This window comes from Kosakonia sp. SOY2, assembly GCF_027109175.1.
GTDB lineage: Bacteria > Pseudomonadota > Gammaproteobacteria > Enterobacterales > Enterobacteriaceae > Kosakonia.
Genome location: NZ_JAPVXH010000001.1, coordinates 346,030 through 403,700 on the forward strand (window position 1 = coordinate 346,030; position 57,671 = coordinate 403,700).

General features: G+C 51.2%; 49 protein-coding genes and 1 tRNA gene (2 of these 50 only partly in view). 28 read left to right on the forward strand and 22 right to left on the reverse strand.

What is annotated here, in order from left to right; all coding sequences use genetic code 11:
• On the reverse strand, positions 1 to 1,762 hold the 5' portion of the coding sequence (gene rcsD, locus O3S68_RS01605) for a phosphotransferase RcsD (protein WP_269230653.1). Its footprint begins 908 nt before the window's first position; the window shows 1,762 of its 2,670 coding nt (coding positions 1–1,762); the start codon lies at positions 1,760 to 1,762; the stop codon falls past the left edge of the window.
• 838 nt (positions 1,763 to 2,600) lie between these two features.
• On the opposite strand from rcsD, the gene O3S68_RS01610 reads away from it, so the two are divergent.
• The 6 genes from O3S68_RS01610 to mgtE all read left to right on the forward strand — a co-directional run bounded on the left by O3S68_RS01610 (position 2,601) and on the right by mgtE (position 9,960).
• The gene (locus tag O3S68_RS01610) at positions 2,601 to 3,725 is read left to right on the forward strand and encodes a porin OmpC (protein WP_269230654.1); all 1,125 of its coding nucleotides are present in this window, start codon (positions 2,601 to 2,603) and stop codon (positions 3,723 to 3,725) included.
• 115 nt (positions 3,726 to 3,840) lie between these two features.
• On the forward strand, positions 3,841 to 4,872 hold the full coding sequence (gene apbE / locus O3S68_RS01615) for an FAD:protein FMN transferase ApbE (RefSeq protein WP_269230655.1): 1,032 nt from the start codon (positions 3,841 to 3,843) through the stop codon (positions 4,870 to 4,872).
• A 72-nt stretch (positions 4,873 to 4,944) separates the two neighbouring features.
• Positions 4,945 to 6,006 carry a bifunctional DNA-binding transcriptional regulator/O6-methylguanine-DNA methyltransferase Ada gene (gene ada, locus O3S68_RS01620; RefSeq protein ID WP_269230656.1) on the forward strand — a complete coding sequence of 354 codons (1,062 nt, stop codon included), beginning with the start codon at positions 4,945 to 4,947 and terminating at the stop codon, positions 6,004 to 6,006.
• Positions 6,006 to 6,656 (forward strand): DNA oxidative demethylase AlkB, encoded by a 651-nt coding sequence (gene alkB, locus O3S68_RS01625; RefSeq protein WP_020454493.1) that lies wholly within the window; start codon positions 6,006 to 6,008, stop codon positions 6,654 to 6,656. The genes ada and alkB overlap by 1 nt, the downstream gene beginning before the upstream one ends.
• Positions 6,657 to 6,729: 73 nt before the next feature.
• The gene (locus O3S68_RS01630; RefSeq protein ID WP_269230657.1) at positions 6,730 to 8,373 is read left to right on the forward strand and encodes a multidrug ABC transporter permease/ATP-binding protein; all 1,644 of its coding nucleotides are present in this window, start codon (positions 6,730 to 6,732) and stop codon (positions 8,371 to 8,373) included.
• Between the two features lie 150 nt (positions 8,374 to 8,523).
• A complete protein-coding gene (mgtE, locus tag O3S68_RS01635; RefSeq protein ID WP_045514168.1) occupies positions 8,524 to 9,960 on the forward strand; it encodes a magnesium transporter in 1,437 nt (478 codons plus the stop codon).
• Here the strand turns inward: mgtE and O3S68_RS01640 are convergent.
• Positions 9,923 to 11,158 carry a SulP family inorganic anion transporter gene (locus tag O3S68_RS01640; protein ID WP_269230658.1) on the reverse strand — a complete coding sequence of 412 codons (1,236 nt, stop codon included), beginning with the start codon at positions 11,156 to 11,158 and terminating at the stop codon, positions 9,923 to 9,925. The two genes, mgtE and O3S68_RS01640, sit on opposite strands and share 38 nt — an antisense overlap.
• Positions 11,159 to 11,432: 274 nt before the next feature.
• Here O3S68_RS01640 and mqo point away from each other — a divergent pair, with 274 nt between their 5' ends.
• The gene (mqo, locus tag O3S68_RS01645; protein ID WP_020454489.1) at positions 11,433 to 13,088 is read left to right on the forward strand and encodes a malate dehydrogenase (quinone); all 1,656 of its coding nucleotides are present in this window, start codon (positions 11,433 to 11,435) and stop codon (positions 13,086 to 13,088) included.
• A 655-nt stretch (positions 13,089 to 13,743) separates the two neighbouring features.
• Here mqo and O3S68_RS01650 read toward each other — a convergent pair.
• Positions 13,744 to 13,968, reverse strand: coding sequence for a hypothetical protein (locus O3S68_RS01650; protein WP_269230659.1), 225 nt, complete (start codon positions 13,966 to 13,968; stop codon positions 13,744 to 13,746).
• A 189-nt stretch (positions 13,969 to 14,157) separates the two neighbouring features.
• On the opposite strand from O3S68_RS01650, the gene O3S68_RS01655 reads away from it, so the two are divergent.
• The 10 genes from O3S68_RS01655 to O3S68_RS01700 are packed head-to-tail and all read left to right on the forward strand — an operon-like array spanning position 14,158 to position 24,935.
• The gene (locus O3S68_RS01655) at positions 14,158 to 14,328 is read left to right on the forward strand and encodes a hypothetical protein (protein ID WP_020454487.1); all 171 of its coding nucleotides are present in this window, start codon (positions 14,158 to 14,160) and stop codon (positions 14,326 to 14,328) included.
• Positions 14,329 to 14,386: 58 nt separating this feature from the next.
• A complete protein-coding gene (locus O3S68_RS01660) occupies positions 14,387 to 15,544 on the forward strand; it encodes an efflux RND transporter periplasmic adaptor subunit (protein WP_269230660.1) in 1,158 nt (385 codons plus the stop codon).
• Positions 15,545 to 17,485 carry an ATP-binding cassette domain-containing protein gene (locus tag O3S68_RS01665; protein WP_269230661.1) on the forward strand — a complete coding sequence of 647 codons (1,941 nt, stop codon included), beginning with the start codon at positions 15,545 to 15,547 and terminating at the stop codon, positions 17,483 to 17,485.
• Entirely contained in the window at positions 17,482 to 18,870 is a 1,389-nt protein-coding gene (locus O3S68_RS01670) for an efflux transporter outer membrane subunit (protein WP_269230662.1), read from the forward strand. Before O3S68_RS01665 ends, O3S68_RS01670 begins: the two co-directional genes overlap by 4 nt.
• 1 nt (position 18,871) lies before the next feature.
• The gene (locus tag O3S68_RS01675) at positions 18,872 to 20,113 is read left to right on the forward strand and encodes a beta-ketoacyl-[acyl-carrier-protein] synthase family protein (protein ID WP_045514500.1); all 1,242 of its coding nucleotides are present in this window, start codon (positions 18,872 to 18,874) and stop codon (positions 20,111 to 20,113) included.
• Positions 20,110 to 20,895: a MaoC/PaaZ C-terminal domain-containing protein gene (locus O3S68_RS01680; protein WP_269230663.1), complete on the forward strand. Its 786-nt coding sequence runs from the start codon at positions 20,110 to 20,112 to the stop codon at positions 20,893 to 20,895. The genes O3S68_RS01675 and O3S68_RS01680 overlap by 4 nt, the downstream gene beginning before the upstream one ends.
• Positions 20,896 to 20,909: 14 nt before the next feature.
• Entirely contained in the window at positions 20,910 to 21,146 is a 237-nt protein-coding gene (locus O3S68_RS01685) for an acyl carrier protein (RefSeq protein ID WP_269230664.1), read from the forward strand.
• Positions 21,147 to 21,164: 18 nt separating this feature from the next.
• Positions 21,165 to 21,890, forward strand: a complete 726-nt coding sequence (locus O3S68_RS01690) for an SDR family oxidoreductase (RefSeq protein WP_269230665.1) — start codon at positions 21,165 to 21,167, stop codon at positions 21,888 to 21,890.
• Positions 21,891 to 21,932: 42 nt separating this feature from the next.
• Positions 21,933 to 22,874: a hypothetical protein gene (locus tag O3S68_RS01695; RefSeq protein ID WP_269230666.1), complete on the forward strand. Its 942-nt coding sequence runs from the start codon at positions 21,933 to 21,935 to the stop codon at positions 22,872 to 22,874.
• 15 nt (positions 22,875 to 22,889) lie between these two features.
• Entirely contained in the window at positions 22,890 to 24,935 is a 2,046-nt protein-coding gene (locus O3S68_RS01700; protein WP_269230667.1) for a peptidase domain-containing ABC transporter, read from the forward strand.
• Positions 24,936 to 25,445: 510 nt separating this feature from the next.
• Here the strand turns inward: O3S68_RS01700 and O3S68_RS01705 are convergent.
• From O3S68_RS01705 to O3S68_RS01720, 4 genes are all read right to left on the reverse strand, one after another.
• Positions 25,446 to 25,937, reverse strand: coding sequence for a lysozyme inhibitor LprI family protein (locus O3S68_RS01705; RefSeq protein WP_269230668.1), 492 nt, complete (start codon positions 25,935 to 25,937; stop codon positions 25,446 to 25,448).
• A 240-nt stretch (positions 25,938 to 26,177) separates the two neighbouring features.
• Positions 26,178 to 26,254, reverse strand: a tRNA-Pro gene (locus tag O3S68_RS01710).
• Positions 26,255 to 26,330: 76 nt separating this feature from the next.
• Positions 26,331 to 28,091: an LPS biosynthesis-modulating metalloenzyme YejM gene (gene yejM, locus O3S68_RS01715; protein WP_269230669.1), complete on the reverse strand. Its 1,761-nt coding sequence runs from the start codon at positions 28,089 to 28,091 to the stop codon at positions 26,331 to 26,333.
• A gap of 18 nt (positions 28,092 to 28,109) precedes the next feature.
• Positions 28,110 to 28,337 (reverse strand): YejL family protein, encoded by a 228-nt coding sequence (locus tag O3S68_RS01720; RefSeq protein WP_017458551.1) that lies wholly within the window; start codon positions 28,335 to 28,337, stop codon positions 28,110 to 28,112.
• A 133-nt stretch (positions 28,338 to 28,470) separates the two neighbouring features.
• On the opposite strand from O3S68_RS01720, the gene yejK reads away from it, so the two are divergent.
• Complete coding sequence (gene yejK, locus O3S68_RS01725; protein ID WP_269230670.1) at positions 28,471 to 29,478, forward strand: nucleoid-associated protein YejK; 1,008 nt, start codon at positions 28,471 to 28,473, stop codon at positions 29,476 to 29,478.
• A gap of 226 nt (positions 29,479 to 29,704) precedes the next feature.
• On the opposite strand, the gene rplY is transcribed toward yejK, so the two are convergent.
• Complete coding sequence (gene rplY / locus O3S68_RS01730) at positions 29,705 to 29,989, reverse strand: 50S ribosomal protein L25 (protein ID WP_017458549.1); 285 nt, start codon at positions 29,987 to 29,989, stop codon at positions 29,705 to 29,707.
• A gap of 123 nt (positions 29,990 to 30,112) precedes the next feature.
• Complete coding sequence (locus O3S68_RS01735) at positions 30,113 to 31,873, reverse strand: DEAD/DEAH box helicase (RefSeq protein ID WP_269230671.1); 1,761 nt, start codon at positions 31,871 to 31,873, stop codon at positions 30,113 to 30,115.
• A gap of 149 nt (positions 31,874 to 32,022) precedes the next feature.
• On the opposite strand from O3S68_RS01735, the gene rsuA reads away from it, so the two are divergent.
• From rsuA to O3S68_RS01750, 3 genes are all read left to right on the forward strand, one after another.
• Positions 32,023 to 32,730: a 16S rRNA pseudouridine(516) synthase RsuA gene (rsuA, locus tag O3S68_RS01740; protein WP_160269436.1), complete on the forward strand. Its 708-nt coding sequence runs from the start codon at positions 32,023 to 32,025 to the stop codon at positions 32,728 to 32,730.
• A gap of 14 nt (positions 32,731 to 32,744) precedes the next feature.
• Complete coding sequence (locus tag O3S68_RS01745) at positions 32,745 to 33,938, forward strand: Bcr/CflA family multidrug efflux MFS transporter (protein ID WP_269230672.1); 1,194 nt, start codon at positions 32,745 to 32,747, stop codon at positions 33,936 to 33,938.
• Positions 33,939 to 34,273: 335 nt separating this feature from the next.
• Positions 34,274 to 34,618 (forward strand): YejG family protein, encoded by a 345-nt coding sequence (locus O3S68_RS01750; protein WP_020454413.1) that lies wholly within the window; start codon positions 34,274 to 34,276, stop codon positions 34,616 to 34,618.
• A 1-nt stretch (position 34,619) separates the two neighbouring features.
• Here the strand turns inward: O3S68_RS01750 and yejF are convergent, their stop codons facing one another.
• From yejF to O3S68_RS01795, 9 genes are all read right to left on the reverse strand, one after another.
• Positions 34,620 to 36,209 carry a microcin C ABC transporter ATP-binding protein YejF gene (gene yejF / locus O3S68_RS01755; protein ID WP_020454412.1) on the reverse strand — a complete coding sequence of 530 codons (1,590 nt, stop codon included), beginning with the start codon at positions 36,207 to 36,209 and terminating at the stop codon, positions 34,620 to 34,622.
• 1 nt (position 36,210) lies between these two features.
• The gene (locus O3S68_RS01760) at positions 36,211 to 37,236 is read right to left on the reverse strand and encodes an ABC transporter permease (protein WP_097407140.1); all 1,026 of its coding nucleotides are present in this window, start codon (positions 37,234 to 37,236) and stop codon (positions 36,211 to 36,213) included.
• Entirely contained in the window at positions 37,236 to 38,336 is a 1,101-nt protein-coding gene (locus O3S68_RS01765; RefSeq protein ID WP_017458542.1) for a microcin C ABC transporter permease YejB, read from the reverse strand. Before O3S68_RS01765 ends, O3S68_RS01760 begins: the two co-directional genes overlap by 1 nt.
• Before the next feature lie 9 nt (positions 38,337 to 38,345).
• On the reverse strand, positions 38,346 to 40,154 hold the full coding sequence (locus O3S68_RS01770; RefSeq protein ID WP_269230673.1) for an extracellular solute-binding protein: 1,809 nt from the start codon (positions 40,152 to 40,154) through the stop codon (positions 38,346 to 38,348).
• A 94-nt stretch (positions 40,155 to 40,248) separates the two neighbouring features.
• Positions 40,249 to 41,805, reverse strand: coding sequence for a cyclic di-GMP phosphodiesterase (locus O3S68_RS01775; protein ID WP_269230674.1), 1,557 nt, complete (start codon positions 41,803 to 41,805; stop codon positions 40,249 to 40,251).
• Between the two features lie 158 nt (positions 41,806 to 41,963).
• Positions 41,964 to 42,527 carry a bifunctional murein DD-endopeptidase/murein LD-carboxypeptidase gene (gene mepS / locus O3S68_RS01780; protein WP_017458539.1) on the reverse strand — a complete coding sequence of 188 codons (564 nt, stop codon included), beginning with the start codon at positions 42,525 to 42,527 and terminating at the stop codon, positions 41,964 to 41,966.
• Positions 42,528 to 42,950: 423 nt separating this feature from the next.
• The gene (locus O3S68_RS01785) at positions 42,951 to 43,652 is read right to left on the reverse strand and encodes a phosphatase PAP2 family protein (protein WP_269230675.1); all 702 of its coding nucleotides are present in this window, start codon (positions 43,650 to 43,652) and stop codon (positions 42,951 to 42,953) included.
• 40 nt (positions 43,653 to 43,692) lie between these two features.
• On the reverse strand, positions 43,693 to 44,673 hold the full coding sequence (locus tag O3S68_RS01790) for a CobW family GTP-binding protein (protein ID WP_020454405.1): 981 nt from the start codon (positions 44,671 to 44,673) through the stop codon (positions 43,693 to 43,695).
• A gap of 120 nt (positions 44,674 to 44,793) precedes the next feature.
• On the reverse strand, positions 44,794 to 46,260 hold the full coding sequence (locus tag O3S68_RS01795) for a mannitol dehydrogenase family protein (protein WP_269230676.1): 1,467 nt from the start codon (positions 46,258 to 46,260) through the stop codon (positions 44,794 to 44,796).
• A gap of 206 nt (positions 46,261 to 46,466) precedes the next feature.
• Here O3S68_RS01795 and uxuA point away from each other — a divergent pair, with 206 nt between their 5' ends.
• Positions 46,467 to 47,657, forward strand: coding sequence for a mannonate dehydratase (gene uxuA, locus O3S68_RS01800; RefSeq protein ID WP_269230677.1), 1,191 nt, complete (start codon positions 46,467 to 46,469; stop codon positions 47,655 to 47,657).
• Positions 47,658 to 47,723: 66 nt separating this feature from the next.
• Here the strand turns inward: uxuA and yeiP are convergent, their stop codons facing one another.
• A complete protein-coding gene (yeiP, locus tag O3S68_RS01805) occupies positions 47,724 to 48,296 on the reverse strand; it encodes an elongation factor P-like protein YeiP (protein WP_017458534.1) in 573 nt (190 codons plus the stop codon).
• Positions 48,297 to 48,459: 163 nt separating this feature from the next.
• On the opposite strand from yeiP, the gene O3S68_RS01810 reads away from it, so the two are divergent.
• The gene (locus tag O3S68_RS01810) at positions 48,460 to 48,714 is read left to right on the forward strand and encodes a YkgJ family cysteine cluster protein (protein ID WP_017458533.1); all 255 of its coding nucleotides are present in this window, start codon (positions 48,460 to 48,462) and stop codon (positions 48,712 to 48,714) included.
• Here the strand turns inward: O3S68_RS01810 and setB are convergent.
• Entirely contained in the window at positions 48,711 to 49,892 is a 1,182-nt protein-coding gene (gene setB, locus O3S68_RS01815) for a sugar efflux transporter SetB (protein WP_269230678.1), read from the reverse strand. The two genes, O3S68_RS01810 and setB, sit on opposite strands and share 4 nt — an antisense overlap.
• Before the next feature lie 364 nt (positions 49,893 to 50,256).
• On the opposite strand from setB, the gene fruB reads away from it, so the two are divergent.
• Genes fruB through fruA form a run of 3 tightly spaced genes read left to right on the forward strand, consistent with a single transcriptional unit; the run spans position 50,257 to position 54,034 of the window.
• Positions 50,257 to 51,387 (forward strand): fused PTS fructose transporter subunit IIA/HPr protein, encoded by a 1,131-nt coding sequence (gene fruB, locus O3S68_RS01820; protein WP_020454400.1) that lies wholly within the window; start codon positions 50,257 to 50,259, stop codon positions 51,385 to 51,387.
• Positions 51,388 to 52,326: a 1-phosphofructokinase gene (gene fruK, locus O3S68_RS01825; RefSeq protein ID WP_045514123.1), complete on the forward strand. Its 939-nt coding sequence runs from the start codon at positions 51,388 to 51,390 to the stop codon at positions 52,324 to 52,326. It begins immediately after the preceding gene.
• A gap of 16 nt (positions 52,327 to 52,342) precedes the next feature.
• Entirely contained in the window at positions 52,343 to 54,034 is a 1,692-nt protein-coding gene (gene fruA, locus O3S68_RS01830) for a PTS fructose transporter subunit IIBC (RefSeq protein ID WP_269230679.1), read from the forward strand.
• A gap of 50 nt (positions 54,035 to 54,084) precedes the next feature.
• On the opposite strand, the gene nfo is transcribed toward fruA, so the two are convergent.
• The gene (gene nfo, locus O3S68_RS01835; protein ID WP_160269452.1) at positions 54,085 to 54,942 is read right to left on the reverse strand and encodes a deoxyribonuclease IV; all 858 of its coding nucleotides are present in this window, start codon (positions 54,940 to 54,942) and stop codon (positions 54,085 to 54,087) included.
• 71 nt (positions 54,943 to 55,013) lie between these two features.
• Positions 55,014 to 56,063, reverse strand: coding sequence for a YeiH family putative sulfate export transporter (locus tag O3S68_RS01840; protein ID WP_020454396.1), 1,050 nt, complete (start codon positions 56,061 to 56,063; stop codon positions 55,014 to 55,016).
• A 101-nt stretch (positions 56,064 to 56,164) separates the two neighbouring features.
• Here O3S68_RS01840 and yieE point away from each other — a divergent pair, with 101 nt between their 5' ends.
• Both yieE and O3S68_RS01850 read left to right on the forward strand, forming a co-directional pair.
• Positions 56,165 to 57,031, forward strand: coding sequence for a DNA-binding transcriptional regulator YeiE (gene yieE, locus O3S68_RS01845; RefSeq protein ID WP_045514131.1), 867 nt, complete (start codon positions 56,165 to 56,167; stop codon positions 57,029 to 57,031).
• A 176-nt stretch (positions 57,032 to 57,207) separates the two neighbouring features.
• A protein-coding gene (locus tag O3S68_RS01850) for a transporter substrate-binding domain-containing protein (RefSeq protein ID WP_044489688.1) crosses the window boundary here: on the forward strand, positions 57,208 to 57,671 show its 5' portion. Its footprint extends 322 nt past the window's final position; only the first 464 of its 786 coding nucleotides appear in the window; its start codon is at positions 57,208 to 57,210; its stop codon lies off the right edge, out of view.

Below are 57,671 nucleotides of genomic sequence, written 5' to 3' on the forward strand. Positions count from 1 at the left end.
CCATCTGCGTGGTCGTGACCGCGTACTGGATGAGCAGCAACAGGATCCGACGCAGAGCGTCACGGTCGCCGTGACGCTCTTCATTGGCCGGAAGCGGATTATTAATTAAGAGTTGCAGACCCTTACGTTTGATAACCGGCAGGACTTCCGGCACCACTTCATCAATCAAATCCTGAATCGAGAACAGTGTAGACGAGCCTTTCCAGCTGTCGCTCTCCAGCATATGTGCCAGCTGGATTTCATCGACCAGTTGTACCAGTCTGTCGGCGTGATCCGCGACAAGATTGCCCTCCTGGCTCTGCAACGCTGCGGCTTCGCTGGCCAGCGATTTCACCGGCTGTTTCAGCGACTCGGCAAGGTTACTCATAAAGCTGGCTCGGCCCTGCTGGTTTTTCTCATACAGCCGTTGTGCCTGCTTGAGCTTTTTATTAACCAGCACTTCTCTGTCCTGGTCGCGAATAATAAAGATCTGCGTACGCGAAGCGACCTGGCTGCGGAACTGACGAATTTCGTACAGTTCGTTATTAATGGTGGCCTGAATCACGCCCTGATGCTGATCGGCCATCGCCGTAATATTTTGCAGATTCAGGTGCGGTAATAAGTGATCGGCAATTTTATTGCTCAGGACGGTGCGGTTCGCTTCCTGATCGTGGACCAGCAGCCCCAGCGGCAACAGTGAAACGATCTCTTCATTAAAGGCACGCAGCACACGTAGTTCGTTACTTGCACCAGGCGTTGCCAGACCGTCGGCTTTACGCCCTGGCATCTGGCGAAAAGTGGTGTAACCGAACAATGCCAGCGCCAGCAGGCCGATATTCAGCAGTAACGGCAGAAGAATATTTTGCAGCGTATCCAGCAGCAGTGTCCCAAATGGCACCTGCCAGACCAGACGCAGCCCGGTGCCGTTCAATGCTGAGGAGATCTCAATGCGCGAGCTGTTAAAATTGACGGCAACGCTGTCGGTTGTTTCTTTATCCTGCCCGCGTGTGTTGGTCTGCGTGTTATCCGGATCGAGACGGAAGCTATCCAGCGTCATGCCGGGTGGGATCAGATCATTAATCGGCAAATCGAATGCGACTACTGTGGCCAGATGACCCGGCTGGTTGAATGTTGTACGCAGCGTGAAGTAATGGCCGTTTTGCCAGGCCAGATGGCGCAGAGATGAAAAGCTTTCGCGTTCATCAAGGGCATTCGCCTGCTGCAGCATTTCTGCGCGGCGGGAATCGACAATGTTACTGATCGTGGTGTCTTTGAAACCGGAAGAAAGATCCTTTAGCGGCAACGTCGACACCAGGATCATGCTGTTATCCTGGCCGTTGAGGTAGTACATCGACCATGGCACGGTTTCCGCGCCCCAGAGCGTATCGAGGTACGTTGAGATCCGCTGCGTCATCTCCAGCGTAGAACTGTCATGGGAACCAAAAATCAACGCTTCTGTTTTACGCCGTGGTTTTTCCAGGTAGTAAACATCTTGCTTTAAGCGCGTTTCTTGCAGACCTTCACCAGACGTAGCGGCAGGCGCCGCAGCAATGTTGTCGTAGATTTGCCAGGTAGCGTAGCGCCAGGTATCGATACGCTTGTGAATAGCGTGGGTGATATCGACAATCTGATAGCTTTTATCTTTTAACCAGGCGTTGACCGCACTTTGGATCATCACCCCCATTGTCACCAACAGGACGATAATCAACAAAAGAAAGTAACGGGTGATGTTGCCCGGTATCAGGGAAAATTTGCCAGGGATCATTGTGTCCGATCGACTCATTCTTGTGTGGAACCCGTTATGACAACACTGCTGTAAATACTCAGCGCTCGCTGAGACAATGTTGCTGCCATGCCGTAATAACCGCCTGTAACATGCGGCGAACGTGTAGATGTTGTGTTGCAGAGCAGTGTACAGCAGGCAGTATATCGGTTAATGAGTGAATTTCCAGACTCTCTTTCCCGTTTCAGTCTCGAAAACATGGGGATAGGCATATTGACTAAACGCAGTGGCAAATATGTACAGCCAGGAAAAATTGTACATATATTTACCGTTTGGTTGCAAAAAGAACGCGATAAATAACAAACCATTAATTTCATGAATGCGTCAATGAGAAATATCTGGCATGGTAATTGATTAATTAATAGTCGTTACAAATCGTTATTATATCTAAATAATTATTCAAGTTGCGTAAGGAAAGGTAAAAAAAAACCGAATGCGACGCATCCGGTTATAAGAGGGGTAAACAGACATTCAGATTCGAATGACGGTAATAAATAAAGTTAATGATGATAGCGTCAGTTATTTTAGTTGCGATTGAAGATTATGGTTTTGCATTCAGTGCTATGATTTTTGTTTTGCTTATTATTTTGTTTTTAAATGATTTTTTATTATTTTTTGATTATTTGTGCGCATTTGTTTAGCTATTTGTGCGAAAAAAAGTTCCCTTAAATTTACAAAATGAAACATCTATCATTACGTATGAAACATCTTCAAAGTTTTCGTATCATATTCTCGTTGGATTATTTTTCTATTTTAAGCACAATGATTTTGCCAGCTGATTAGAGGGTTAATCGGCAAGCAGTGGCAATAAAAATTCATATAACAGAGGGTTAATAAAATGAAAGTTAAAGTTCTGTCCCTCCTGGTACCGGCTCTGCTGGTAGCAGGCGCAGCAAATGCGGCTGAAGTTTACAACAAAGATGGCAACAAATTAGATCTGTACGGCAAAGTAGACGGTCTGCACTATTTCTCTGACGACAGCAACGCTGATGGCGATCAGACCTACGTACGTTTTGGCTTCAAAGGCGAAACACAGGTAAATGACCAGGTGACGGGTTACGGTCAGTGGGAATACAACGTTCAGGCTAATAACACGGAAACCTCTACCGACCAGGCATGGACTCGTCTGGCTTTCGCCGGTATCCGCGTAGCTGATGCGGGTTCTTTCGACTATGGTCGTAACTACGGCGTAATTTACGATGTCACCTCCTGGACCGACGTTCTGCCGGAATTCGGTGGCGATACCTACGGTGCTGATAACTTCCTGCAATCCCGTGCTAACGGCGTTGCAACCTACCGTAACACTGACTTCTTTGGTCTGGTTGATGGCCTGAACTTTGCTCTGCAATACCAGGGTAAAAACAGCAGCGCTGAAAACAACTCTGCTGGTCGCAGCATGACGAGAGAAAATGGCGACGGTTACGGCGCGTCTCTGACCTATGATCTGGGCGCCGGCTTCAGCGTGGGTGGTGCGATGTCTTCTTCCAAACGTACTGATCGGCAAAACCAGATTGCTACAAACATCTACGGCGAAGGCGATCACGCTGAAGTATATAGCGGCGGTCTGAAATACGACGCTAACAATATCTACCTGGCAGCGCAGTACTCCCAGACCTATAACGCAACCCGTTTCGGTTCTGCTAGTGATGCCGCGTATGGTTTTGCCAACAAAGCGCAGAACTTCGAAGTGGTTGCCCAGTACCAGTTTGACTTCGGTCTGCGTCCGTCCATCGCTTACCTGCAATCTAAAGGTAAGGACGTCAGCAACAACACCGGCACGGTTAACTTCGGTGACCAGGATATCCTGAAATACATCGATGTTGGCGCGACCTACTACTTCAACAAAAACATGTCCACCTATGTTGATTACAAAATCAACCTGCTGGACGACAACGACTTCACCAAAGCCGCTGGCATTTCCACCGACAACGTTGTTGCTCTGGGTCTGGTTTACCAGTTCTAAGTTAACAACTGTGATTATTAAGGGGCCGAAAGGCCCCTTTTTTATGTCCCGCGTCGGCCAAAGCTTGCGTTTTAGTGTAGGCTTGCCGCGGGATAACAAATAACGAGAGACAGAGATGATTTTTCTTCGTGCCGGGGTTGTCGCGGCGTTGTTGGTACTGTCCGGTTGCGACACCGGTAGCAAGGCACCGCCCACCGTGCTGGAAGGCAAAACCATGGGCACTTTCTGGCGCGTGAGCGTGGTGGACATTAGCCCGCAACAGGCGCAAAGCCTGCGACAAAAAATTCAGACACAGCTGGATGCTGACGATCATCTGATGTCGACATGGAAGGACGACTCCGCGCTGATGCGCTTTAACCATTCGACCAGCACAGCACCGTGGCCGGTCAGCGCCCCGCTGGCAGATATCGTTACTACCTCGCTGCGTGTCGGTGAGAAAACCGAAGGCGCGATGGATATCACCGTCGGACCACTGGTTAATTTATGGGGATTTGGCCCGGATAAACAGCCGGTAAAAACACCGGTTCAGACACAAATTGATGCGGCGAAAGCGCGTACCGGTTTAGCGCATTTAACCGTGATCAACCGCGCCGGAGAGCAATTCCTGCAAAAAGATCTGCCGGATCTGTTTGTTGACCTTTCGACGGTAGGCGAGGGATACGCGGCGGATCACCTGGCAAGGTTAATGGAGCAGGAAGGGATCGCGCGTTATCTGGTTTCTGTTGGTGGCGCATTAGCCAGCCGGGGCATGAACGCGCAAGGCCAGCCGTGGCGCGTCGCGATCCAGAAACCGACCGATCGTGAGAATGTTGCCCAGGCGGTTGTCGATATTAATGGTCATGGCATAAGCACTTCCGGCAGCTACCGTAATTATTACGAGCTGGACGGCAAACGCATTTCACACATCATCGATCCGCGGAGCGGGCGGCCAATCCAGCATGCGCTGGTGTCGGTCACGGTTATCGCGCCCACCGCGCTGGAAGCGGACGCCTGGGACACCGGTTTAATGGTGCTCGGCACCGAACAGGCAAAAGAAGTGGTGACGCGGGAAGGGCTGGCGGTATTTATGATTATCAAAGACGGCGACGGTTTCCGCACCTGGATGTCACCGCAGTTTTCCGCATTTCTGCTCAGCGAAAAAAATTAAACCGCAAGATTGCGGGTGTCTGGAGCTGCGCATACGGGCACAGTGAGGCTAAGCTTACATAAGGAGCCTGACATGAACGACACCACATTATTAGATGAACAGCGCTGGCAAGCGGTGCTGGCCCGTAATGCGCAGGCCGATGGTCAGTTTGTTTTTGCCGTGCTGACCACCGGCATTTTTTGCCGTCCCTCTTGTACGGCGCGCCACGCCTTGCGTCAGAATGTCCGTTTTTATCCCGATGCGCAGAGCGCCCAGGCCGCTGGTTTTCGCCCCTGCAAGCGCTGCCAGCCGGATAAAACCCACCCGCAGCAACAGCGGCTGGATAAAGTGACCAAAGCCTGCCGCTTACTGGAGCAGGATACGCCCATCACGCTGGAGCAGCTGGCCACTGAAGTGGCGCTTAGCCCTTATCATTTTCACCGTTTATTTAAATCCGTTACCGGCATGACGCCAAAAGCCTGGCAACTGGCTTTTCGCGCTCGCCGCTTACGCAATACTCTTGCGGTGAGCGAAACCGTTACCGACGCTGTGCTGGCAGCGGGCTTTCCGGATAGCAGCAGTTATTACCGCCAGGCCGATGCATTGTTGGGGATGACGGCACAGCAGTTCCGTCGCGGCGGCGATGCTGCCGACGTCTGGTATACCTTCAGCGACTGCGCGCTGGGCCGCTGCCTGGTGGCGGAGAGCGAACGTGGAATTTGCGCCATTTTACTGGCCGACAGTGACGAGCAGCTTCTTGCCCAGTTGCAGGCGATCTTCCCCCGCGCTCAACGTGCGCAGGCGAATGCCGCGTTCAGCTCGCGGGTGGCGCAGGTCATTAAGCGGCTCGACAACGCCGATGCCCCCTTTACGCTGCCGCTGGATCTTCGCGGCACCGCGTTCCAGTTACAGGTATGGCAAGCACTGCGCGAGATCCCCACCGGTGAGACGGTAAGTTACCGGGAACTGGCGCAAAAGCTGGGTAAACCAAACGCGGTACGGGCAGTTGCCAGCGCCTGCGGTGCGAACAAACTGGCGATTGTCATCCCTTGCCATCGCGTGGTGCGCAGCGATGGGGCGCTGTCCGGCTATCGCTGGGGGATGGCGCGCAAAGCCCAGTTGCTCCAGCGAGAACGTAACAAAGAGGAGACGTAATGCTCGATCTGTTTTCCGGAGAACAACCCTGGCAGGAGCCGCTGGCATCGGGCGCTGTCGTGCTGCGGCGCCTTGCCTTAGCACCAGCCGACCAACTGTTACGCGGTATTGCACAAGTGGTCAGTCAGTCGCCGCTGCGTCATATGGTCACCCCTGGCGGTTATACCATGTCAGTGGCGATGACCAACTGTGGCAAACTCGGCTGGACCACCGATCATCGTGGTTACCTCTACGCGCCAGTCGATCCGTTAACTCAACAGCCGTGGCCGCCGATGCCTGCGGCTTTTTCTGCGCTGTGCCAGCAGGCGAGCGAGGCGGCTGGTTACCCGGATTTTCATCCGGATGCCTGCCTTATCAACCGTTATGTGCCGGGGGCGAAATTGTCGCTGCATCAGGATAAGGACGAACCCGACCTGCGTGCGCCGATTGTATCTGTGTCGCTCGGTTTACCGGCCATTTTCCAGTTTGGCGGCCTCAAACGTAGCGATCCGCTGCAACGGCTGATGCTTGAACACGGCGATGTGGTCGTATGGGGCGGCGAGTCGCGGCTCTTTTACCACGGCATTGCACCGCTGAAAGGCGGCTATCATCCGGCGACCGGTGAGTGCCGCTACAACCTGACGTTTCGCCAGGCAGGCAATGGCGAATAAAAATAAGAATTATTCTTGATGTAACCCGGTAGCCGTTTAAACTGCTGGCTGATTTTGTTGACCGGGTTTTGTTATGGAACTTCTCCTTCTTGTCTGGCGTCAGTATCGCTGGCCTTTTGTCGGTGTGCTCGCGCTTACCCTCGTGAGTGCCGCGTTTGGTATCGGCCTGATTGCTTTTATTAACCAGCGGCTGATTGAAACCGTGGATATGTCGCTGACTGTTTTACCGGAATTCCTCGGCCTGTTGCTGCTACTGATGGCGGTGACGCTGGGGTCGCAACTGGCGCTGACTACGCTCGGTCACCATTTTGTCTACCGCCTGCGTAGTGAATTTATTAAGCGCATCCTCGACACGCCTGTGGAACGTATCGAACAACTGGGTAGCGCCTCTTTGCTGGCCGGGCTAACCAGTGACGTGCGTAATATCACCATCGCCTTTGTGCGCCTGCCGGAACTGGTGCAGGGCATTATCCTGACTGTTGGTTCCTGTATCTATCTGGCGATGCTCTCCGGCAAGATGCTGCTGATCACTGTGCTGTGGATGGCGCTGACCATCTGGGGCGGGTTCGTGCTGGTTTCCCGTGTGTACAAACATATGGCGAGGCTGCGTGAAACAGAAGACAAGCTGTACAACGATTTCCAGACCGTGCTGGAAGGGCGCAAAGAGCTGAACCTCAACCGCGAACGCGCGGAACACATTTTCGAACAGATGTACTTGCCGGATGCACGTGAATATCGCCATCACATTATTCGCGCCGACACGTTCCATTTAAGCGCGGTGAACTGGTCGAACATTATGATGCTGGGGGCAATCGGCCTGGTGTTCTGGATGGCAAACAGCCTCGGCTGGGCGGATACCAATGTCGCCGCAACGTATTCCCTGACCCTGCTGTTTTTGCGCACGCCGCTGTTGTCAGCAGTGGGTGCTTTGCCCACGCTGCTCAGTGCGCAGGTGGCTTTCAAAAAGCTAAAACAGTTTGCGCTGGCCCCCTATAAAGCCGGGTTTCCCCGCCCGCAGGCTTTCCCGAACTGGCAAATGCTGGAGCTGCGCAATGTCACCTTTAAATATCAGGACAACGACTTCGCGATTGGTCCCGTCAATATGACGCTCAAGCGCGGCGAGCTGGTGTTTTTGATTGGGGGGAACGGCAGCGGCAAGTCGACGCTGGCGATGCTGTTAACCGGGCTGTATCAGCCGGTTTCCGGTGAGATCCTGCTGGATGGCAAACCGATGGCGCAGGGTAAACCGGAAGATTACCGCAAACTATTCTCGGCGGTCTTTACCGACGTCTGGCTGTTTGACGACTTGCTGGGACCGGAAGGTAGGCAGGCGGATCCGGCGCTGGTGGAAAAGTGGCTTGAGCAACTGAAAATGTCGCACAAGCTGGAGCTGAACAACGGCAAGATCCTCAATCTCAAGCTGTCGAAAGGGCAGAAAAAACGTGTCGCCTTGCTGCTGGCGCTGGCGGAAGAGCGCGATATTCTGCTGCTGGATGAATGGGCGGCGGATCAGGACCCGCATTTCCGCCGCGATTTCTACCAGGTCTTACTCCCGTTAATGCAGCAGATGGGCAAAACCATTTTTGCCATCAGCCATGACGATCACTACTTCGTGCATGCCGATCGTCTGCTGGAGATGCGCAACGGCCAGCTTACCGAGTTGGTGGGTGAAGAACGTGCGCACGCTTCCCGCGACGCAGTGGCACGCACCGCCTGACAGAGCCGCCCCTTCTGGCGAGGGGGCGTTCGCTGGTTTTTTATCCAAACGCCTGCGCTGTTTATTATTTTTTACAAAACCTGACGCTATGCTTAAGGCTACTCTGCTCTGGCTTCGGAGCGCTTTGCCACACTCAGGGACCACCGGCCAATGTCAGTTATCAAAAAAAACAGCGTCAAACTGCGCGATGAAGAGCGTGCGCGGCTGATTTGGCTGCTCACCACCCATAAACCGCTCACCGCCGCGCTGCTTGGCGAAATCACGCTGGTCGAGCAGGTCGATAGTGCCGAGCTTGAGCACGATCTCGCCGAAGTGAAAGTGCTGGTTTCGCACCTGCCGCCACCGGATTTGGCTGACACCCTAGAAGCGCTGCCGGTGGTTGAACGTCACGCGTTATGGCGGCTCATCGATGATGATAAGCGCGGCAAAGTGCTGCTTGAAGCGTCCGAAAACGTCTGGGATGACCTGATCGATGAGATGAGCGACCGTGCGCTGCTGGATGCGCTCGAGACGCTGGATATTGATGAGCAAATCTGGCTGGTGCAGCATCTGCCGCGTAACCTCACCGGACGGCTGATGGCGACGTTGCCGCCGACAGAGCGCGCCCGCATGCGGCAGGTCATGCGTTATGGCAAAAATTGCGTCGGCGCAATTATGGCGTTTGAAGTTATCACCGTACGCTCAGAAGTCACGCTGGCGGCCGTCCAGCGCTATTTGCGACGTCTCGGTAAAATGCCGGAGAACACCGATAAACTGTTTGTTATCGGGCGTGATAACCGGCTGATGGGCGAACTTGGGCTGCAGACTATCCTGCTTAACGCCGCCGGACGGCGGGTGAGCGAGGTGATGGATGCCGATCCGGTGACCTTCTCCCCTGAAGACGAAGCGGAAAAAGTGGCGCGTACTTTTGAGCGTGATAACTTGCTCAGCGCGGCGGTAGTCGATGAAAACGGCATGCTGATGGGCCGTTTGACCATCGATGAGATCGTTGATGTGGTGTACGAAGAGACCGACAACGATATGCGCCAGATGGGGGGCTTAAGTACCGAGGAAGATGTTTTCGCGCCGGTAAGTAAAGCGGTGAAAAACCGCTGGGTATGGCTGGCAACCAACCTGTGTACCGCCTTTATCGCATCACGCGTCATTGATGGTTTTGAACACACTATCTCGCAACTGGTGGCGCTGGCGTCGCTGATGCCGATTGTCGCTGGTATTGGCGGCAATACCGGTAATCAAACCATTACCATGATTGTTCGCGCGTTAGCATTGCAGAACATTCAGCCGGGCAACTTTACCTTTCTTATACTGCGTGAAATGGGCGTGGCGCTGATTAACGGTCTGGTGTGGGGCGGGATTATGGGCGGTGTCACCTGGTGGCTGTATGACGATGCGGCGCTGGGCGGCGTGATGACGCTGGCAATGGTGCTGAACCTGCTGATGGCGGCGCTAATGGGGGTATTAATCCCGATGGTGATGACCCGGCTGGGGCGCGACCCGGCGGTCGGCTCCAGCGTGATGATCACCGCGATTACCGATACTGGCGGCTTCTTTATTTTTCTTGGGCTGGCGACGATTTTTTTGCTGTAGACAGGCTCTTTTCCCGCAGCGCGGCTGGCGTAATCGCCAGCGTAACCAGCCCGGCAACAACGCCGATAGCCAGATTACCGGTGCTGACGGTAGCAACCACTGTGACCAGCATTACCAGAGCTTCGATAACTGGCGCTTGCGTCAGCGCCGCGGCTTGCACACTGCTCCAGTTAAAGGTTTTGAACGCGACAATCGCCATAATTCCGGCCAGTACCGCCATCGGGATTTTCGCCATCACGTCGCTTAATGCCGTTACCAGCAGTAACAGCACCAGCGCAGCAGCAAGGGTCGAGATACGCGTGCGGCCTTTGCCCATTTCCACATTGACAATGGTCTGGCCGATCATGGCGCACCCGGCAATCCCGCCGTAGAAGCCAGCCAGAATGTTCGCGATCCCAAGCCCGGTGCTTTCCCGGCTTTTATTCGATGGCGAATGTGTCAGATCGTCGACCAATTTTGCGGTCAGCAGCGACTCCATCAAGCCGACAAACGCGATGCTCAGCGCACACGGCCAGACAATGCTCAGCGTATGCAGATTCAATGGTACCAGCCATTGCGTCAGGCCAGGCAACCCGCCCTGCATTGAACCTTCATCCCCCACGGTAGGTAGCACCTGACCGCTAAAAACGGTGAACGCGGTGAACAGCGCAATCGCCACCAGCGGCGCAGGAATGCTTTTTACCCAGCGCGGGAGCCACAGCACAATCAGTATGGTCAGGGTAAACAGCGCCAGAATCAGGGGATCTTTATGCCAGAAATGCGGCACCTGAGCGCAGAAAATCAATATCCCCAGCGCATTAACAAAGCCGGTCATTACAGCGTGTGGGATAAAGCGCATCAGCCGCGACATTCCGCTCAGACCGAAAATAATCTGCATCACACCCGCGAGTAAAACTGCTGGCAGGATGTATTCCACACCGTTTTCATGAACCATCGGACCGATAACCAACGCGACTGATCCCGCCGCCGCCGTGACCATTGCCGGACGCCCGCCGAGCAAAGACATGCTAAAACAAAGCACTACTGAGGCTATCAGGCTTACTTTCGGGTCAACACCTGCAATAACAGAAAATGAGATAACTTCCGGGATGAGTGCCAGCGCGGTGATTACGCCTGCCAGAACTTCACGGGTAAAAAGCTGTGGTGAGCGCAGAAGATTGCTTACGCGCAGTACAGAATGGGTTGATTTTTCAGTCATAAAGATTCGCAGGTGGGATGCCAGAAAAGCAGTGACAAACGGTATCACTGCGTTCGGCAAAGCGGGGGATGATAGCAGATTTCCGGTCAGAGTGACCAGCAATAAGTGTTAAATATAATGCAAAAAATCAACTTATTAGTAACATTAATACAATGAATATTTAATGTTTAAACATTATTTAAATCTCACTTTTTAAGTGCTACGTTAGGGGTGCTAACTACTTTACCCTCAATAAATGCGAATAAAGCAGCACTAAAAGTAAGGCAATATCATCATGAAAAAAATGACTGCCAGGCTGTTTTCGATGGCTGTCGGGCTTAATGCTGTCTCAAAAGCAGCAAAAACGTCCGCATCGAAAGAGCAGGAAACAGATGTGCTTTTAATCGGTGGTGGGATCATGAGCGCCACGTTGGGAACCTGGTTGCAGGATCTCGAACCCACCTGGTCGATTACCATGGTGGAACGGCTGGATGCCCTGGCGGAAGAGAGCTCGAACGGCTGGAACAATGCTGGTACCGGGCATGCCGCCTTAATGGAACTGAATTACACCCCACGCAGCGCGGACGGCTCTGTCAGTATTAAAAAAGCGATTGAAATCAACGAAGCATTTCGTATTTCTCGCCAGTTCTGGGCTCATCAGGTGAAAACCGGCGTATTGCGCGAACCGCGTTCATTTATCAATACCGTGCCGCATATGAGCCTCGTCTGGGGCGACGACAATGTGAACTTCCTGCGCGCGCGCTACAAAGCGCTGCAGCAATGTTCCCTGTTCCGCGGTATGCGCTATTCCGAAGATGCCGAACAGATCAAACAGTGGGCGCCGTTGGTGATGGAAGGACGTGATGCCGGGCAAAAAATTGCCGCCACGCGTACCGAAATCGGCACCGATGTGAACTTTGGCGAACTGACGCGCCAGATGATTGGTTCGTTGCAGAAAAAAGAGAACTTCGCTTTGCAACTGGGCACTGAAGTGCGCGGCCTCAAACGCAATGCCGACAACAGCTGGAATGTCACGCTGCATAACCTGCAAACCGGCGCGGAGCAGATCATCAAGGCGAAGTTTATTTTTATTGGCGCCGGTGGTGCAGCGCTGAAGCTGTTGCAGGCATCCGGTATTCCGGAAGCGGCAGACTATGCGGGCTTCCCGGTTGGCGGGCAGTTCCTCGTGGCGGAAAACCCGGCAGTGGTCAATCACCATCTGGCGAAAGTCTACGGCCAGGCCACCGTGGGCGCGCCGCCCATGTCGGTACCGCATATTGATACGCGCATTATCGATGGCAAACGCGTGTTGCTGTTTGGACCATTCGCTACGTTTTCGACGCGTTTTCTGAAAAATGGTTCTCTGTGGGATCTGCTGCGTTCGACTAACTCGTCGAACATTCTGCCAATGCTGACGGTGGGGATGACCAACTTCAGCCTGGTGAAATATCTGGTTAACCAGGTGCTGCAAAATGAGGACGACCGCTTCGATGCGCTGCGCGAGTACTATCCGCTGGCGCAGAAAGAGGACTGGCGTTTGTGGCAGGCGGGTCAGCGCGTGCAGATTATTAAGCGCGAGCCGGGCAAGGGCGGCGTGTTGCGCCTCGGAACCGAAGTCGTGAGCGATAAAGAGGGCACCATTGCCGCGCTGCTTGGCGCGTCACCGGGTGCCTCGACCGCAGCGCCAATCATGCTGGAGTTGATGGAGAAAGTGTTCGCTGAGCGTTTCGCTTCTGATGCCTGGCAGGCAAAACTGAAAGAGATTATTCCTTCTTTCGGCACCGAGCTGAATGGCAATATTGAAGCCGCAGACAAGGAACTGCGCTACACCAGCGAGATCCTCGGCCTGAAATGCGACGAGTCGCTGGTAGCAGATATCACGCCACCGGTGCAAAAACCGACAACACAGCCGCACAATGACGGCGAGCAGGTTGCGGATATCGCGCTGTAATCGTTTTTACTGCAACATAAAAACCGTGACGAATGCGTTACGGTTTTTATTACACTCCCCCGCTGATGGATTAGTGAGTTTTTGTTGGCCGCAGTATCGCCAACGATGGGGGAGGCCATTTATCTCGGGCTGTTTGTTCTCTTGCGCATAGCGCAGACATGACAAAATCAACCGCAATGGATTGGTTTCTTATAGGTTTTTGGGGCGGCACGAGAAGATTAAATATATTAATACAACATTATGATTTATATAATTTCATCAAAGCTGTGAGCCTCTCCATTGACAGACTCTTTACTGGAAATCCCTTTCATATAACAGCTTTCATCGCGTATACCGCATCCGGTAATTCATTTACGTTGACGTGATTTCGTTTGAATGTCTTCACGAACGGTTCTGCGACCTCGTTACTTTGCGGGTTGCGTACTGGCGTCGCTCACACAAAAAATCCCCGGTGAACTGGCGAACGTGCGTATTGCATCGGCCAGGTGGCAACTGCCCTTATCGGGCAGTTATTCAATATGATGCGGAGCCTTCAGCACGTTACCTAACCTCTTTTCCAGACTTTCTATATTGATGAAGTGCGCGATTGAAACGGCGGCTACAGCAAAACCTTTATTATCATCGTCTGCACGATAGCACCTCATTATCAGCTGCTTCACATAATTGCTACATTCACAATGACGTGCAAAGAAATGTTTAAAAAAACAGCACTTATACCTTTCACGAATGCTTTAGAATTTTCAAAAAGCGCTTTAAAACCTTCAAATAAACGTACTAAAACTTCAAAAAGCGCTTTAAAACCTTCAAGTAAACGCACTGAAACTTCAAAAAACGCTTTAAAACCTTCAAGTAAACGCATTAAAACTTCAAATAAGCGCATTAAAGCTTCAAAAAGCGCTTTAAAAACTTCAAAAAAAATTTAAAAGTTTCAAAAAAGCGCTTTAAATTTTTAAAGATGCTTTTGATTTTTTATTGATTAAAAGATTCTGGGGTAATGCGATATATTTCATCCTGTTCAGAAATGAACGATTTGCAAATAATTGAAGCACTATTACACAAGGGAATTAAAATGTTTAAAGCAACAGTATTAGAATCCAAAGAAAGTAAAGCAGTTGTGGGCGGAATGGTTGGCCCATACGGTGAATGTTATTTTGTTGATAACCGTCCTAACGGCGTGTATGGCTGGTTCCGTCGTGAATCAGGTAAAAATGGTTTGGAAAAACGTTGTGACGAGAAGTAATTCTCAACATTAATTAAGCAGTAAAATTAAAACAAAGGCCAGTTTCTGGCCTTTTATAATGGTCATCAGTGTGAAGATAAAACCTTTTTTTCTGACTTTATTAGTAGCTATAGTTCCTGCTGTATATGCAGTTAATAGCGTATTTCTTTCGGAAAGTGACGTTACTGAAAATACGAAGAAAGAAAGTTCTCACGTCACCTACTCTGATATCGACCGACTGATTACCACGACCGGCGTTCTAAAACCTAACGAGCAAGTTAGTGTCGGGGCGCAGGTTAATGGACGGCTCAATAAGCTGCATGTGAAGGAAGGTGATGCAGTTAAAAAAGGCCAGTTGCTGGCTGAGATCGATCCGACGCTTGCACAAAATGATGTCGATAGTGCTAAATCTGAGCTGGATAATGCATTAGCGCAAAAAAAGATCACGTTACTGTCGCTTAAACAGTCTAAGAGCGATTATAACCGACAAAAGAAAATGTCACTGGATGACGCCACAACGTTGAGCGACCTCGAGACGGCGAAAACAAAATATGAAAGTGATAAAGAACAGCTAGATATAAATGAAATTCAAATAGCTCAGGCCAGAGTCAAGTTAAACACTGCTCAGGCAAACTTAGCGTACACGCGCATTACGTCGCCCATAGATGGCGTCGTCCTGGGTATATTAACGCAGGAAGGGCAGACTATTGTTTCATCACAGAGTGCGCCGACAATTCTGGTGGTGGCTAATCTGGATATCATGACTGTAAATATCAAAATATCAGAAATGGATATTTTGAAAACCAGGGTTGGTATGCCTTTATGGTTTACTGTCACGGCTTCTCCTGACACCCGTTATAAAGGGATGCTAAACAGGATACAGCAAATACCAGAAGAAATGCTTTACGATATGAAGAGCAGTTCAGGTGATTCTGCCGGGAGTAAGAAAACAGCTACCTATTACAATGGAAGTTTTGATGTAGTAAATGATAAGCATGTTTTAAAGCCAGCTATGTCGGTACAGGTTTATTTAGTTGTTGAAGAGAAAAAAAACGTTAAAGCCGTTCCGACAAACTACCTGGGTGAAATGGTTAGCAAAGATCATTATATCGTCAATGTACTTCACGACAATAAAATAGAAAAAAGACGCGTACAAACCGGGATTAAGAACGCAAAAATTACTGAGATCGTTAAAGGATTAGAAATAGGCGATATTATAATAAAGGGTGGCGACTAAATGAGCCGCACCGATGAATATATTATTTTATCAGACGTTTATAAACGATATGAGAGTGGCGGAGAAATCGTTTCTGCACTGAAAGGCGTATCGCTAACCATTAAAAAAGGTGAGTTTATCGCTATCGTCGGGCCATCAGGCTCGGGTAAAACCACGCTGATGAATACCATTGGCTGCTTAGATGATATTAGCGCTGGGCAGATGTCATTCTACGGCATTGACGTATCGGTGTTAACTGCCGACTCAGTTGCTGAGTTACGAAATAAATATATTGGTTTTGTATTCCAGAAATACAATCTTTTGCCTTACTTAACCGCGAAAGAGAATGTCGCTTTACCCGCACAATACACCTCAAAAAACTATAAAAATAGAAATGAACGTGCGGAAAAAATACTTGAGTCGGTCGGCTTAAGCGCTCGCGTTGATTTTAACCCAAACCAACTTTCTGGTGGACAGCAGCAGCGCGTCAGCATTGCCAGAGCGCTAATGAATGATGCCGACATTATTCTGGCAGATGAACCGACGGGTGCTCTGGATAGTGTGACGGGTTGCCAGGTTATGGACATATTCAAGACGCTTAACCGAAAGGGCAAAACGATTATCCTTGTTACGCATGATAGCAATATTGCGTCACAGGCCGACCGAATCATACACATGAATGATGGCCGGATCGTGAAAGACGAAAGCAGCGTATCAACCAGTGACCTCCAGGCAGCATGCAGCAGGGTACTTGAAAAGGATCCGCTTGGCATGATGTTTGGGATAGCCGAAGCATTCAGAACTGCGTTTAGAGCACTGAACGGCCACCGGATACGAGCGTTTCTGTCAATGCTGGGTGTCATTATTGGGGTTTTTGCTGTGCTTATGTCTATTGCCATAAGTGAAGGCGCACACCATCGTGTTATGAAAGAAATGAATTTATTAGCCACCAACACCATTGAAATCAGGCCCGGCACCAGCTGGAAGTCAATGCCAGATCCCGGCAATAAGCTTCTTGAAAAAGATGATGTTGATATGCTTACCGAGCTATTACCGGAAAGTAAAATTTCACCGGTCATAACTTCAACAGCGACGATAAATAGTGGTGATAGTGATATTGACGCTGCGCTTACCGGTATCAGTAAGGAATACTTCGATGCCGATAAAGTGTTAGCTGGTCATTTGTTTGAAACTGACAATATAACCGCCAGTGATGCTGTTGCCGTTATTGACTCAAGGCTTGCAGAAACCGCATTCGGTTCCTCGAATAAAGCAGTAGGAAAATATTTGCAGATTTCCGGCTACCCATTTGAGGTGGTCGGGGTGATCAAAGATATCTCGACGGCATCGGAAAAGACGACATTAAAAGCCTGGATACCCTGGACCTCGTACATAAACCGGATTACGGGTCTGATACCTTTTGAAGCCATCCAGGTTCGGGCCAAAGATCCGGCTCAGGTTGAGCTTATAAGAGAGAAAATAGAGCAAGCGCTCACGTTTTCACACGGTAAAAAGGACTTCTTTACCGTCACGAATGAGTCCGTGGCAGAAATGATCGAGAATGTTTCTACCTCAATGAAACTGCTCACGGTAGCTATTTCAACCATCTCGCTGTTGGTTGGTGGAGTGGGCGTTATGAACATTATGTTTGTTTCAGTGACAGAGCGCATTCATGAAATTGGCATTCGTCTTTCTGTCGGCGCGAGTCCTGCTGATATTAAAAGGCAATTTTTAATCGAGTCTGTATTTATCTGTTTTTTAGGGGGAGCCGTCGGCGTGGCTTTAACGAGTTTAGCCAGAATTATATTCCCTCTAGTGACGAACCAATTTGAAATGGTTTTGACAATAACACCGGTTGTTATTGCCTGTGCGTTTTCATGTTTCATCGGCATCGTATTCGGTTACGTTCCGGCGAAGAAAGCATCATCTTATACGCCTGCTAAAGCATTAGGTTACAAATGAAGTTCAAACAAACATCATTATTTTGGCTTTGCTTATTATGCACAGGCTGCGGCAGCATGTTGAAAACTGAATATCATACGCCACAGATAAAATTTCCAACGGCGGGGCAAAGCGAGAAAACAGGTTATAAAAATGCTGTCACCAATGAAGCATGGTGGAGTGTATTCAATGACCCCCTATTATCATCGATCATTAATGATACGCTGAGGAATAACAACGATTTGCATGCGGCCGCGTTGAATCTATTAAAAAGCAAGCTGGATTCAGGCGAAATAAATACGAATCTTTTTCCTGATTTTAATATGTCAGCGAGTGCAAGTAATAACCGCACTTTATTGCAAGGTACTCCTTCAACAGAGAGTTACAGCTCTTCTTTGTCAATGAGCTATGAGCTTGATTTATGGGGTAAGTTAGCGAGGACGAGAGAGCAGGGCAAATGGAACATTGATGCCAGTGAACAAGATTTGCAAAACACTGTGTTGGTTATCATTGATTCAATTGCCAAAAGTTACTGGAATATTGCTAAATTCAATGAACAAATTGAGTTTTACAAACAACGGCTTGAGATCGCCAGGTCTACATATCTGGTCGTTAATGCTAAATATAAAAGCGGAGCAGGCGCGAGATCTGATGTCTTATTAGCAAAGCAAGCTATTTATTCAAGCGAGTTACAACTGCGGAATGTTATTAGCCAAAGGGAAAATGAGCGTAACGCCATGGCCATTGTCTATAACAAAAACAGTATTGATCGTCCGAAAGAAAAAAAAGGACTTGGTGAATACCAGGATATCAAACTGCCGTTGTTTAAACCGGTGGACATAATATCGCTGCGCCCGGATATACGCGCCGCAGAATCCAGAATAAAAATAGCAATTACCGGTTATGATCTGGCTAAGATTAACTTCTTTCCCTCTATCTCACTGGGCGCGACGATCGGGGCGGGGAGCACTATTTTCACACAATGGTTTAGCGAGCAAACCTTATTACAATCTATCTCGGCCGCTTTCCCACCGCTTCAGTGGAGAAAGTTGAGTTTTGAATTAGAAAAAGAAAAGATTGCTGTCGCGTTATCAGTTAATGACTTCAGAAAAGTCGTGCTCAATGCATTATCTGAAGTAGAGAACGCTTTAGAAGCCAGAAAAAAAGCTGAATATGGTCTTGAGATGCAAAAAAAGACACTCTCAATTTCTCAGAATCTGATGCGAATAAATACAGTTAAGTACAGGTCTGGTTATATATCGCTTCAGACCTTACTGGACTCTCAGGATAATGTTCTTAACCAGAAAATTTCATACGCCGATTGTCAGTACGATTATCTAACTTCTACGATGAAGTTTTTATTATCAATCGGTGGTGGTGAATTTAACAGCAAGGTAAAAAGTTAAAATGGAACATAGACGCGTTGTTATCACCGGCTACGGTGCGATTACGCCGTTGGGAAGCTCAGCGGAAGAAAGCTGGAAATCTATTATGGATTACCAAACAGGCTATCAGTACGTTGATAAAACGGATGCGAGTATTAACTCGAAATTTTATGGCTTGATTGCGCATGAACCTAAGTTAACGGGGGTTCCTGCTTCTATTCGACGGAAATTACCTCGTTTTGCACGGCTTGGTCTTGCGGCTGCGCAGGAAGCTGTTGCAATGGCATTTAACCAGTCTCTACCTGCCGATATCTACGACCCCCTGAAATGCGGCACGATTGTCGGCACCGGCTGGGGGGGAATTGATGACGCCTACCATAATTATGATGATTATAAACTTGTTGGTGTTGGCTCGCCGTTTAGCTGCTTTCATGCAATGCCAAGCGTCGCAACGGCCGCCTGTAGCATCATGTGGGGATTGAGGGGGTATCAAAATACCCCGATAGCAGCATGTGCCACGGGGAGCATGGCTATTGGTGAGGCTTATGAATTAATTAAAAATGGGCACATGACCATGATGCTTGCCGGTGGAAGTGAATCACTGACATCAAATGCATCGGTGTGGATGATTGATGTGCTTCAGGCGTTAACGCATGAACAACATGATATCCAAAAAGCCTCTTGCCCATTCAGTCTTGACCGCTCGGGGTTCGTTTTATCTGAAGGCGCGGCTATCCTGTGTCTGGAGGAGCGCGAATCAGCGCTGGCAAGAGGGGCGACCATACTCGGTGAAATTAAAGGATACGGGAATTTTTCCGATGGAGTTGATTTTACCGCTCCTGCACAGGATAAGCTTTCACGCGTTTCTACTATCAAGAAAGCGTTAGCTGATTCGGGGCTAAGCGCTAATGAAATTGGTTATATAAATGCGCATGGAACATCAACCATGCTCAACGATCTCAATGAAACACAGTCGATTAAAGATGTCTTCGGGCGGTATGCATATGAGATCCCCGTTTCGAGTACAAAATCATACAGCGGGCATCTGATTGCTGCAGCAGGTAGCTTCGAAAGCATTGTCTGTCTGAAGGTGCTGGAAAACAATATCCTGCCGGCGACACGTAATCTGAACCGCCCCGATCCAGAATGTGATCTTGATTTCATTCCAAACCAGCATCGTCAGACTGTTGTAGATAATGTACTGAATCTCAGTTTTGGGTTCGGGGGGACAAATGCTGCTCTGGTCATAGGTCGCTCGTTATGACAGACATGACATATGATGGCTTTCACGCAAAGCATTGGGCCCATTTTTCTGGTGATTTCAACCCGATACACTTTGATCTACTTGCTGTCGCTAAACTGAATCAAACAACATTGGTTGCGCATGGCATGCGTGTACTGGCAGATGTACAAAATGAGCTGATTAATCATTCCGGTATTTTTAGCGCAACACATTCTGCTCCGGTAAAGTTCTCAGCCAAATTTGAAAAACCGGTATCGTGTGGCACGACGTACTCTTTACGCCATAATGATGGAGAAACAAAGACAACCTTCAAATTGATTGATTCCTCAACCGGTATCACACATATTCGCGGCACTATTTCTCAGGCAAATTATCCAACCATCACCGATGTTATTGCTGAAAGGGTTTTGTCGAAGGAATATCAGGATGAGGTTGTTGCACTGTGGCCTGCTGACATAGAAGAAAATTATGCCGTTTTTTTATCCTCAGTAATGTTCAGAGAACTATTCAGGGCTAAGGATTTATTTCCTGCCGACTTTTTAAATAAATGTACTCCCGTGCATTCGCTATCAGCGCTGTTGTCGCAGGAACACGTATTACAAACGCATTATGATTTCTATTGCCATTCTTCCTTGTTTTACAGAGAGGGACAAAAAATTGAAGGTTTGTGTCTCTCTATTGCAAGGCCATTGATAACCGGTGATGCAGATTACGGCTGGTTAATTCAAGTTCAGGTGGCGGCAAAAGAAAAAGAAAATACACTCATGCAAATGTCGGTGACACTGAAAGTTGCCATTAACTAACAGGTGAAATGAATATGTACACAGAACTTTATAACGCTATTGCAAACACTATTGCCGATGCAAAAGATCTTCCTTTAGAAGAGATAAATGAGCAAACGACTATTTCAGAATTAGGTTTAGATAGCCTGGACTATGTAGAACTGATGGTAATGGTTAAAAAGCAATTTAATATAGCTATAAATTTCGACGCAGCAATGAAATCAACTGACATTACTCTTAAAGAGTTTTGTACATCCGTTTTATCAGCTTAGCATTTCAGGTGATTAATAATGAGTGACTCATGGATCCTTGTTACAGGTGGAAATCGCGGGATTGGTTCAGCCATTGTCAATGAATTACGTAGTGACAATAATATTGTATTCACTTCTCGGTCGACAAAATCCAGCCCGGATGAAAATAATCAGTCCAGTAAGACCTTCATTGAGCATGTGGTTTGCGATAACTGTGATGTTGTGCAGGTGGAAACGGTCGCGAAGGATTTGTTAAATCGATATGGGCCGCCTAAAGCCGTTATACATAATGCCGGGGTCACTCAGGATGAACTGCATATTCGTCAATCGATTGAGCAATGGCGGAATGTGATTGATACAAACCTCAATGCCATTTTTTATTGGAATAAGTATCTTCTGCCTGAAATGATGACGAATGGCGATGGTATCATTTTGCTTGTGAGTTCGGTAACGGGAATAAAAGGCAATATTGGTCAAACGGCTTATGGTGCAAGCAAAGCGGCTCATTTTGGGCTGGCCCGGTCACTGGCGCTTGAAGTTGCTCGATTTGGTATTCGCGTTAACTGCCTGGCTCCGGGGGTCATAGACAGTGATATGACGCACAACTTATCGCCAGATGCCTTGAAAAAATTACGTTCGCAAATCCCGCTGCGCCGGTTTGGTTCTGTGGAAGAGGTGGCAAAGGTTGCAAGATTTATGATTAGTGAATCTTGTCAATATATGACAGGCCAAACAATTGTGCTTGATGGCGGAATGACCGCTTAACATTCAGGTATAATTCACAAATACAGACCAGTTGAGAGCGTGATGCCAGGCTTTGAATTTTTAAGTTTGTTATTGTCAGGTTATGTTCGTGTTTATTACAAGAAAATAACCATTTTTAGAACAATAAAAAGCAAGCTGATAGCTTTATTTTTTAAATATATAGATTACCGATTTTTACTCTATATTTCGGAAAAATATTGTTTTCTATTTGGTAAGAGTCATGGCCTGAATAATAGTTTCAGGCAAACGCATTACAACGTTCTTGGTTTGCAAAGCACCACAACACATTTTTTTTGTGTGATGCGACAAAAAATATTAAAGAATGCGCTGGTTAATGAGAATAAACAACTGCTGGAGCAGTTGGAAGCCTGTGCAGGAAAAATAAGGAGCTATATTGATGAAAATAATATATCTTCTCATCTGATATTTGCGCCATTGCACACCGTCTCGGATATTTTACAGACGGTGATTGCCGCGCGGGTTACGGGAAAGCCGGTGGTCGTTGTCTCTGTGCACAACTCAATGCAAAGTCTCCATGAAAAGCAAAATAATAACTCGCAGGGTATCTCTATTGAACAATTCAACCCTGAAGCAATGGAGGGTAATGAAGGTAATAGTTTGCAGGATATTATTTTTTCCCTGGTAGAGAATCAAAAGAACCTTGTTATCTTTCCTGATGCACTTCCGGAATGTACAACCAGACTTACAAAGAAAAAAATGAAAACGTTTCCAGTCAGATTGCTGGAGCGAAGTTGTGAGTTGCACTCTGGTCTTCCTGTTTTTAGCCGCCTGCTAAAACAGTCGACGTTATTTTACTGTATCAGGCTGGATGATAAAAATAATTTAAATATAGATATTTTAGATTGCGTTGACCATCGCAAGATCGAAAAGAAAATGCCTGAGTTAGTTGAGCAGGGTATCTGCAGATATAACAATGAATGGACTTTATGGCACTACACGTCCTTCTATAGTTATAATTTTTAGGTTTTATTTAATATTATGAAAGAGAAATATTATTCTTCTCCTGAAATGGTTTATCAAGGAGAAATATCCGAGTGTGGGCTTGCATGTGCTTGCATGATGCTCAATACCTTAGGTGAAAATACTACATTAACTGACTTACGTGATAAATGGGGTGGCGGTGATGGTACGTCCCTCGATTTATTAGTTACTATACTAAAATCATACGGGTATGAGGCTTTACCGGTTAAATTTGATGTTAGTAGCATTCAATATTTACCCGTTCCATGTATATTGCATTATGGCGGAAATCATTATGTTTATGTATATAGCCATCACGGTATCTTCTTTCAGGTTTTAAACCCTGCTACTGGCAGGCTAATGATTTCGGCCGAAGAACTTGAATTATCGGCAACGGGGTTTGGCTTGATCCTTGATGAATCATTATATAAGGATAAAAAAAGCTCGGGTAAAATTAGAAGTGAAAGCGGGTGGCTAGAAAAACTCTCTTTCCCGGGGATCATGAAAAGATGTTTATTGGCAATATTTTTGTCGCTCTTTTCTTTGATTACGCCGATGCTGTTCTCATTTATATCGAAAGATCAACATTTCTTTGTAGATGAACAGATCAATATTATGTTTATGGGAATGATTCTGCTGTTTTGTCTTATATCATTCCTGCAATACATTAGTAACAAATATGGTTTAAATGCAGCGATAAATGCAGCAACCAAATATAAACCTTCATTGTTTAAGAGGTTATTGAAGAAAGATATTTCTTACTTTGAAAGACGATCTTCTGCTGATATTAATCAGCGGATTAATTCCATTGGAATGGCTATTCTGAACAGGGAAAAAATACTTAATGATAAATATAAGGCACTGACTATAACAGTTATAACTCTATGTATAATGTTATGGCTAAATGTTGTTTTGTCGATCCTTTCAATCGGAACTATGGCAATTTTTGGTTGCGTTAGTTATTACTTTGCAGGTATCAAAAAGTCATTTGCAAAAAGCTTTGAGGAAAGTGTTTCGGATATTGAAACATTTAATCTTGAAACAATAAATGGAATCCAGGCTATTAGGTCTGGTGAGCTAAGCACTGGCATTCTTGGAAGGTATAATCATTTACTTGAAGTGTTGTTTCATCGATACAAAAAGGTAAGCTCTACCGATATTAGACAGAATGCAATATTTTCATTTCTGAGTAATATTGATTCAATGTTGTTTTTATGGATATCATTCTATAGCATAAGTGAATTACATATATCTTACGGAAATGTGATTGCCTTTTGGTTTTTCAGACGGATTGCGATGGATAGCATCAATCAATTCTATCAATGTTGCGTTGCACAGAAACTGCAAAAGGTCTCTGATGAGCGATTAAAAGATATGTTATCTTACAAAGAGATCGACATTACTCGTCAGCATTCTACAATTAAAGAATCAGTTTGTGTCCAGAATCTACAATTTGGTTATGGACCCGATAGTGCAATTATTAAAAATTTAACTATTGAAATACCGTTGCATTCCAGGACCGCTGTAATAGGAACTTCCGGTGCCGGGAAAAGCACTTTATTGAAATTATTGGCTGGATTATATAAGCCAGGAAACGGTGATTTCATTATAGATGGTCAAAAAATAAATAAAGATGACCTGCATCTGTTTTATTCCAATGTGTATTATCTTCCACAAGGCTCTATCGTCTTTAACGGCACGATTTATGATAATATCGTCTGGTATAGTGGTGGAGAGGCTAATGAACGTGATTGCCGCGAAATGTTGAGGAAATTTGGTTTATTGGAGGTGATTACATCTTTGCCTGCAGGGTTGTACACTAAAATATCGCCAGGTAATCCCGTTCTCTCTTCCGGTCAATTACAACGATTGATGCTTTGCAGGGCATTACTTTCATCTAAATCTATTATTTTGCTCGATGAGCCGACCGCTAATCTCGATGAAAAAAGTGCTATGCTGGCACTAGACTCTTTAATGACCAGTGATAAAACGATTGTATTATCTACCCATGACGTTAAAACGTTATCCCTGTTTGATAATGTTATTAACCTGGATAAGCATTGACCGTTATACATGCGATAACTATCTGAAAAGAAGCTGGCTTATGGCCAGCTTCTTTTTAACTTTTAGGTATTTCAAAAACGGTAATGCGTTTCAAGATGTATTATTGGCAAGGAATTAGACCATAGACCAGAGTCAATTGCGGGCCTACAAAAACGCAGGGTTTGTGCTATACAGGCTCTTAGTGTAAGTACCCGGCTTAATCGACCCATTCACTTTCAGAGCTCTTCTGACCTTCTCCCCGGTGATTAACACACCGCAATGTTAGTAGTGTCTTCATTTGACCCTGAACCTGAATATGATCCAGCCGTAATCAGAGATAACTGGCTATGAGACAATCTCGTACTTCTGCTTCTCGCTTACAGCAGACATGATGGTCACGCAGCCTGTCCGCTGCGTGCCAGGAGCGGAAGTTACTTACAATCAATGTTAATAAATAGAGAACGGTAAGAGTGAAAAAACGCAGGAAAGCATCTACTGTATATTGGTGTTTCATGCGCAGTTTTTAGTATCTCATTCTACGTTCTTGAATAGTGGCTCCGGTAGTATCGGCGGTGTCGAGTCTTCATAGCGCAGCCAGTTTTGCCACTGGTTATGAATCCTGAATTCAATCAGGGCTATTTCACGATCAGTAGCTTCAACCCCCCGAATGGTACCTCCCTGCCACTCTACACCAGTTGCATGTGATGCCGTATCAATCAGAATATCCCACGCCTTATTTTCTGCCTCAAAGGCATTAAGGGTCTGCTCATCCTGTGTTGCCACTATGCGCTGACGTGCTGCGCTTACATACTTCGCTTCGACAGACTTAACTGCATCACGTTTTGTGCCCATACAATCATTCATATCAATAGTGGTCTGCTGGGGATTGTCAGGGCAAGCTATCTCAAAAGTTTCGGCGTTATCCTTCATCACACTGCTCGGCAACGGAACTTCGGCATGACCTTGCAACCCGTATCCTAATAAAATAGCCAGCGGCATCAGGCGATAGTGTAGTTTAAACATATTAGAAAGTTATTAAAGATTATTAATATACCGACAGTAACACATCTCGAATGTACAGTTCATCCTGCTTTGGCTCTTTTATTGAGCACAACACCCAGCTTCCGCTTCTCGCTCATAGCGGACTTTTTCTTCCTGTCATAAACGCTCCGAACGGACAGAGGTTTTACCTTCATTTTACCTTGTACGGATCGCAGGCATAAAAAAAACCAACCGCAATGGGTTGGTTTTCTTGGGATTTTTTGGTCGGCACGAGAGGATTTGAACCTCCGACCCCTGACACCCCATGACAGTGCGCTACCAGGCTGCGCTACGTGCCGACATGTGGCGCTAATACTACCCTTTTCATGGCTGAATGCAAGCTAAGGGCAGACTGAGTGATTCATAATTAATCAATCAGTTAGCGATAAAACGTTTTTCATCCGTCAGAACCTGCAGCAGCAAACTGAGTTGCGGTTTCTGATCGCGAATTTTCTCACCCTGCGCATTCCAGGTCTGGTAATTCCCATTTTGATTCAGCACCAGCGTTATTTCCGGTGTGGTAATCGCCAGCTCGTCGCTATCCGCAGCGGTTACCCAGTTATGACGACGCGTAGCGGTAAACAGATCCTGACCTTGTGAATACTCGTTTGCCGGCGTGCTGACATGCAGCAGACGCTGCATCAGCGTGGTCATAATGTCTTTATGATCCGTTAACTTGCTAACACGTTGCGCAGGCGTTCCCGGCCAGTGCACGACCAGCGGTACATGCAACCGGCTACGTGACCAGTCAAAATGGTTGTCTTCTTTGCTTTCCGGAACGCCGTGTCCGGCGGTAATGATCACCACCGTGTTATCAAGCTTACCGGAGGCGCGCAGGGCATCCAGCACCCGTGCAATCTGATCATCGACACTGGCAGCGGCTTTGCCATATTTACGGGCAAAGCCGGGCTGCGACATATCAACAGACGCGGTGCCGTTTAGCGAAATCCACGAGAACCAGCGGTTATCTTCCTGCGCATAATGCCCCAGCCAGCTAATCCACTGGTCGGCGGTTTGCTCATCGCTCTGCACTTTTGCCGCGGGCAACGAAAAATCAGATAACAGTGCCTGGCGATAGAGCGGGCTGCTAAAACCGTCGGAAGAGAACAACCCCAGTTGGTAACCCTGCTGGTTCAAAGCGGTAATAAGCGCCGCCGGAATACGCGCTGACAGCACGCCATCCTGGTAACTTGGCGATATGCCATAAAACAGACCGAAATAGCCGCCATCAGCGCTATTGCCAGAGCTCATATGCTGCGTAAACGTGACGTTTTGCTGGGCGAAGCTCGCCAGTTGCGGCATCTGTTTCTCATAACGTGAGTAGTTGAGACCGTTGACGGTAATCAGCAGTACGTTCTGGCCGGCCCCCATATCCTGGTATCGCAAATCACTTAGCGGATACTGTACCGATACTGCTTCCGGGTTGCCTTGCTCCACCAGGCGTCGCTGATAATCCTGCGCATCCAATAACCCGTGTTTTTCCAGAAAACGACGTGCGGTCATTGGGTAGGAGAGTGGCAGATTCGCCCGCTGCATGGTGATGGGGCGATAGAAATTGGCGTCGGCCCAAATGTACATCACGTGAGTGGCAATAAAGGCGACGAAGAAAAAAGCGGCCAACGGTTTGGCAAAGTGGCGACGCCGGGTAAGACTGCGCAGTTTCTGCCAGCTCCAGGTCGCAAATAACATCTCAATCAGCAGGATCACCGGCACGCTGATAAACATTAATTGCCAGTCACGCGCGGTTTCATTCTGGTCCGGGTTAATGACCAGTTCCCAGACGATCGGGTTGAGATGCAGGTGAAAACGGGTAAAAACTTCGCTGTCAATCAGCAACAGCGTCATGCCGGCGGTCGCCAGCAGCGCTGACAATACGCGCATCAGCCGCTGGGACATCACAATAAATGTCAGTGGAAACAGCACCAGCAGATAAGTGGCGAAAACCAAAAAACTAAAATGCCCGACCACGCTCAGGTAGGAGTAAATACGCCCGGAGAGGGTGGTCGGCCAGTCGGCAACAAACAGATAACGGCTACCGAGCACGATGGACAACAGAATGTTGAACAACGCGAACCAGTGCCCCCAGCTTACCATCTGGGAGACTTTTTCACGGTAGCGCTGACGATTGGTCACCATAAACTGTCGCTATTTCCCTTAATGCGCCTGGTCGTCGCCGATGGACGATTGTAACGCCTGCGCGAAAGACTTCGCGATAGCCTGACGCTGTGCGGGGGCGACGCTGGTGTTAATCAGGTTCGTCACCATATTGCCCAACACCATCAGGGAGAGATCGGTCGGTGCTTTGTGTTTTTCCAGTACGTTAGCCAGCTCACTCAGAAGCTTTTCAACGTGTTCATCACTGTAGCGGGAGATTTGTGGCATAAATCGAAATCAGTCTGTTCATGAAAGGGCAACATATTACCGTAGCAACAGCTTTTTTTCTGCTTTTTTATCAGCAGTTGCACAGTCGCGTTGGTGGTGGTTGAATACCGCCGGTCTAAAAGGAGAGTTTATCATGAGTCTGGACATCAACCAGATTGCCCTGCACCAGCTTATCAAACGTGATGAGCAAACCCTCGAACTGGTGCTGCGCGATTCTTTGCTGGAACCAACCGCGCCTGTCGAAGAGATGGTCGCTGAGTTGCACCGGGTTTACAGTGCGAAAAATAAAGCCTACGGCCTGTTTAACGATGAGAGCGAGCTGGCGCAAGCGCTGCGTCTGCAGCGCCAGGGCGAAGAGGAATTTCTGGCCTTCAGCCGTGCGGCAACCGGGCGGTTACGTGATGAACTGGCAAAATATCCGTTCGCCGATGGCGGTATTGTGCTTTTCTGCCACTACCGATACCTGGCGGTGGAGTATCTGCTGATCGCCGTGCTGAACAACTTAAGCAGCATGCGCGTTAATGAACATCTGGATATCAGCTCTACACACTATCTGGATATTAATCATGCGGATATCGTTGCGCGTATCGATCTCACGGAGTGGGAAACCAATCCAGAGTCGACCCGCTATCTGACATTCCTGAAGGGCCGGGTAGGGCGAAAAGTCGCCGACTTCTTTATGGATTTCCTCGGCGCCAGTGAAGGGCTGAACGCCAAAGCGCAAAACCGCGGGTTGTTGCAAGCGCTGGACGATTTTACCGCTCAGGCGGAGCTGGATAAATCAGAACGCCAGACGGTACGCCAGCAGGTTTACACCTACTGTAATGAGCAGTTGCAGGCGGGCGAAGAGATTGAACTGGCGTCGCTCTCCAAAGAGCTGGCAGGCGTGAGTGAAGTCAGTTTCGAGGAGTTCACCGCAGGTCAGGGCTACGAGCTGGAAGAGAGCTTCCCGGCGGATCGCAGCACGCTGCGTCAGCTGACTAAATATGCCGGTAGCGGCGGTGGCCTGACCATCAATTTCGATGCGTTACTTCTCGGCGAGCGCATTTTCTGGGATCCGGCGACCGATACGCTGACCATTAAAGGTACGCCGCCGAATTTGCGTGACCAGCTGCAACGCCGCTTGACCGGCGGGAAGTGATCCTCTGAACCTGCCCGTGTGGGCAGGTTTTCTGCTGTGCGCCCCACGGGAGCCGTTAACCCGGGTATCGATTTCACATGACTGCGCGCGAGCATTGCTCAACCAGCTTAAATGCGAGCTGGCAGTGAAAGAGGATTATTCGCGTATGGGCGGGCCAGCCGCTTATCGATAGCGAGCAGGCATAAAAAAACCCCGCCGGAGCGGGGTTTCTTCAACTTGTCGGCGATTAAGCGCGAACGAAGTCGATGTGAGTCAGTTTGGCTTTGTACGGGTGACGTTGTACAGCCTGAACTTTCACTTTTACTTCTTTGCCATCAACAGCGATGGTCAGAACTTCGCTATAGAACTCAGCTTTCGCCTGCATGTTCCACAGTTTGTCGTGATCCAGTTCGATAGCGATTGGCGCTTCAGTTCCACCGTAAACGATAGCCGGGAACTTGTTCGCTGTGCGCAGGCGGCGGCTCGCACCCTTACCCTGCTCTTTACGTACTTCTGCGTTAATAGTAAACATTTGAATCTCTCTTAAATAATCCTGTTACAGGCGACCCAGCAACAGGCAGATGATCGGCTTTGCGGATGCAAAAGCGGGCGGTATTCTATCCCTGAATGTTCGATACATCAATCAAAAGCGCGTTTATCCCCGTAATTCATGTGCCCGCCGGAAACGGCCTTCATAATCGAACACTTTTTCCCGCACTTGCCAGTACTGGCCTTTCATCCGCGCGACGACGAAATCAGGGTGGCGTAACAACGCCTGCTGCGCCACGATATCCGCCGCGACAATCCAGCGCAGTGGCACGCCTGGCGTGCGAGTGTGGGGGCGAATAAAGAGTTGCTCAAAGGCGGTGCGTTGTGCGGCGGTTTGCAGGCGGAAGCGCTCAGTGACATCCGCACCATCTTCATCGTAATAGGTGATTTTCAGCCATTCGCCTTTATCATCCGCGCCCTGTTGCAACGTCATACCACTACAGCGCAGCACCAGCGCATCCTTCAGTTTCAGCGCCGCTTTTAGCATATCGTCCGGGTCGACCAGCACTGTATCGCAGGTGCGACAGCGCCGGGCGGCGATATCATTTTCTGCGTTGCATTGCGGGCAGTTTTTAAAGCGAAAACGGAAATCGCACTGCTCGCGGTGGCCGTCATCATCTTCCAGCCAGCCCTGGCAACGGCGACCAAAATGTTCAATCAGCGTGCCGTCGGCGGTGGTTTTTCCCCAAAAGGTATTGGCAAAACCGCACGCCGGGCAGAACACTTGCACCGGCACATTACCGCTTTTACCTTTTGGCGCACCGATTTCCGGAGCGTAGAGATCGTGCGGGTTGCCCGCGTAGTCCAGGATCAGGCAGTCGGTTTTTCCTGGCGCGAGGCGCAGGCCGCGGCCAACAATTTGCTGATACAGGCTGACGGATTCGGTCGGGCGCAGAATAGCTATCAAATCCACATGCGGTGCATCAAAGCCGGTTGTCAGTACCGCTACGTTTACCAGAAAGCGAAATTGCTGATTTTTGAAGGCTTCGATTAAAGCGTCACGCTGTGGACCGGGGGTGTCACCGGTGATCAGCGCCGCATCATCGGTAGGTAACAAGCCGGTTATCTCGCGCGCGTGTTCGACCGTAGCGGCAAAAATCATTACCCCTTTGCGCGTCTGTGCAAATTCGACAATCTGGCTAACAATGTGCGGCGTAATACGCTGCTGTTTTTTCAGTTCGCGGTTCAAATCCGCTTCGCTAAAAAGGCCATTACTTTGCGTCTGCAAACGGCTGAAATCGTACTGCACTACCGGCATATCCAGCCGTTCCGGCGGTGTCAGGTAGCCGTGCTTAATCATGTAGCGCAGCGGCAGTTCATAAATGCAGTCGCGAAACAGCGCTTTTTCATCACCGCGCACCATGCCGTGATAATGAAAGCGGTAAATCCAGCCTTTACCGAGGCGAAAAGGTGTCGCCGTCAGGCCCAGCAAACGCAGGTGAGGGTTCACTTCGCGCAAATGGCTGAGGATTTGCTGATACTGGCTGTCATCGTCGTCGCCGATGCGGTGGCACTCATCGACCACCAGCAGGGAAAATTCGCCCTGAAACTGTGCCAGATTACGCGCAACGGACTGAACGCTGCCAAACACCACTTTGCCGTGGCTCTGCTTGCTTTTAAGCCCGGCGGCGAAAATATCGGCCTCCAGCCCAAGCGCGACATATTTCGCGTGGTTTTGCGCTACCAGCTCTTTAACGTGCGCCAGCACCAATACACGCCCGCGCGCCAGCCGCGCCAGTTCGGCGATAACCAGGCTCTTTCCTGCACCGGTGGGCAGCACAATGACCGCAGGTTCGGCATGTTGACGGAAGTGGGCGAGGGTGGCGTCCACGGCTTCGCGTTGATAGGGGCGTAAGGTAAAAGTCATTATCTCGCAGGGGTTACACATTCACACTGCACAGTATGCCACGAATCTTTCCTTTGAGCGGTCTGTGATGCTCGTTATACTGTTTGGGTACTCATTTCTGTTTTCGGGCAGATTGCCCGCACCCAGCACCATACAGGCAAAAAAATTTCATGCGACTTGATAAGTTTATCGCTCAGCAACTCGGCGTCAGCCGCGCTATTGCCGGGCGTGAAATCCGCGGTCAGCGCGTTACGGTCAATGGTGAGATCGTCAGAGATACCGCCTTTAAACTGCAACCCGAACACGAGGTTGAATACGACGGCAATTCCCTCGTTCAGCAAAATGGCCCGCGCTACTTTATGCTGCACAAACCAGAAGGTTACGTCTGCTCGACGGACGATCCGGATCACCCGACGGTCCTCTATTTCCTTGATGAGCCGGTGGCGCATAAGCTGCATGCGGCAGGGCGCCTGGATATTGATACCACCGGTCTGGTATTGATGACCGACGATGGTCAATGGTCGCACCGCATTACTTCGCCGCGCCATCACTGCGAAAAAACCTATCTGGTGACGCTTGAATCGCCGGTCGCAGATGACACCGCTGAGCAGTTTGCCCGTGGCGTACAGTTGCATAATGAAAAAGATCTCACCAAACCAGCGGTGCTGGAAGTTATCACGCCGACACAAGTGCGTCTGACCATCAGCGAGGGGCGTTACCATCAGGTAAAACGGATGTTCGCTGCCGTTGGCAACCATGTTGTGGGTCTGCATCGTGAACGCATTGGTGCGATTGCGCTTGATGCGGATCTCGAACCGGGCGAATACCGGCCATTAACCGAAGATGAAATTGCCAGCGTTGGCATGCCACCCCGCTAATTCAGGAGATTTACGTGACCCGCAGGCCACACTCATCACTGAGCATTGTGTTTATCCTTGGTCTGTTGGCCATGCTGATGCCGTTATCCATCGATATGTATCTGCCTGCGCTGCCGGTGATTGCCGAACAGTTTGGCGTTCCGGCGGGCAGCGCGCAGATGACGCTGAGTACCTATATTCTGGGCTTTGCGGTCGGTCAGTTGTTATACGGGCCGATGGCCGACAGCATCGGGCGTAAGCCGGTTATTCTCGGCGGCACGCTGGTTTTTGCCGCCGCTGCCGTTGCCTGTGCCCTGGCACAGAGCATTGAGCAGTTGATTACCATGCGCTTTTTTCATGGTCTTGCGGCGGCAGCGGCAAGCGTGGTGATTAACGCGCTGATGCGCGATATTTACCCACGTGAAGAGTTCTCCCGCATGATGTCGTTTGTCATGCTGGTGACGACCATTGCGCCGCTGCTGGCCCCGATGATTGGCGGCGCAGTATTGGTCTGGTTCAACTGGCACGCCATTTTCTGGATCCTGGCGATTGCCGCATTGCTGGTCTCGGCAATGATTGTCTTTTTTATCCGCGAAACGCTTCCAGTTGAAAAACGGCAAAAATTCCATTTCCGCACCACGCTTGGCAACTTCGCGTCGCTGTTTCGCCATAAACGCGTACTGAGCTATATGCTGGCGAGCGGTTTCAGCTTTGCCGGTATGTTCTCTTTTCTCAGCGCCGGGCCGTTTGTCTATATCGAAATTAACCATATCTCACCGCAGGACTTTGGTTACTACTTTGCGCTGAACATTGTGTTCCTGTTTGTGACGACGATGATTAATGGTCGCATCGTTCGCCGTGTTGGTGCCTTAAATATGTTCCGCAGCGGGCTGTGGGTGCAATTTGCCATGGCATTGTGGATGGTGGTGACGGCGCTGCTGGATGTCGGTTTCTGGTCGCTGGTGCTGGGCGTTGCGGCGTTTGTCGGCTGCGTTGCGCTGGTGGCTTCAAACGCGATGGCGGTGATCCTGGATGAGTTTCCGCACATGGCGGGCACGGCATCATCACTGGCGGGGACGTTCCGTTTTGGCATTGGCGCCATTGTGGGGGCGCTGCTGTCGATGGCGACCTTTAACACCGCCTGGCCGATGATTTGGTCAATTACCTTCTGCGCTACCAGCTCGATTCTCTTCTATCTCTACGCCAGCCGGGCGAAAAAATCGGCATAACCCGCCTGAACAGGGAGCAAAAACGCTCCCTTTTTTGATACATGTCAACCAGAAACAACTTACCTTTACACGCATTTGTTTATTTTATGTAAAATCTATTCGTGTAAAAAGTCACATCATTGTAGTGAAAAAGGTTGAGTTAGATCGCAGAAACGGGTACATATACCCCGAAACCGGGCCTGTCGCTTACCCATAAAATCCTGATAAATGAGTGACTACCCCACACGCCACGCGGGATGCGTTCATTTCTGTGTGGTCGACAGGATGAATTGTCAATAGTGTGTTAATATAAGTGTGAAATATTTGTGAAGTAAAAGTACTTCCGGGGAAAGAACGTGAATACATTACAGCTCTCCATCATCCACCGTCTGCCCCAGTCCTATCGCTGGTTAGATGGTTTTGCAGGTGCCAAAGTTGAACCGATTCCGCAAAATGGTCAGGCAGCGGACGACACGCTTGTCGCCTTAAAACTGTTGAGTCCGGATGGCGACAACGCATGGCCCGTCATGCACAAGCTCAGCCAGGCGCTGAGCGATATCGAAGTGAATTGCTCCGTGCTTGAGTGCGAAGGGGAACCGTGCCTGTTCGTCAACTGCGAGGATGAGTTCGCCGCGACGTGCCGCCTGAAAAATTTCGGTGTTGCCATCGCAGAACCCTTCTCAGGACAAAACCCTTTCTGATTTAGCTTAATGCCAGAAGCTGGCGTGTATACGCCTGTGCAGGCGCATCAAACACACGTCGGCACTCTCCTTGTTCCACTACTTCACCCTCTTTCAGCACAATCACTTGATGGCACAAGGTGCGCACAACCTGCAGGTCGTGGCTGATGAAGATGTACGCCAGCCGGTAGGTTTCCTGTAAGGATTTCAGCAGTGCGAGGATTTGCGCCTGCACCGTGCGATCCAGCGACGATGTCGGCTCATCGAGAATAATCAGCTCAGGCTTGAGGATCAGCGCACGGGCGATAGCGATACGCTGGCGCTGGCCGCCGGAAAACTCACCCGGGAAGCGGTGCCGCGTTTCGGCATCCAGCCCGACTTCACGCATCACCTCGATCACACGTTGTTCGCGTTGTTCACGCGAGAGCTCCGGGTGATGCACCCGCAGCCCCTCTTCGATAATTTGCTGCACATTCAGCCTGGGATTCAGGGCCGAGTTCGGATCCTGAAAGACCACCTGAATACGGTGGCGTACCGGCAGCATCTGCTTGCGGTTCCATTGATGCAGCGGTTTATTATCAAACAGGATCGTCCCGCGCGAGGCCACCAGACGCAGCAACGCTAAGCCGGTGGTACTTTTCCCCGAACCGGATTCCCCCACCAGACCGAGCGTTTCACCGGGGCGCAACGTAAAGCTAATGTCCTTCACCACCGTGTTGTTATCCACCACGCGCTTAAAAATTCCTTTGCGGACTGGGAAGCTAACGGCGAGATTTTCAACCCGTAACAAGGGCTGTGCATCGGGATGAAGGGCGACGGGCTCGCCGCTGGGCTCGCTATTGAGCAGCTTTTGCGTATAAGGATGCGCCGGTGCGCTGAACAAGGTCTGTGCACTGTTTTGCTCGACACAGCGGCCGTTTTGCATCACCGCAACATTGTCCGCCAGCTTACGCACAATGCTTAAATCGTGGGTGATAAACAGCAGCCCCATGTTCAGCTCATCGCGCAGCTCGCGCAATAACGTCAGGATTTGCGCCTGCACGGAGACATCAAGTGCGGTCGTTGGCTCATCGGCAATCAGCAGTTCGGGACGCGTGAGCAGCGCCATTGCGATCATCACGCGCTGGCGCTCACCGCCGGAAAGCTGATGCGGGAAATCGCTCAATCGTGCGCGGGCGTTGCGGATGCCCACGCGATCCAGGCAATCAAGCATTTCTGCCCGCGCCGCTTCACGCCGCATACCACGATGCAACGAGAGCACTTCATAGAGCTGTTTTTCGAGCGTATGCAGCGGGTTCAGGGAAACCATCGGCTCCTGGAAAATCATGGCGATTTTATTGCCGCGCACGCCGCGCAGGGTTCTTTCGCTGGCATGCAACAACGAGTCGCCATGAAACAGGATATCGCCGGAAGGGTAAACCACCGGCGGTGAGGGAAGCAGGCGCAGGATCGATAACGCGCTAACGCTTTTACCGGAACCGGATTCGCCCACCAGCGCCAGCGTTTCGCCCGCCTCAATCCGCAAGGAGAGGTCATTAACGACAGTATGCAGCGTATCACGCTGGCGAAAGGCAATACTCAGCGCATCGACAGAGAGCAGGGGAGTCGCCATTTTACACCGCCTTATTGGGGTCAAACGCGTCGCGTACGGCTTCGCCAATAAAAATCAGCAGCGAAAGCAGCAGCGCGGTAGAAACAAACGCGGCGATACCCAGCCACGGTGCCTGTAAATTATTTTTGCCCTGCAATAGCAATTCGCCGAGCGACGGTGAACCGAGCGGCAGACCAAAGCCGAGGAAATCGAGCGAGGTGAGCGTGCCGATCGAGCCACAAAGGATAAACGGCAGGAATGTCAGGGTGGCAACCATTGCATTGGGCAGCATATGACGCAGGATAATGCCGCGATCGCCAACACCCATGGCCTGCGCGGCGCGGATATAGTCGAAATTACGCGTACGCAGAAATTCGGCCCGCACGACGCTCACCAGCGTCATCCAGCCGAACACCACCGTGATGCCGAGAAGCCACCAGAAGCCAGGCTGGATCACACTTGAAAGCAAGATGATTAAAAACAGCGTCGGTAATCCTGACCAGACTTCAATAAAGCGCTGTCCGAGCAGATCGATTTTACCGCCGTAATAACCCTGTACCGCACCGGCCAGAATACCGATAACGCTGGAAAAGAGAGTCAGCATTAAACCGAACAGTAGCGAGATGCGCGTGCCGTAAAGGAGTCGCGCCAGCACATCTCCGCCGTTCGCATCGGTACCGAGCCAGTTTTGCGCCGAAGGCGGGGAAGGGAAGGGCTGCGTGGTGGCGTAGTTGATGCTGCGCGCCCCAAAACGCACCGGTGCCCACAGCACCCAGCCGTGCTCTTCAAGCTGCTTTTGCAGCCACGGATCCTGATAATCAGCAGGTGTTGCCAGGGGGCCGCCAAAATCGCTTTCGCTGTAATCTCTCACCACGGGCGCGAACCACTGTCCCTGATAGCGCACCAGCAGAGGCTTATCGTTAGCCACCAGTTCGGCGCACAGACTCAGAATAAAAATCACCAGGAAAATCCACAGCGACCAGTAGCCGCGGCGGTTATGGCGAAAACGCGCCCAGCGCGCCCGATTGATGTAGCTTAATTGAACCATCAGCGCCCCTCGAAATCGATGCGCGGATCCACCAGCGTATAGGTGATATCACTGAGGATATTCAGCAGCAGGCCGATCAAAGAGAAAATATAGAGTGTGCCAAACATTACCGGGTAATCCCGTGAGACGGTGGCTTCATAACCCAACAACCCCAGCCCGTTCAGGGAAAAAATCACCTCAATCAGCAACGAACTGGTAAAAAACATGCTGATAAATGTCGCCGGAAAACCGGCAATAACCAGCAGCATGGCGTTACGAAACACATGTTTGCGCATAATATTGCGCTCACTGACACCTTTGGCGCGCGCGGTTACCACATACTGCTTACGGATCTCATCAAGGAAGGAGTTTTTGGTCAGCATGGTCAGCGCGGCGAAACCACCAATCACTGTTGCCAGCACCGGTAGAGCGATGTGCCACAAGTAGTCGGTGATTTGCTTATACCACGGCAACGTGTCGAAATTGGTCGACACCAGCCCGCGCAGCGGGAAGAAGTCGTAATAACTGCCGCCCGCGAAGAAAATAATCAGCAAGATGGCAAACAGAAACGGTGGAATCGCGTAGCCGACAATAATCAGCGCACTGCTCCAGCTATCAAAGCGGCTACCGTTATAGACCGCTTTGCGAATGCCAAGGGGAATCGACACCAGATAGATAATTAGCGTGCCCCACAGGCCAATGGTCACCGAAACCGGCAGGCTGTCTTTAATCAGTTGCAACACCGACGCGCTGCGAAACAGGCTGTCGCCAAAGTCGAAACGCGCATAATCCCACAGCATTTTGAAATAGCGCTGGTACATCGGCTTATCAAAACCGTAGCGCTTTTTGATCTCTTCAATGACTTGCGGATCAAGGCCGCGACCACCGCGATAGTGGCTGTTATTGCTCAACGCATCGCCGACGCCTGTGCGTGCATGTGTGGCACCCATTCCGCCACCGCCGCTACCGGGGAGGTTGCTTTGGTCGCCATACTCAATAGCCGCAATAGCCTGATCGACCGGGCCGCCGGGAGCAATCTGCACGATAAAAAAGTTGATGGTGATAATTGCCCAAATCGTAGGGATGATCAGCAATAACCGGCGAATGAGATACGCGCCCATCTCTTCTCCTTAACGTCTGGCAGCGGGCAGTTTCGCCGCCTTGTTTACGTCATACCACCAGGTGTCAAACCCAAGGGAGTAGACGGGGCGAATGCCAGGCATGGAAAACTTATCCCAATAGGCGACGCGATCGGCTGCCATGTACCACATTGGCAGCATGTAATAGTTCCACGTCAGCACGCGATCCAGCGCGCGTCCAAGCGGAAGTAACTTCTCTTTGTTTCCCTGCCAGCGGTTGATCTGCTCGATCAGGTTATCGACCGCCGGGTTTTTGACGCCGGCAGCATTATACGAAGAGTCAATGTATTGCGAGCTCCAGGAGATTTGCAAATCGCCGCTCGGCCACGGCTGCGCGCGCCACAGACTCGGCATCATGTCATAGTCGCGGCGGCGCAGACGATTGGTGGCCTGCGAGTTATCGACCTGGCGCACATCCATATTGATGCCAAGCCGCGCGAGGTTGTGCTGAAACGGCAAAACCCACTGCGTATTGCCGCCGGAGGGCAGCAGCAGTTCAAAGGTTAAAGGCTGGCCGGTTTTGGCATTAACGCGCTGCTGATTTTTCAGTATCCAGCCGGATTCAGTGAGCAGTTTATCGGCTTTCAGCAGGTTTTCGCGGTCATAGCCGTCCGCGTTTGATTTCGCGGGCGAATAAATGGAGGTAAACACTTCCGGCGGCACCTGTGCTTTTAGCGGCGCCAGAAGCGTCAGCTCATCGGCGTCAGGATAATTACGCGCAGCATATTCGGTGTTCTGAAAATAACTGTTGGCGCGGCTGTATGCCCCGTAGAACAGCGCTTTGTTCATCCATTCAAAATCAAAGGCCAGCGACACCGCTTCGCGCACGCGGCGATCGCTAAATACCGGACGCGTGGTGTTAAATGCCAGCCAGCGCGTATCCTGCGCGGAGGTATTTGGCTGCTCATCTTTAACGATATACCCCCGGCTGAAATTGCTGCCGATATAGCGCGTCGCCCAGTTTTTCGCATCGCCTTCGCTTCGCAGGTCGTAAGCGCCTGCTTTGAACGCCTCGAATGCCACATTGTCATCGAGGTAGTAGTCATAACGAATGTTGTCGAAATTCCAGCGCCCCCGATTTACCGGTAAATTTGCCGCCCAGTAATCGCGAACGCGGGTATAGGCAATGTATTGCCCCATGCGCCAGGTGCTGATGCGATAGGGGCCGCTGCCCAGCGGCGGGCGGGCGAGCGGATCGCTCAGCTTATGATCTTTCCAGAATTTCTCCGGCATAACGGGCAGCGTTAACAGGCTGAGCATGTCCTCTTTACCCGGTTTGGCCAGCACAATACGCACGGTAAGCGGCGAGATAGCTTTGACGGTCGTGCCTTTGTAGACCAGGCGGAACTGCGGCACACCTTCGGTCATAAATTTCTGAAAGGTAAAGGCGACGTCGCTGGCGCGGATCGGTGAACCGTCATGAAATATCGCCCGCGGATTGATACTGATCTCCATCCACGAATAATCATCGGCGTAGCGCGCCATTTCCGCGACCAGCGGGTAATAGCTCCCGGGCTCATCGTCCGAGGTGGTAAACAGGGCGTCGTAGAGCGCTTCAGTGCGCACCGCTGGATTCCCGCGTAATGCGTAGCGGTTGAAGTTATCAAACGTGCCAATGACGGACAGCGTGACGTTACCGCCTTTAGGCGCGGCGGGATTGACGTAATCAAAATGGGAAAAATTAATCGCGTATTTGGGTTCGCCAATAACGGCAAATGAGTAGCTCTCTTTTATGGTTTGCGCCTGACATGTCAGGCCGACAAAAGCCAGCAATAAAGCTGAAATGCGCACAAACTTCATCCGGTGTGTTCCTTTGACCTGCAACGCGACAGGCTCGCTAACTACTTATCGTTGAATAATAAGGGAGGCCTGGTCTGATGTGAAATTATTCACGCTAAAGCATGGTGGTGAACTCTGGCGGATGCCACGCGACAAATTGCTCCAGCGTCAGTGGGCGGCTGAAGAAATAGCCCTGCATATAATGAATGCCGTGTTCGCGCAGCCACCTGGCTTGTTCTGGCGTTTCGACACCTTCGGCAACCGTAAGCATATTTAACCGCTTCGCCAGCGTAAGGACGGCGTCGAGCACCGGCGATGTCACGGTTTCTGTGCCGATGGCGTTAACGAAACCACGGTCGATTTTCAGATAATCAAGCGTAAAGCGTTCCAGATAAATCAGTGCGCTGTGCCCGGTACCGAAATCGTCAATAGCGATTTCATAACCTTCGTCGCGCAGCGAATCAAACAGTTTGGTCACTTCCGTATAGCGCAGCATATCCCGCTCGGTGATTTCCAGCACGATACTGAAATGGTGTGGGGGCAGGGAGTGGGCGAAGTTGCGGATATCGTCAAGGAAATTGGCGGCATGCAAATGGCCAGGCGCGATATTAACGCCCATTTTTGCGCCCGGCGGGAGCAGCGTTTGTAACACTGGCGCATCACGAGCTATCAGGTCAAACAGATGCAATGTCAGCGGAACAATAAGCTGCTGCGCTTCGGCAAAGTGAATAAAAGCGTCAGGCGATATTTCTCCTGCGGTGGGATGCCGCCAGCGCATCAGCACTTCGATACCCGTCACTTTCAGATCTTTGGCGCCGATAACGGGCTGATAAACGACATAAAACTGGTCGCGCTTAATGGCTGTGAGGATCTCTCTGCCGGGGCGCAATTGCGTATTAAGGATGAAAGCGCTCAGCAATGCTGCCAGCATGCCGAAGGTTGCTCCCAGCAGTGCGGCGAATTGTATATCTTCCGGACGCCACTTTTCTGCGTAGAGATAAAGCGTGACTGGCGAATCTTCAATTTGGGAAGTCAGAAAAGGGGACTCTGGCATATTGCTCAGGTTAATAAGCCCGCTGGAAAACGTGGAGACAGCCCGATCGCCAATACCAAGGGCGATGCCGGTTAAATCCGGTTGCTGCGAGGTGTAAAGCCGGTAGGGAGTCAGATTGATGTTCAGCGTAGCGAATATGCCCCGATGATCCAGTAATGGGCTGCGAAACCAGAGCGCAATGGCGGGTTTATCCGGCATCATCGGTGTTCCGGGTAAAAACACCATATCGCTGGTTTTATCGAGATCGATTTCCGGAACCAGATCTTTCATCGCAAGACTCATCTCGCCGGTGGCCGAGGAGCAAAAGGCGTAGCGATCTTTTACCAGTAAAAAAGCACGCACGTTCATGCTGAATGCGGCGCGGGAAGTGAGTTCGCCAGCGACGGCGTGGCAATCATTCAGTGTGAGCGGCTGGAGCGATTCGGCCGTGGCGCGGATATCGTTGAGATAGTCCGAAAGCCAGGACTGCATATTCGTAAGCAGCATATCGTATCTGGCTTCCCGCCGTTGTTGTTCGAACCAAAACTGACAGCCACTCGCGATTAATGCTGAGAACAGACCGATAAGCAGGCTGGTCAGCAAAATTTTTCGATTAACTGAAAAATGGCGGGTGAACATGGCGTTGGGCCCATTGTAGGTGCTCGGGGCGGCGTGGTGTTAGAGTCGGACTATAACCTGAAAAGATTTGTATAGCATAATGCAGACATAAAAAAACACTGCCGGAGCAGTGTTTTTTTATACTTAACGCCAGCCAAGGGAAAACCGGCATTAAGCGATTAGCTGCGTGTCAGGATGCGTCGCGCTTCGTTATAGCGCTTCTTCCAGTACGGCTCATCCATGCTTGAAATCATGACGCCGTTGCTGGTGGAGGCATGAACAAACTGGTTATTACCAATATAAATGCCAACGTGTCGGCCGGTAGAACCCGCGCGGAACAGAACTAAGTCGCCTGTGCGCAAACTGGTGCGCGAGATGGACTTGCCTGTTTCCTGCTGTTCCCAGGTGGAACGCGGCAGTTCTAAACCAAACTGTTCACGGAAAGTGCGCTGCACAAAACCGGAACAATCGATGCCTTTTTTGGTGTCGCCACCCAAACGGTAGCGAACGCCTTTCCAGTCAGCATACTGATCCATAATGCGGCCTTTTACGTCCAGATTACGAACCATATTTTCAAATTCATCCTGAGAGGCTTGCAGTGAAGAGTTGTCTTCGCCCACAGCAAGCGTCTCAGAATGCACGTTCTTTGCGGTATTTGTAGAACAAGCTGAAAGCAGAACCGCTACTGCAATCGCGGGTATCGCCCGCACGATATATCTCAAAATCGGCTGAGATTTGACCATGTTGCTTATTTTCCCTTGAAGTCCTTAACGATAAATATCGTTATAAAAAATGCCAACGCAGCGAGATTAATTATCTGAATGCATCGAGACAAATGCTCTGACGTAATTTTGTGGAAGAACGCACAAATTTACGCGCAATGAGAATAAGAGCACTCTTTGCGACAAGACGAACCGAGGTTACCTGAACATCTTCGGCATGGCGAGCGGTTTTCTTTAATTTTTTATAAGAAATTATGATACAGAAAGTGAATTCTCAGGATTGAATAAAAAATAACCAATTTAGCTTAAATAACGTGCAAATTGCTCTTTTATAGGCAGATTGCCGTGACGAAAAAATGACAAAATTAGGAAAAAGCCGGGATTACGCATCAGGGATCGAAAACGATCCCTGATGAATGCGCGTTATTGATAATCGGAAGTTGTTTAAATTTTGTTATTTCCGGGCAGGAAATGATCAAAGGCAGAAATAATTTTATCGCTAAGGGGGGTTAGCAAACACCACGGCAGACCGATAAAAACAGCCGAGAGAGAACCGACTGCAATATCAGTAAACCAGTGTGCGCCAATCATCACGCGCGGGAAGGCGAAAACCACAAAAATAATAAGGGCAACACCAAACGCTTTTCGGCCAAAATATCGCCACATTACGCCAGCGAAAATAAGTAGCATCATGCCGTGATCGCCAGGGAAACTGTCTTTCGAGGCATCTTTGGTGGGGAAGTCGAGCAAATCGCTAACCCGGTGAATATCGGTAAAGAACAGCGACGGGCTGGCGCGTTTAACGGGCATCAGATGTTGCGCCAGTTGATTGATCACCACGGCTATCAGCAGCATCGTCAGACCAATCATCAGGATACGGCGTCGTCCACTTGCATCCTCTTTAACCCAGAAAGAGAGCATTAAACAGCCCATCGCCACCAGCGAGCAGGCGTCAAAAGCGCGGTTATTGGTTAGCGCCACCAGCCACAAATAAGCGCGGTTATCCACCAAACCCTGGTTGAAAAAATGGAACATCGCGGCGTCCAGCGGAAACCAAAAACCGTGGTTAGCGGGTAAGTACCAGGAAATAAATAGCGCCAGTCCTGCGGCGTTCAACAGTAAAATTAACGGTAAACGAGTTTTCATAACGAGTCTGTCTTCAATTAACACGGCGGCAACGTTAGTGTTACTCACTTAAACGAAGCTTCAACAAGGCGGACTGCAGTGTGTTCCAGTCTGCCTCCGAGGCGGTAATCAGCTCGATACGGCTGTCCGGCGGCGCGACGTTTTGCGTTTCGATATGCAGATCCTGCCCCTGGCGGTTAACGCGCAGCAATCCTTCCGGAATGCGCATCACCCCTTTCACCCGCTCGACCGGCGCAAGCCGCGCCCACTCCAGCAACCCGATAGTGTCAAATACCGTCTCTTCATCAAAAATCCAGCCGCAGGCGTGATGGCCCTGGCCGCTGTTAAGGCTGCGACGCCAGCGCTGGTGTGCCGGTAAACTTAATGCCGCGAGACCTTTCTTCTCGTCGTGAGCATGGTTATGCGCAGCACTTGAAGGCAGCTCACGCAGGTTACGGCGAGGAAGATCAAGCAGTGCGCCGTCAATAGCGCCCCGGGTCGCGCTAACCTGTAAACGATCGCCACCAAACTCAGCCCACCATGTCTCCAGCGCCTGCTGGCTCTGTGGTGTGGCGCGATCCTGTTTATTGGCGACAACGACATCCGCCGCCGCTAACTGGTCGCGAAAGTTTTCGTTGGTGAGTGCTTTTTCATCCAGTAACTGGCGGGGATCGAGCAAGCAGAGCGTTGCGCGCAGGTCTATCCACGGCTCATACACCGGCGCGGTGAGCATATCGAGGATCTGTTTTGGGTGGCCCAGGCCTGTCGGTTCAATCAACAAGCGGTCAGGTTTCCCCTGGCGCAGCAATGTATTGAGACCCACCTGCATCGGCAGGCCATTCACGCAGCACATACAGCCGCCCGGGATCTCTTTAAGCAGCGCACCGCTGTCAGCCAGCAGCGCGCCATCAATGCCGACTTCACCAAATTCATTCACCAGCACGGCCCATTTTTCCTGCGGGTCTTTATTGGCCAGCAAATGCAAAATCGACGTGGTTTTGCCGCTTCCGAGAAAGCCGGTGATGAGGTTGGTTTTGGTCACAAGTGCTCCAGGCGTCAACGAAATGTAAGGGTGACTGACGATCCTGGCGAAAAAAGTGCGAAAAGAGAAGGGCGCGAACGGCGTAAAAGCACTAACCGTCCGCTTAAGTAGCAGAAATTGTTAATTATCGAGTGCGCGCTTCACCGCTGCATGCGCACCTTCGGTGGTGAGCATCTGCCATGCGTGATTAATGGCATTAACAAACGTCGGGTTGTGCGGCAGGTCGCTACCGAAAATCTCTTTCAGTGTCAGCAGGGCCGTTACGCGTTCATCGACGCTGCTGGTTTCAACAATCGCGTGAATTTTATCCGCCAGCGGATCGCGAATATCAATGCTGTTACCGGCGTCATCCACGCCGCTGACATAGCGCATCCAGCCCGCAATGCCCAGCGCTAACAGCGGCCACGGCGTTTCGCGTTGCAAATGCACCCGAACACCATCCAGCATACGCTGCGGCAGCTTCTGGCTGCCATCCATGGCGATTTGCCAGGTACGGTGCTTCAGCGCCGGGTTAGAAAAACGGTCGATCAGGCTATCGGCATAAGCGGTGAGATCAACGCCGGTAATGCGCAGCGTCGGGGCTTGTTCCTGGAGCATCAGGCGGCGTACCGCCGTACGGAAGACCTCATCCTGCATGCAATCATTAATATGCGCGAAGCCTGCCAGGTAGCCGAGATAGGCCAGAAAAGAGTGGCTGCCATTGAGCATGCGTAACTTCATCTGCTCCCACGGCTGTACATCCTGAACCAGTTGTACGCCGGCCACTTCCCATTCGGGACGTCCGGCGACGAAATTATCCTCAATTACCCACTGAATGAACGGCTCACAACTGATGGCGCACGGATCAAATACGCCCAGCGCTTCGCCAATTTCCGCCAGTGATTCATCTGTTGCCGCCGGAACAATGCGATCCACCATGGTGGCCGGAAAGCTCACATTCTCCTCTATCCACTGCGCCAGTTCCGGTGAGCGGGTTTGCGCCATTCCGAGTACGGCATTTTTAACAATATGACCATTATCGGGAATATTATCGCAGGAGAGCACGGTAAAGGGCGGCAGCCTGCGTTCACGGCGACGGGAGAGTGCTTCAACCAGAATCCCTGGTGCTGAATGCGGTTCGCCCGGATGCTGGAGATCGTGTGCGATGCGCGGCTGCTGCAGATCCAGTTTGCCGCTGGCAGGATCGATGCAATAGCCTTTTTCGGTAATCGTCAGGGAAACAATCGCCACTTGCGGTTCGCAAAATTTTTCAATGATGGCGGGCAGAGAATCAAGTTTCGCGTTCAGACATTCGTTCACCGCACCAATGATTATCGGCTGGTTCCCCTCCGCCCCTTTTTCCAGCACGGTGTATAAATGATCCTGCTCGCGTAACTGAGACATGAGCACATCGCCGCTGAACAGGCTGATTTCACAGATCCCCCAATCGCCACCTTGCGCGTTCAGCACCCGGTTGGTCAGCAGCGCCTGATGCGCGCGATGAAATGCGCCAAAACCAAAGTGCACAATTCGCGAGCGCAGTTGTGTGCGGTCATACTGGGGTTGCTGCACGCTGGCGGGCAGCGTTACGGAGGCGATTGTCTTCATCTATATACACCTGATTAACCAATAATTAACAATGTGCAGTGTAAAGTTATATGACAGCAAAAAGAATTGGTATGCCGTAATTATCCGGGGAATGTGAGCTGGATCAATCATTGCTGTGGGAAGATTTGACCGCTGCAATTAAGCATGTATGGTAGTCGTCATATGTTTGTGTGTATTGGTATAACAACTTTGTAGAGGGTAAGGCAATGGAACAAACCTGGCGTTGGTATGGACCGAACGATCCGGTGTCGCTTGATGATGTGCGTCAGGCAGGCGCGACGGGCGTCGTGACCGCACTGCACCATATCCCGAACGGCCAGGTCTGGCCGGTAGACGAGATCAAAGCGCGTCAGGCGCTGCTGGCGGAAAAAGGGCTGGTCTGGTCGGTGGTCGAAAGTATTCCGGTGCATGAAGATATTAAAACTCACACCGGGCAGTACGATACCTGGATTGCCAACTATCAGCAGAGTATCCGCAACCTGGCAGCCTGCGGTATTGATACCGTGTGCTACAACTTTATGCCAATCCTCGACTGGACGCGTACCGATCTGGAATATGAACTGCCGGATGGCTCCAAAGCGCTGCGTTTTGACCAGATTGCTTTTGCCGCGTTCGAGCTGCATATCCTGAAGCGCAAAGGCGCCGAAGCTGATTACAGCGAAGAAGAGCAGCGTCAGGCGCAGGCCTACTTTAACGCCATGACTGAAGCGGAAGTGGAAAAGCTGACGCGCAATATCATTGCTGGTCTGCCGGGCGCTGAAGAGGGGTATACCCTGGAACAGTTCCATGCACGCCTTGCCGAATATGACGGCATCGACAAAGCACAGTTGCGTGAAAATATGGCCTATTTCTTGCGCGCTATCGTGCCGGTTGCGCAGGAAGTGGGCGTACGTATGGCGGTTCACCCGGACGATCCGCCGCGCCCGATCCTCGGTCTGCCGCGTATCGTTTCTACTATTGAAGATATGCAGTGGCTGAAAGAAGCGGTAGACAGCATCAATAACGGTTTCACGATGTGCACAGGTTCATACGGCGTGCGTGCGGATAACGACTTAGTGCGGATGATCGAGATGTTTGGCGATCGCATTCACTTTACGCACCTGCGTTCAACCTGCCGCGAAGATAACCCGAAAACGTTCCATGAAGCCGCGCATTTGCAGGGTGATGTGGATATGGTGTCGGTGGTTGCCGCCATTCTCACCGAAGAGCAGCGCCGCAAGAAAGCCGGTGATTTGCGCCCGATCCCGTTCCGCCCGGATCATGGCCATCAGATGCTTGACGATCTGCGTAAGAAAACCAACCCAGGTTACTCGGCGATTGGTCGCCTGAAAGGGATGGCGGAAGTGCGCGGCGTTGAGCTGGCGCTGAAAAAAACGTTGTTCCGCGATCTGCTGTAAGCCGGTTTACCGTCGGAAAATAAAAAGCCACTTCAATGAAGTGGCTTTTTTCATGCATCACGCTTATCAGTCGGCGCGGCCCATATAGCGGCGCTCTTCGATATGAATACGGATTTTCTCGCCGGTGGTCAGGTATTCCGGTACCTGGACAACCAGACCGGTGGTCAGGGTGGCCGGTTTAGTGCGTGAGCTGGCGGAAGCACCTTTGATGCCTGGTGCGGTTTCCACAATTTCCAGATCCACCGTCTGCGGCAGTTCGAGCGCCAGCAACTGGCCGTCCCACAGCAGAACCTGCATATCCGGCATACCGCCTTCCGGAATAAACAGCAGTTCTTCTTCAATCTGCTCTTTATTGAAGGTGTACGGCGTGTAATCTTCTTTATCCATAAACACGTATTCATTGCCGTCAACATACGAAAAGTCGACAAAACGACGGTTCAGGGTCACGGTATCAAGGATATCATCGCCTTTAAAACGCTCTTCCACTTTCAGCCCGGTACGGACATCGGAAAAACGCATTTTGTAGAGCGTTGCTGCGCCACGGGCGCTCGGTGACTGAATGTCAATATCTTTCACAATCAGCAGTTTGCCGTTGTAATTCAGCACCATACCTTTTTTAATTTCGTTCGCTCTTGGCATTGCAAGGGTCCTGTAAATTGAAAATAACGAAAATATCGCGACAAACTACTCGCGAGGGACTTTTCAGGCAAGTGGAATCGGAGAGTTTTGCGTTCAGAGGGCAAAAGATGGTAGCTTGCGCCCTGCACGCGCAGCCCCGCGCGCCTGATAATAGAGAACGTTTATGGAATGCCGCCCGGACTGTGGAGCTTGCTGTACCGCCCCGTCCATCAGTAGCCCGATACCCGGCATGCCTGACGGGAAGCCCGCTAATACGCCCTGCGTTCAGCTCGACGCGCAAAAGCGCTGCAAAATCTTCGGCTCGCCGCTGCGCCCAAAAGTGTGTGCCGGTCTGCAACCGAGCCGTGACATGTGCGGCGCAAACCGCGAACAGGCGATGGTTTATCTGCTCGATCTTGAGCAACAAACCGCGCCTTAAATATCTTTTATCCGGCTCAGGCACACCTGCGTAACCAGCGTCATCACCAGCGCAATCCAGAACACCGCGTGATAACTCCAGATCTCTGCCACCACGCCAGCCAGCGAACCGGCGATAATCCAGCCGACACGCGTGGTATTAGTATAAAGGGTGGTGGCTGAACCCGCCTGCCCAGGCATCAAATCCTGAAAATAGAGCATGCCAATCCCGGCGAGAATGCCGATATAAATCGCGTTCAGCAGTTGCAAAGCAAGCAGTACCACGGGCGTATGCACCGTCAGCATTCCGGCATAAAAGAAGATGCCCGCCACGGCGCTGACGCGCATCAGGAAGCGTTTGCCGAAGCGCTTTGCGTAATACCCGGCAATGAGCATGGTGGGGATTTCCAGCCCGGCCGCAGTACCCATCATCACGCCCGCCAGTTTTTCCGGCAGATGCAGCTCATCAATAATAAACAGCGGCATATTAATAATATAAAGGCTGTTGGTGCCCCACATCAGCGTACAAATCACGAACAACAGCAGCGCATCGCGGCGGTGCGTGCGTGGTGCTTCCATCACCACTGATTTCAGCTTTGGCTCTTTACGCATGGTTGGCAGGAACAGCCACACCATTGCGCCGCAGACAATAAAGGCTGCCGCCGCACACAAATACATGGTGGAAAAACCAAAGCCCATCGCCAGCGCGTAGGCCAGCGGTGGGCCAATCACCCACGCCAGGGATACTTGCGCACGGAGTATCGAACTGAACATCACGGCTTCACGCCCGGTGCGATCCGCATGTTCACGCGCAAGGGCAAACATTTGCGGGTTCGCTGTTGAACCGAAACTGCTGAGGAACACGCCGACAAACAGCAAAATAAAGTAGTTACGGTTCCAGGCGAACAGCACACAGGCCAGCACGCCGAGCAGGCAACAAAAGACAATCAGCGTCTTGCGATCGCCTTTGCGGTCAGAGCGTCCGGCAAGAAACTGGCTCACCAGAATGCCAATCACCGCGCTGCCGGTGAAAAAGAAGCCCACCATCGCCGGGCGAACGTGCACTTCATTGGTTAAAAACAGGCTCAGCGTCGGTGTTTGTAACGCACCGGCAATCCCCGTTAAAAAGGCGACGATCAGGAATGCCGTTGAGGTGAAATCAAACGCGCCGGGACGGGCAGCGGCGGGAGAATTTTGCATGTTAAATGAGATCCAATAGCGAGACGCGGAGTGTACGCCGCTGCATGAAAAAAACACAGCCTGCTAAGCAAAATTTGCGACAAAAAATCCAAACCTTTTCCCTGGGTTTTAATTAAGGCTGACGAAAGCTGAAAGTGGATTGCTGAACAGAAAGTCTGCTTCAGCAAATTTGCCTTACGCGTGGCCGAAATGTGCTGAACCTCAAAATTCTGCAACGCCAAATAAGAGAATTCTTGCTTACGGAACAAAAAAAGTGAATGCTCCTTGAAACGTTTCAGCGTCATCGCGTTATGTCTGAACAACGGCGGTGACGCACTATTTCTCAACCTAGCTGAAACGATTCAAGTCAGCGAGAGAGGGTCACATGTTCCAGTTATCCGTTCAGGACATCCATCCAGGCCAGCAGGCCAGTAATAAAGAAGACGCTATCCGCCAGATTGCGGCGGCACTGGCAGCAGCAGGCAACGTCGCCGACGGTTATGTCGATGGCATGCTGGCGCGCGAAGGGCAAACGTCCACCTACCTTGGCAATGGTATTGCTATTCCACACGGCACCACCGACACGCGCGATCAGGTGCTGAAAACCGGTGTGAAAGTCTTCCAGTTCCCGCAGGGCATCCTCTGGAGCGAAGGGCAGGTGGCGTATGTCGCCATCGGTATTGCCGCCAGCTCCGATGAACATCTTGGCCTGCTGCGTCAGCTGACACATGTGCTGAGCGATGATTCTGTCGCCGCACAGTTGCAGTCCGCCACCTCTGCTGAAGAGCTGCGCGCACTGCTGATGGGCGAAAAACTGAGCGCATCACTCAAGCTGGATAATGAAACCTTAACGCTCGATGTTGCCGCCAGCGATCTGACGACGCTGCAAGCGCTGAACGCCGCACGCCTGAAAGAGGCCGGTGCGGTTGACGCCGCGTATGTTACCCGCGCCATTAACGAGAAACCGCTGAACCTGGGTCAGGGCATCTGGCTGAACGACAGTGCTGAAGGCAACGTGCTGAGTGCGGTTGCGGTGAGCCGTGCAGCCACCCCGTTTGAGGTGGAAGGTGAGCGTGCGGCGCTGCTGGTCAGTGTTGCGATGGCCGACGAACAGCCTGTTGCGGTGCTCAAGCGTCTTAGCGATCTGCTGCTTAACAATAAAGCCAACCTGTTGCTGAATGCCGACGCCGCCACGCTGCTGGCGTTGCTGAGCAGTGACGATGCGGTGGCTGAAGATCTGCTGAGCGAGGAGTTTGTCGTGCGTAACGAACATGGTTTGCACGCACGTCCGGGCACCATGCTGGTCAACACTATCAAGCAATTTAACAGTGAAATTACCGTCGCCAACCTTGACGGTACTGGCAAACCTGCAAATGGACGTAGTCTGATGAAAGTTGTTGCACTTGGCGTGAAAAAAGGACACCGCCTGCGTTTCACCGCGCAGGGTGATGATGCTGAACAGGCGCTGAAAGCGATTGGCGAAGCCATCGCTGCTGGTCTGGGAGAGGGCGCATAAATGAGCAGACGTGTCGCTACGATCACCCTGAATCCGGCCTATGATCTGGTGGGTTTCACCCCGGAAATTGAACGCGGTGAAGTTAACCTTGTGCGCACCACTGGCCTGCATGCCGCGGGTAAAGGGATCAACGTCGCAAAAGTGCTGAAAGACCTTGGCATTGATGTCACCGTGGGTGGCTTCCTCGGTAAAGATAACCAGGACGGTTTTCAGCAACTGTTCAGCGAGCTGGGTATTGCTAACCGTTTCCAGGTGGTGCAGGGGCGTACCCGCATCAACGTCAAGCTGACGGAAAAAGATGGCGAAGTGACCGACTTTAACTTCTCCGGTTTTGAAGTCACCCCGGCTGACTGGGAACGCTTTGTTAACGATTCGCTGACCTGGCTTGGTCAGTTCGACATGGTTTGCGTGAGCGGCAGCCTGCCGTCGGGCGTCAGCCCGGAAGCCTTTACGGACTGGATGACGCGCCTGCGTAGCCAGTGCCCGTGCATTATCTTCGACAGCAGCCGCGACGCGCTGGTAGCCGGTCTGAAAGCCGCGCCGTGGCTGGTGAAACCGAACCGCCGTGAGCTGGAAATCTGGGCGGGCCGTAAATTACCAGAATTGAAGGACGTTATTGAAGCTGCTCATGCGCTTCGCGAACAGGGGATCGCCCATGTGGTGATTTCACTGGGCGCAGAAGGCGCGCTGTGGGTTAACGCTTCGGGCGAATGGATCGCCAAACCGCCGTCAATGGAAGTGGTAAGCACCGTTGGCGCAGGGGATTCAATGGTCGGTGGGCTGATTTATGGTCTGCTGATGCGTGAGTCCAGTGAACATACATTACGCCTGGCCACCGCTGTTGCTGCACTGGCGGTAAGTCAGAGTAACGTAGGTATTACCGATCGTACCCAGTTAGCCGCGATGATGGCGCGAGTTGACTTAAAACCCTTCAACTAACAGCAGGAGAGGCATAATGAAAACGCTGCTGATAATCGACTCCGAACTCGGGCAGGCCCGCGCCTATATGGCGAAGACCTTGCTGGGCGCGGCGGCGCAGAAAGCAAATCTGCAATTTATTGATAACCCAGGCGAAGCGGAACTGGCTATCGTGCTGGGTAGCAAGCTGCCAGGCGACAGTGCGCTGGACGGGAAAAAGGTCTGGCTGGGCGATATCAATCGCGCAGTCGCCCACCCGGAACTGTTCCTGAGCGAAGCGAAAAACCATGCGTCGGTGTATGCCGCGCCTGCTGCAGCGGCGACAGCCGTGACCAGTAGTGGCCCGAAACGCATTGTTGCGGTCACTGCCTGCCCGACAGGTGTGGCACACACCTTTATGGCGGCGGAAGCTATCGAAACCGAAGCGAAAAAACGCGGCTGGTGGGTGAAAGTGGAAACCCGTGGCTCCGTGGGTGCGGGCAATGCCATCACTCCGGAAGAGGTTGCGCAGGCGGATCTGGTGGTGGTTGCCGCTGACATCGAAGTAGACCTGGCGAAATTTGCCGGTAAGCCGATGTACCGCACGACAACAGGCCTGGCGCTGAAGAAAACGGCACAGGAGCTGGATAAAGCCGTCGCGGAAGCGAAGCCTTATCAGCCGTCGGGTAAACCCTCTGCTGATGCTGCTGAAGGTAAGACTGAGAGTGCGGGCGCATACCGTCACCTGCTGACGGGCGTTTCCTACATGCTGCCGATGGTAGTAGCGGGTGGTCTGTTAATTGCGCTCTCGTTCGCATTCGGTATTACCGCGTTTAAAGAAGAAGGCACACTGGCGGCCGCGCTGATGAAAATCGGTGGTGGTTCAGCCTTTGCCCTGATGGTGCCGGTGCTGGCGGGCTTTATCGCGTTCTCCATCGCCGACCGTCCGGGTCTGACCCCGGGTCTTATCGGCGGTATGCTGGCGGTCAGCACCGGTTCGGGTTTTATCGGCGGTATCATTGCCGGTTTCCTCGCGGGCTACCTGGCGAAAGGCATCAGTAAAGGCCTGAAGCTGCCGCCGAGTATGGAAGCGCTGAAACCGATTCTGATCATTCCGCTGGTTTCCAGCCTGATTGTCGGCCTGGCAATGATTTACCTGATCGGTACGCCGGTGGCGAAAATCCTCGCTAGCCTGACTTCCTGGCTGCAGACTATGGGCACGGCTAACGCTGTCCTGCTGGGTGCAATCCTCGGTGGCATGATGTGTACCGACATGGGTGGCCCGGTCAACAAAGCGGCATACGCCTTTGGTGTGGGTCTGCTGAGTACGCAAACTTACGCACCGATGGCGGCGATTATGGCTGCCGGTATGGTGCCGCCGCTGGCGATGGGTCTGGCGACCATTGTTGCCCGCAACAAGTTCGACAAAGGTCAACGTGAAGGTGGTAAAGCGGCGCTGGTACTGGGTCTGTGCTTTATCTCCGAAGGGGCTATCCCGTTCGCCGCCCGCGACCCGATGCGTGTTTTGCCGTGCTGTATCGCCGGCGGTGCGCTGACCGGTGCTATCTCCATGGCGATTGGCGCGAAACTGATGGCACCGCACGGTGGTCTGTTTGTGCTGCTGATCCCAGGCGCTATCACGCCGGTACTGGGCTACCTGCTCTCTATCGTCGCGGGTACGCTGCTGGCGGGGCTGGTGTATGCCTTCCTGAAACGGCCAGAAACAGAAGCCGTAGCAAAAGTAGCATAAGAAATTGCCGACATCCGGGAAATGAGAAGGGCCGCTTAGCGGCCCTTTTTTTATGCGGTGGCTTCAGCGGTTTGCTGCGCCTTCAGCCAGGCAATCTCTTCGGCCCAGATATCCGGATTAATAGTTTCCAGAATCATAGGAATGCCATCGAAACGTGCGTCGCGCATGATCCAGCGAAACGCGTCATGCCCGATATTACCTTCGCCGAGGCTGTGGTGGCGGTCGACACGGCTACCAAAAGCACTTTTGGCGTCGTTCAGATGCATACCGCGCAGATACTGGAAACCGACCACGCGATCGAATTCCGCAAAGGTGTCTGCCGTGGCTTGTTCTGTGCGTAGATCATAGCCTGCGGCAAACGCATGGCAGGTATCAATGCAGACACCAACGCGGGATTTGTCTTCCACACCGTCAATAATCGCCGCCAGATGCTCGAACTTAAACCCCAGATTGCTGCCCTGACCGGCGGTGTTTTCAATCACGGCGGTGACGCCTTCGGTTTGCGCCAGCGCAATGTTGATGGACTCGGCAATACGCGCCAGACATTCATCCTCGGGGATCTGCATTAAATGGCTGCCGGGGTGGAAGTTCAGCAGGCTCAGCCCCAGTTGCTGACAACGGCTCAGCTCATCAATAAACGCGTCGCGGGATTTTTCCAGCGCCTCGGCCACCGGGTGGCCAAGGTTAATCAGGTAACTGTCGTGCGGCAGGATCTGATTGGGTGTGAAGTGATATTTTTCGCAGGCGGCTTTGAATTCGTCGATAGTTTCCGGACTCAGCGGCGCGGCCCGCCACTGGCGCTGGTTTTTGGTAAACAGCGCAAAGGCGGTCGCGCCAATCTCAGCCGCGCGAATGGCGGCATTTGCCACGCCGCCGGAGGCGCTCACATGCGCACCAATATATTTCATAAAAACTCCTGTTAAACCCGCCAGGGGAAAACGCTCATCATAGCGGGTCAACAGGGAGGAGATGTAGTGGTTTATGCCATCAGGTGATGAACTGCCAGGTTAATGGCGCCCCCGCCGACAATCAGCCAGACAAACAGAATCAGCCCCATGACCAGCGGTTTTGCCCCGGCATTCTTCAGCGCACTGACGTGTGTGGTCAATCCCAGCGCCGCCATCGCCATCGCCAGCAGCAGCGTATCCAGCGTATTCAACATGTTCACCATCGATGCCGGCAACAGATGGAACGAGTTAAACACCGCGACAGCCACAAAGCCCAGCGCAAACCACGGAATGGTCAGCTTACTTTTTTCTGCCCCTTGCTGCGGGCTGAGCTGTTTAACGCGTGCGGCCAGCAGCAGTAAAAACGGTGCCAGCATCATTACGCGCAGCATTTTGGCAATCACGGCGGCATTTTCCGTTTCCGGGCTGATGGCATGACCGGCGGCAACCACTTGCGCCACTTCATGTACCGTTGAACCTACCCAGATGCCATAGGTTTCCGGGCTAAACCAGTGACCAACCAGCGGGTAGAGCGCCGGGTAAATAAAGATTGCCAGCGTGCCGAAAATCACGACAGTGGCGACCGCAACCGTCACTTTACTGGCTTCTGCTTTGACCACCGGTTCGGTTGCCAGCACGGCTGCCGCGCCGCAAATACTGCTGCCTGCGCCAATCAGCCAGCTGGTTTTTTTATCCAGCCCGAATACTTTTTGCCCAAGAAAACAGGCCAGCAAAAAAGTACTCGATAGCGTCAGCACATCGATGGCGATACCGCTGACCCCCACGTCGGCAATTTGTGAAAACGTCAGGCGAAAACCATAAAGAATGATCCCCAGTCGTAACAGGTGCTGTTTAGCGAACAGTACGCCGCCGTCGCAACGATGGTGCCAGGCGGGGTAGAGCGTGTTGCCAAGCAGCATGCCGATAAGAATAGCCAGTGTTAAGGCGCTCAGCCCAAGGCCTGCGACCGACGGGATAGCGCCAAGCCATAATGCGGCGGCGGTAATCAGGCCGGTCAACAACAAGCCGGGAACAAAATGCCATGCCGGATGGCGTCGAGTCTGTAACGTGATTTCTGTCATAACCTTCTCCTCTCAATGGCGAAAAGGTTAAGGCGAACTGGTTTAAAGGTAAAATTGATTATATATTTATAATTAATCTTTATAAGTGGTAAGTGACCTCTATGCATATAACGTTACGCCAGCTTGAAGTTTTTGCTGAAGTGCTGAAAAGCGGCTCCACCACCCAGGCTTCGCAGCAGTTAGCGCTCTCGCAATCTGCGGTTAGCGCGGCACTGACCGATCTTGAAGGCCAGCTGGGCGTGCAATTGTTTGACCGCGTGGGTAAACGGCTGGTGGTGAATGAACACGGGCGTTTGCTCTATCCCCGCGCGCTGGCAGCGCTCGAACAGGCGACGGAAATCGAGCAACTGTTTCGCGAAGATAACGGTGCCATCCGCGTATTCGCCAGTAGCACGATTGGTAATTACATCCTGCCGGAGGTGATCGCCCACTACCGCCGCGATTTCCCCGATCTGCCGCTGGAACTGAGCGTGGGTAACAGCCAGGACGTGATCAATGCGGTAGCGGATTTCCGCGTTGATATCGGTTTAATCGAAGGCCCGTGCCACACCGCGGAAATTATCGCCGAGCCGTGGATGGAAGATGAGCTGGTGGTGTTTGCACCGCCGTCATCCCCGCTGCTGCAAGGGCGCGTAACGCTGGAGCAACTCGCCGCTGCGCCGTGGATCCTGCGCGAGCGCGGCTCCGGCACACGCGAAATCGTCGACTATTTACTCCTCTCGCATTTGCCGCAGTTTCACCTGGGCATGGAGCTTGGCAACTCAGAAGCCATTAAGCATGCGGTGCGCCACGGGTTGGGCATTAGCTGCCTGTCGCGGCGCGTCATTGCTGAACAGCTTGAAACCGGTAGCTTAGTGGAAGTGCCGGTTCCGCTGCCCCGTCTGGTGCGCACGCTGTGGCGTATCCACCATCGTCAGAAACACCTTTCCAGCGCATTAAACCGCTTTATTCGCTACTGCGAGATTTGATTGCACCATCAGCAGGCGTCTGCACCGTTTTGGTGGTGCAGACGCAGCGCTGCAACCTTCGATTCATCCCTGAACTCCCCGCATGCCGCGTTCCGCCAGAATATATCGTATTGGCACATTAGTTGCAGAAAGTGATTCAAAGAATCTTTTGTTTCATGGGCGATGAGGTGTTGATGATGAAAACGTGGATAAAGGCCGCAGCGATGGCGACAGTGATGATGGCTTGTGCCTCGCAGGCGATGGCGGATCAATTACAGGATATTCAGCAGCGCGGCGTATTGCGTGTGGCAGTACCGCAGGATTTTCCGCCGTTTGGCTCTGTTGGCACCGATCTCAAACCGCAGGGTTACGACATTGATATGGCCGAATATCTGGCAAAAGGCATGAAGGTGAAACTGCAACTGGTGCCTGTAACCAGCGCCAACCGCGTGCCGTATCTGCAAACGCATAAAGTTGACTTGGTGATTTCCAGCCTTGGCAAAAATGCGGAGCGCGAAAAAGTGATCGACTTCAGCCGTGCCTATGCCCCGTTCTTCCTTGGCGTGTTTGGCCCGAAAGAGGCCACGGTGACCGATGCGAAAGCGTTAAGCGGCAAATCTATCGGCGTTACCCGCGGTGCCGTGGAAGACATGGTGCTGAG

Excerpts from the sequence above, each read along its gene's own strand:
- O3S68_RS01650 (WP_269230659.1), bottom strand. The coding sequence starts at position 13,968 with ATGCGCTTATTTGAAGTTTTAATGCGTTTACTTGAAGGTTTTAAAGCG.
- fruK (WP_045514123.1), top strand. The coding sequence starts at position 51,388 with ATGAGCAGACGTGTCGCTACGATCACCCTGAATCCGGCCTATGATCTG.
- fruB (WP_020454400.1), top strand. The coding sequence starts at position 50,257 with ATGTTCCAGTTATCCGTTCAGGACATCCATCCAGGCCAGCAGGCCAGT.
- mgtE (WP_045514168.1), top strand. The coding sequence starts at position 8,524 with ATGTCAGTTATCAAAAAAAACAGCGTCAAACTGCGCGATGAAGAGCGT.
- O3S68_RS01630 (WP_269230657.1), top strand. The coding sequence starts at position 6,730 with ATGGAACTTCTCCTTCTTGTCTGGCGTCAGTATCGCTGGCCTTTTGTC.
- rplY (WP_017458549.1), bottom strand. The coding sequence starts at position 29,989 with ATGTTTACTATTAACGCAGAAGTACGTAAAGAGCAGGGTAAGGGTGCG.
- O3S68_RS01670 (WP_269230662.1), top strand. The coding sequence starts at position 17,482 with ATGAAGTTCAAACAAACATCATTATTTTGGCTTTGCTTATTATGCACA.
- O3S68_RS01775 (WP_269230674.1), bottom strand. The coding sequence starts at position 41,805 with ATGTTCACCCGCCATTTTTCAGTTAATCGAAAAATTTTGCTGACCAGC.
- yeiP (WP_017458534.1), bottom strand. The coding sequence starts at position 48,296 with ATGCCAAGAGCGAACGAAATTAAAAAAGGTATGGTGCTGAATTACAAC.
- ada (WP_269230656.1), top strand. The coding sequence starts at position 4,945 with ATGAACGACACCACATTATTAGATGAACAGCGCTGGCAAGCGGTGCTG.
- O3S68_RS01760 (WP_097407140.1), bottom strand. The coding sequence starts at position 37,236 with ATGGTTCAATTAAGCTACATCAATCGGGCGCGCTGGGCGCGTTTTCGC.
- O3S68_RS01665 (WP_269230661.1), top strand. The coding sequence starts at position 15,545 with ATGAGCCGCACCGATGAATATATTATTTTATCAGACGTTTATAAACGA.
- O3S68_RS01685 (WP_269230664.1), top strand. The coding sequence starts at position 20,910 with ATGTACACAGAACTTTATAACGCTATTGCAAACACTATTGCCGATGCA.
- O3S68_RS01770 (WP_269230673.1), bottom strand. The coding sequence starts at position 40,154 with ATGAAGTTTGTGCGCATTTCAGCTTTATTGCTGGCTTTTGTCGGCCTG.
- O3S68_RS01680 (WP_269230663.1), top strand. The coding sequence starts at position 20,110 with ATGACAGACATGACATATGATGGCTTTCACGCAAAGCATTGGGCCCAT.
- O3S68_RS01735 (WP_269230671.1), bottom strand. The coding sequence starts at position 31,873 with ATGACTTTTACCTTACGCCCCTATCAACGCGAAGCCGTGGACGCCACC.
- O3S68_RS01690 (WP_269230665.1), top strand. The coding sequence starts at position 21,165 with ATGAGTGACTCATGGATCCTTGTTACAGGTGGAAATCGCGGGATTGGT.
- rsuA (WP_160269436.1), top strand. The coding sequence starts at position 32,023 with ATGCGACTTGATAAGTTTATCGCTCAGCAACTCGGCGTCAGCCGCGCT.
- O3S68_RS01785 (WP_269230675.1), bottom strand. The coding sequence starts at position 43,652 with ATGAAAACTCGTTTACCGTTAATTTTACTGTTGAACGCCGCAGGACTG.
- O3S68_RS01640 (WP_269230658.1), bottom strand. The coding sequence starts at position 11,158 with ATGACTGAAAAATCAACCCATTCTGTACTGCGCGTAAGCAATCTTCTG.
- O3S68_RS01705 (WP_269230668.1), bottom strand. The coding sequence starts at position 25,937 with ATGTTTAAACTACACTATCGCCTGATGCCGCTGGCTATTTTATTAGGA.
- uxuA (WP_269230677.1), top strand. The coding sequence starts at position 46,467 with ATGGAACAAACCTGGCGTTGGTATGGACCGAACGATCCGGTGTCGCTT.
- O3S68_RS01660 (WP_269230660.1), top strand. The coding sequence starts at position 14,387 with ATGGTCATCAGTGTGAAGATAAAACCTTTTTTTCTGACTTTATTAGTA.
- nfo (WP_160269452.1), bottom strand. The coding sequence starts at position 54,942 with ATGAAATATATTGGTGCGCATGTGAGCGCCTCCGGCGGCGTGGCAAAT.
- O3S68_RS01675 (WP_045514500.1), top strand. The coding sequence starts at position 18,872 with ATGGAACATAGACGCGTTGTTATCACCGGCTACGGTGCGATTACGCCG.
- mepS (WP_017458539.1), bottom strand. The coding sequence starts at position 42,527 with ATGGTCAAATCTCAGCCGATTTTGAGATATATCGTGCGGGCGATACCC.
- setB (WP_269230678.1), bottom strand. The coding sequence starts at position 49,892 with ATGCAAAATTCTCCCGCCGCTGCCCGTCCCGGCGCGTTTGATTTCACC.
- yieE (WP_045514131.1), top strand. The coding sequence starts at position 56,165 with ATGCATATAACGTTACGCCAGCTTGAAGTTTTTGCTGAAGTGCTGAAA.
- yejK (WP_269230670.1), top strand. The coding sequence starts at position 28,471 with ATGAGTCTGGACATCAACCAGATTGCCCTGCACCAGCTTATCAAACGT.
- alkB (WP_020454493.1), top strand. The coding sequence starts at position 6,006 with ATGCTCGATCTGTTTTCCGGAGAACAACCCTGGCAGGAGCCGCTGGCA.
- O3S68_RS01795 (WP_269230676.1), bottom strand. The coding sequence starts at position 46,260 with ATGAAGACAATCGCCTCCGTAACGCTGCCCGCCAGCGTGCAGCAACCC.
- O3S68_RS01700 (WP_269230667.1), top strand. The coding sequence starts at position 22,890 with ATGAAAGAGAAATATTATTCTTCTCCTGAAATGGTTTATCAAGGAGAA.
- fruA (WP_269230679.1), top strand. The coding sequence starts at position 52,343 with ATGAAAACGCTGCTGATAATCGACTCCGAACTCGGGCAGGCCCGCGCC.
- yejF (WP_020454412.1), bottom strand. The coding sequence starts at position 36,209 with ATGGCGACTCCCCTGCTCTCTGTCGATGCGCTGAGTATTGCCTTTCGC.
- O3S68_RS01720 (WP_017458551.1), bottom strand. The coding sequence starts at position 28,337 with ATGCCACAAATCTCCCGCTACAGTGATGAACACGTTGAAAAGCTTCTG.
- O3S68_RS01810 (WP_017458533.1), top strand. The coding sequence starts at position 48,460 with ATGGAATGCCGCCCGGACTGTGGAGCTTGCTGTACCGCCCCGTCCATC.
- O3S68_RS01655 (WP_020454487.1), top strand. The coding sequence starts at position 14,158 with ATGTTTAAAGCAACAGTATTAGAATCCAAAGAAAGTAAAGCAGTTGTG.
- apbE (WP_269230655.1), top strand. The coding sequence starts at position 3,841 with ATGATTTTTCTTCGTGCCGGGGTTGTCGCGGCGTTGTTGGTACTGTCC.
- O3S68_RS01765 (WP_017458542.1), bottom strand. The coding sequence starts at position 38,336 with ATGGGCGCGTATCTCATTCGCCGGTTATTGCTGATCATCCCTACGATT.
- yejM (WP_269230669.1), bottom strand. The coding sequence starts at position 28,091 with ATGGTGACCAATCGTCAGCGCTACCGTGAAAAAGTCTCCCAGATGGTA.
- O3S68_RS01610 (WP_269230654.1), top strand. The coding sequence starts at position 2,601 with ATGAAAGTTAAAGTTCTGTCCCTCCTGGTACCGGCTCTGCTGGTAGCA.
- O3S68_RS01695 (WP_269230666.1), top strand. The coding sequence starts at position 21,933 with ATGCCAGGCTTTGAATTTTTAAGTTTGTTATTGTCAGGTTATGTTCGT.
- mqo (WP_020454489.1), top strand. The coding sequence starts at position 11,433 with ATGAAAAAAATGACTGCCAGGCTGTTTTCGATGGCTGTCGGGCTTAAT.
- O3S68_RS01840 (WP_020454396.1), bottom strand. The coding sequence starts at position 56,063 with ATGACAGAAATCACGTTACAGACTCGACGCCATCCGGCATGGCATTTT.